General features: G+C 62.2%; 74 protein-coding genes and 1 tRNA gene (2 of these 75 only partly in view). 24 read left to right on the plus strand and 51 right to left on the minus strand.

Going from position 1 to position 52251, the window contains the following annotated elements:
• The 29 genes from EN846_RS13075 to EN846_RS13205 form a co-directional block, all read right to left on the minus strand.
• Positions 1-184: the 5' portion of a hypothetical protein gene (locus EN846_RS13075; protein WP_135913888.1), read on the minus strand. It extends 2558 nt beyond the left edge of the window; only the first 184 of its 2742 coding nucleotides appear in the window; the start codon lies at positions 182-184; its stop codon lies off the left edge, out of view.
• Entirely contained in the window at positions 185-814 is a 630-nt protein-coding gene (locus EN846_RS13080) for a hypothetical protein (RefSeq protein ID WP_135913887.1), read from the minus strand. It lies immediately after the preceding gene.
• A gap of 1 nt (position 815) precedes the next feature.
• Positions 816-1241, minus strand: coding sequence for a hypothetical protein (locus tag EN846_RS13085; protein WP_135913886.1), 426 nt, complete (start codon positions 1239-1241; stop codon positions 816-818).
• Entirely contained in the window at positions 1238-1714 is a 477-nt protein-coding gene (locus EN846_RS13090) for a hypothetical protein (protein ID WP_135913885.1), read from the minus strand. The genes EN846_RS13085 and EN846_RS13090 overlap by 4 nt, the downstream gene beginning before the upstream one ends.
• 101 nt (positions 1715-1815) lie before the next feature.
• Positions 1816-2082, minus strand: a complete 267-nt coding sequence (locus EN846_RS13095; RefSeq protein WP_135913884.1) for a hypothetical protein — start codon at positions 2080-2082, stop codon at positions 1816-1818.
• A gap of 12 nt (positions 2083-2094) precedes the next feature.
• Positions 2095-2937: a phage capsid protein gene (locus EN846_RS13100; protein ID WP_135913883.1), complete on the minus strand. Its 843-nt coding sequence runs from the start codon at positions 2935-2937 to the stop codon at positions 2095-2097.
• Positions 2938-3162: 225 nt separating this feature from the next.
• Positions 3163-4047 carry a hypothetical protein gene (locus EN846_RS35100; RefSeq protein WP_189523689.1) on the minus strand — a complete coding sequence of 295 codons (885 nt, stop codon included), beginning with the start codon at positions 4045-4047 and terminating at the stop codon, positions 3163-3165.
• Positions 4040-4345: a hypothetical protein gene (locus EN846_RS13110; protein ID WP_135913882.1), complete on the minus strand. Its 306-nt coding sequence runs from the start codon at positions 4343-4345 to the stop codon at positions 4040-4042. The genes EN846_RS35100 and EN846_RS13110 overlap by 8 nt, the downstream gene beginning before the upstream one ends.
• Positions 4342-4755 carry a helix-turn-helix domain-containing protein gene (locus tag EN846_RS13115; protein ID WP_135913881.1) on the minus strand — a complete coding sequence of 138 codons (414 nt, stop codon included), beginning with the start codon at positions 4753-4755 and terminating at the stop codon, positions 4342-4344. The genes EN846_RS13110 and EN846_RS13115 overlap by 4 nt, the downstream gene beginning before the upstream one ends.
• 121 nt (positions 4756-4876) lie before the next feature.
• Positions 4877-5098, minus strand: a complete 222-nt coding sequence (locus EN846_RS13120; protein WP_135913880.1) for a hypothetical protein — start codon at positions 5096-5098, stop codon at positions 4877-4879.
• On the minus strand, positions 5095-6786 hold the full coding sequence (locus tag EN846_RS13125) for a portal protein (protein WP_135913879.1): 1692 nt from the start codon (positions 6784-6786) through the stop codon (positions 5095-5097). The genes EN846_RS13120 and EN846_RS13125 overlap by 4 nt, the downstream gene beginning before the upstream one ends.
• Positions 6753-7244, minus strand: coding sequence for a hypothetical protein (locus EN846_RS13130; protein WP_135913878.1), 492 nt, complete (start codon positions 7242-7244; stop codon positions 6753-6755). The genes EN846_RS13125 and EN846_RS13130 overlap by 34 nt, the downstream gene beginning before the upstream one ends.
• A 131-nt stretch (positions 7245-7375) precedes the next feature.
• Positions 7376-7585 carry a hypothetical protein gene (locus EN846_RS13135; protein WP_135913877.1) on the minus strand — a complete coding sequence of 70 codons (210 nt, stop codon included), beginning with the start codon at positions 7583-7585 and terminating at the stop codon, positions 7376-7378.
• Positions 7585-9156, minus strand: coding sequence for a terminase family protein (locus tag EN846_RS13140; RefSeq protein ID WP_135913876.1), 1572 nt, complete (start codon positions 9154-9156; stop codon positions 7585-7587). Before EN846_RS13140 ends, EN846_RS13135 begins: the two co-directional genes overlap by 1 nt.
• The gene (locus EN846_RS13145) at positions 9140-9646 is read right to left on the minus strand and encodes a DNA-packaging protein (RefSeq protein WP_135913875.1); all 507 of its coding nucleotides are present in this window, start codon (positions 9644-9646) and stop codon (positions 9140-9142) included. The genes EN846_RS13140 and EN846_RS13145 overlap by 17 nt, the downstream gene beginning before the upstream one ends.
• Positions 9647-9667: 21 nt before the next feature.
• Positions 9668-9838, minus strand: coding sequence for a hypothetical protein (locus EN846_RS35105; RefSeq protein WP_189523688.1), 171 nt, complete (start codon positions 9836-9838; stop codon positions 9668-9670).
• The gene (locus EN846_RS13150; RefSeq protein ID WP_135913874.1) at positions 9838-10305 is read right to left on the minus strand and encodes a hypothetical protein; all 468 of its coding nucleotides are present in this window, start codon (positions 10303-10305) and stop codon (positions 9838-9840) included. The genes EN846_RS35105 and EN846_RS13150 overlap by 1 nt, the downstream gene beginning before the upstream one ends.
• 74 nt (positions 10306-10379) lie before the next feature.
• Positions 10380-10646 (minus strand): hypothetical protein, encoded by a 267-nt coding sequence (locus EN846_RS13155; RefSeq protein WP_135913873.1) that lies wholly within the window; start codon positions 10644-10646, stop codon positions 10380-10382.
• A 21-nt stretch (positions 10647-10667) separates the two neighbouring features.
• On the minus strand, positions 10668-12257 hold the full coding sequence (locus EN846_RS13160) for a GDSL-type esterase/lipase family protein (protein WP_135913872.1): 1590 nt from the start codon (positions 12255-12257) through the stop codon (positions 10668-10670).
• A gap of 169 nt (positions 12258-12426) precedes the next feature.
• A complete protein-coding gene (locus EN846_RS35110; protein ID WP_189523687.1) occupies positions 12427-12603 on the minus strand; it encodes a hypothetical protein in 177 nt (58 codons plus the stop codon).
• Entirely contained in the window at positions 12603-12788 is a 186-nt protein-coding gene (locus tag EN846_RS13165) for a hypothetical protein (protein WP_135913871.1), read from the minus strand. Before EN846_RS13165 ends, EN846_RS35110 begins: the two co-directional genes overlap by 1 nt.
• Positions 12789-13009: 221 nt before the next feature.
• The gene (locus EN846_RS13170) at positions 13010-13552 is read right to left on the minus strand and encodes a hypothetical protein (protein WP_135913870.1); all 543 of its coding nucleotides are present in this window, start codon (positions 13550-13552) and stop codon (positions 13010-13012) included.
• 295 nt (positions 13553-13847) lie between these two features.
• The gene (locus EN846_RS13175; RefSeq protein WP_135913869.1) at positions 13848-14489 is read right to left on the minus strand and encodes a GcrA family cell cycle regulator; all 642 of its coding nucleotides are present in this window, start codon (positions 14487-14489) and stop codon (positions 13848-13850) included.
• A gap of 205 nt (positions 14490-14694) precedes the next feature.
• Positions 14695-14907: a hypothetical protein gene (locus tag EN846_RS13180; RefSeq protein ID WP_135913868.1), complete on the minus strand. Its 213-nt coding sequence runs from the start codon at positions 14905-14907 to the stop codon at positions 14695-14697.
• 5 nt (positions 14908-14912) lie between these two features.
• Positions 14913-15392, minus strand: a complete 480-nt coding sequence (locus EN846_RS13185) for a hypothetical protein (RefSeq protein WP_135913867.1) — start codon at positions 15390-15392, stop codon at positions 14913-14915.
• A 267-nt stretch (positions 15393-15659) separates the two neighbouring features.
• On the minus strand, positions 15660-16016 hold the full coding sequence (locus EN846_RS13190) for an endodeoxyribonuclease RusA (RefSeq protein WP_135913866.1): 357 nt from the start codon (positions 16014-16016) through the stop codon (positions 15660-15662).
• Complete coding sequence (locus EN846_RS13195; RefSeq protein WP_135913865.1) at positions 16013-16213, minus strand: hypothetical protein; 201 nt, start codon at positions 16211-16213, stop codon at positions 16013-16015. Before EN846_RS13195 ends, EN846_RS13190 begins: the two co-directional genes overlap by 4 nt.
• Before the next feature lie 2 nt (positions 16214-16215).
• A complete protein-coding gene (locus tag EN846_RS13200) occupies positions 16216-16608 on the minus strand; it encodes a hypothetical protein (protein WP_189523686.1) in 393 nt (130 codons plus the stop codon).
• Positions 16609-16623: 15 nt separating this feature from the next.
• Positions 16624-17049: a hypothetical protein gene (locus EN846_RS13205; protein ID WP_135913864.1), complete on the minus strand. Its 426-nt coding sequence runs from the start codon at positions 17047-17049 to the stop codon at positions 16624-16626.
• An 82-nt stretch (positions 17050-17131) separates the two neighbouring features.
• Between EN846_RS13205 and EN846_RS13210 the strand changes: the two genes are divergently transcribed.
• Complete coding sequence (locus EN846_RS13210; protein WP_135913863.1) at positions 17132-17320, plus strand: hypothetical protein; 189 nt, start codon at positions 17132-17134, stop codon at positions 17318-17320.
• Between the two features lie 219 nt (positions 17321-17539).
• On the opposite strand, the gene EN846_RS13215 is transcribed toward EN846_RS13210, so the two are convergent.
• On the minus strand, positions 17540-17869 hold the full coding sequence (locus EN846_RS13215; protein WP_135913862.1) for a hypothetical protein: 330 nt from the start codon (positions 17867-17869) through the stop codon (positions 17540-17542).
• A 256-nt stretch (positions 17870-18125) separates the two neighbouring features.
• Between EN846_RS13215 and EN846_RS13220 the strand changes: the two genes are divergently transcribed.
• Complete coding sequence (locus EN846_RS13220; protein ID WP_135913861.1) at positions 18126-18389, plus strand: hypothetical protein; 264 nt, start codon at positions 18126-18128, stop codon at positions 18387-18389.
• Here EN846_RS13220 and EN846_RS13225 read toward each other — a convergent pair.
• Positions 18386-18607: a helix-turn-helix transcriptional regulator gene (locus EN846_RS13225; protein ID WP_135913860.1), complete on the minus strand. Its 222-nt coding sequence runs from the start codon at positions 18605-18607 to the stop codon at positions 18386-18388. The genes EN846_RS13220 and EN846_RS13225 overlap by 4 nt on opposite strands.
• 94 nt (positions 18608-18701) lie before the next feature.
• Between EN846_RS13225 and EN846_RS13230 the strand changes: the two genes are divergently transcribed.
• The 21 genes from EN846_RS13230 (at position 18702) to EN846_RS13305 (ending at position 29156) form a co-directional block, all read left to right on the plus strand.
• Positions 18702-19079, plus strand: a complete 378-nt coding sequence (locus EN846_RS13230) for a helix-turn-helix transcriptional regulator (RefSeq protein WP_135913859.1) — start codon at positions 18702-18704, stop codon at positions 19077-19079.
• 568 nt (positions 19080-19647) lie between these two features.
• Positions 19648-19833: a hypothetical protein gene (locus EN846_RS13235; RefSeq protein WP_135913858.1), complete on the plus strand. Its 186-nt coding sequence runs from the start codon at positions 19648-19650 to the stop codon at positions 19831-19833.
• 48 nt (positions 19834-19881) lie between these two features.
• Positions 19882-20055, plus strand: coding sequence for a hypothetical protein (locus EN846_RS35115; RefSeq protein ID WP_189523685.1), 174 nt, complete (start codon positions 19882-19884; stop codon positions 20053-20055).
• A gap of 147 nt (positions 20056-20202) precedes the next feature.
• Positions 20203-20418, plus strand: coding sequence for a hypothetical protein (locus tag EN846_RS13240; protein ID WP_135913857.1), 216 nt, complete (start codon positions 20203-20205; stop codon positions 20416-20418).
• Between the two features lie 54 nt (positions 20419-20472).
• Entirely contained in the window at positions 20473-20826 is a 354-nt protein-coding gene (locus EN846_RS13245; protein WP_135913856.1) for a hypothetical protein, read from the plus strand.
• Positions 20826-20996: a hypothetical protein gene (locus EN846_RS35120; RefSeq protein WP_189523684.1), complete on the plus strand. Its 171-nt coding sequence runs from the start codon at positions 20826-20828 to the stop codon at positions 20994-20996. Before EN846_RS13245 ends, EN846_RS35120 begins: the two co-directional genes overlap by 1 nt.
• A 1-nt stretch (position 20997) precedes the next feature.
• Positions 20998-21165: a hypothetical protein gene (locus EN846_RS35125; protein WP_189523683.1), complete on the plus strand. Its 168-nt coding sequence runs from the start codon at positions 20998-21000 to the stop codon at positions 21163-21165.
• Positions 21165-21371 (plus strand): hypothetical protein, encoded by a 207-nt coding sequence (locus EN846_RS13250; protein WP_135913855.1) that lies wholly within the window; start codon positions 21165-21167, stop codon positions 21369-21371. The genes EN846_RS35125 and EN846_RS13250 overlap by 1 nt, the downstream gene beginning before the upstream one ends.
• The gene (locus EN846_RS13255; protein ID WP_135913854.1) at positions 21364-22140 is read left to right on the plus strand and encodes a hypothetical protein; all 777 of its coding nucleotides are present in this window, start codon (positions 21364-21366) and stop codon (positions 22138-22140) included. The genes EN846_RS13250 and EN846_RS13255 overlap by 8 nt, the downstream gene beginning before the upstream one ends.
• Positions 22141-22189: 49 nt before the next feature.
• Entirely contained in the window at positions 22190-22606 is a 417-nt protein-coding gene (locus tag EN846_RS13260) for a hypothetical protein (RefSeq protein ID WP_135913853.1), read from the plus strand.
• Between the two features lie 112 nt (positions 22607-22718).
• Positions 22719-23033 (plus strand): hypothetical protein, encoded by a 315-nt coding sequence (locus EN846_RS13265; RefSeq protein ID WP_135913852.1) that lies wholly within the window; start codon positions 22719-22721, stop codon positions 23031-23033.
• Positions 23030-23206, plus strand: coding sequence for a hypothetical protein (locus tag EN846_RS35130; RefSeq protein ID WP_189523682.1), 177 nt, complete (start codon positions 23030-23032; stop codon positions 23204-23206). Before EN846_RS13265 ends, EN846_RS35130 begins: the two co-directional genes overlap by 4 nt.
• A gap of 3 nt (positions 23207-23209) precedes the next feature.
• Positions 23210-23596, plus strand: coding sequence for a hypothetical protein (locus tag EN846_RS13270; protein WP_135913851.1), 387 nt, complete (start codon positions 23210-23212; stop codon positions 23594-23596).
• A complete protein-coding gene (locus EN846_RS35845) occupies positions 23593-23886 on the plus strand; it encodes a hypothetical protein (RefSeq protein ID WP_245518720.1) in 294 nt (97 codons plus the stop codon). Before EN846_RS13270 ends, EN846_RS35845 begins: the two co-directional genes overlap by 4 nt.
• A 55-nt stretch (positions 23887-23941) precedes the next feature.
• Complete coding sequence (locus tag EN846_RS13275; RefSeq protein WP_245518721.1) at positions 23942-24952, plus strand: site-specific DNA-methyltransferase; 1011 nt, start codon at positions 23942-23944, stop codon at positions 24950-24952.
• A 1-nt stretch (position 24953) separates the two neighbouring features.
• Positions 24954-26282 (plus strand): 3'-5' exoribonuclease, encoded by a 1329-nt coding sequence (locus tag EN846_RS13280; protein ID WP_135913849.1) that lies wholly within the window; start codon positions 24954-24956, stop codon positions 26280-26282.
• A complete protein-coding gene (locus tag EN846_RS13285; protein WP_135913848.1) occupies positions 26279-26797 on the plus strand; it encodes a DNA N-6-adenine-methyltransferase in 519 nt (172 codons plus the stop codon). Before EN846_RS13280 ends, EN846_RS13285 begins: the two co-directional genes overlap by 4 nt.
• A gap of 19 nt (positions 26798-26816) precedes the next feature.
• Positions 26817-27173: a hypothetical protein gene (locus EN846_RS13290; protein WP_135913847.1), complete on the plus strand. Its 357-nt coding sequence runs from the start codon at positions 26817-26819 to the stop codon at positions 27171-27173.
• Positions 27157-27567: a hypothetical protein gene (locus tag EN846_RS13295; protein WP_135913846.1), complete on the plus strand. Its 411-nt coding sequence runs from the start codon at positions 27157-27159 to the stop codon at positions 27565-27567. Before EN846_RS13290 ends, EN846_RS13295 begins: the two co-directional genes overlap by 17 nt.
• Before the next feature lie 49 nt (positions 27568-27616).
• On the plus strand, positions 27617-27886 hold the full coding sequence (locus EN846_RS13300) for a hypothetical protein (protein ID WP_135913845.1): 270 nt from the start codon (positions 27617-27619) through the stop codon (positions 27884-27886).
• 202 nt (positions 27887-28088) lie between these two features.
• Positions 28089-29156 carry a tyrosine-type recombinase/integrase gene (locus EN846_RS13305; protein ID WP_245518722.1) on the plus strand — a complete coding sequence of 356 codons (1068 nt, stop codon included), beginning with the start codon at positions 28089-28091 and terminating at the stop codon, positions 29154-29156.
• A gap of 65 nt (positions 29157-29221) precedes the next feature.
• Here the strand turns inward: EN846_RS13305 and EN846_RS13310 are convergent.
• A tRNA-Leu gene (locus EN846_RS13310) sits at positions 29222-29306 on the minus strand.
• Between the two features lie 237 nt (positions 29307-29543).
• Here EN846_RS13310 and lipB point away from each other — a divergent pair.
• The gene (lipB, locus tag EN846_RS13315; RefSeq protein WP_127391987.1) at positions 29544-30287 is read left to right on the plus strand and encodes a lipoyl(octanoyl) transferase LipB; all 744 of its coding nucleotides are present in this window, start codon (positions 29544-29546) and stop codon (positions 30285-30287) included.
• A 19-nt stretch (positions 30288-30306) separates the two neighbouring features.
• Here lipB and EN846_RS13320 read toward each other — a convergent pair whose 3' ends face one another.
• The 19 genes from EN846_RS13320 to EN846_RS13410 form a co-directional block, all read right to left on the minus strand.
• Positions 30307-31557 carry a site-2 protease family protein gene (locus EN846_RS13320; RefSeq protein WP_127391986.1) on the minus strand — a complete coding sequence of 417 codons (1251 nt, stop codon included), beginning with the start codon at positions 31555-31557 and terminating at the stop codon, positions 30307-30309.
• A gap of 490 nt (positions 31558-32047) precedes the next feature.
• Positions 32048-32731 (minus strand): ABC transporter ATP-binding protein, encoded by a 684-nt coding sequence (locus EN846_RS13325; RefSeq protein ID WP_187331281.1) that lies wholly within the window; start codon positions 32729-32731, stop codon positions 32048-32050.
• Complete coding sequence (locus EN846_RS13330) at positions 32728-34029, minus strand: lipoprotein-releasing ABC transporter permease subunit (RefSeq protein ID WP_127284974.1); 1302 nt, start codon at positions 34027-34029, stop codon at positions 32728-32730. The genes EN846_RS13325 and EN846_RS13330 overlap by 4 nt, the downstream gene beginning before the upstream one ends.
• Positions 34026-35354, minus strand: a complete 1329-nt coding sequence (gene proS / locus EN846_RS13335) for a proline--tRNA ligase (protein ID WP_127391985.1) — start codon at positions 35352-35354, stop codon at positions 34026-34028. The genes EN846_RS13330 and proS overlap by 4 nt, the downstream gene beginning before the upstream one ends.
• Positions 35355-35886: 532 nt before the next feature.
• Positions 35887-36171 (minus strand): DUF1467 family protein, encoded by a 285-nt coding sequence (locus tag EN846_RS13340; RefSeq protein ID WP_126054035.1) that lies wholly within the window; start codon positions 36169-36171, stop codon positions 35887-35889.
• A complete protein-coding gene (mce, locus tag EN846_RS13345) occupies positions 36168-36572 on the minus strand; it encodes a methylmalonyl-CoA epimerase (RefSeq protein ID WP_126054034.1) in 405 nt (134 codons plus the stop codon). The genes EN846_RS13340 and mce overlap by 4 nt, the downstream gene beginning before the upstream one ends.
• A 127-nt stretch (positions 36573-36699) precedes the next feature.
• Complete coding sequence (locus tag EN846_RS13350) at positions 36700-38370, minus strand: ribonuclease J (RefSeq protein WP_127391984.1); 1671 nt, start codon at positions 38368-38370, stop codon at positions 36700-36702.
• A gap of 20 nt (positions 38371-38390) precedes the next feature.
• Entirely contained in the window at positions 38391-39212 is an 822-nt protein-coding gene (locus EN846_RS13355; RefSeq protein ID WP_128273502.1) for a biotin--[acetyl-CoA-carboxylase] ligase, read from the minus strand.
• Positions 39213-39216: 4 nt separating this feature from the next.
• Positions 39217-40653: an NADH-quinone oxidoreductase subunit NuoN gene (nuoN, locus tag EN846_RS13360; protein ID WP_127309015.1), complete on the minus strand. Its 1437-nt coding sequence runs from the start codon at positions 40651-40653 to the stop codon at positions 39217-39219.
• 18 nt (positions 40654-40671) lie between these two features.
• Positions 40672-42177, minus strand: a complete 1506-nt coding sequence (locus EN846_RS13365; RefSeq protein ID WP_127284941.1) for an NADH-quinone oxidoreductase subunit M — start codon at positions 42175-42177, stop codon at positions 40672-40674.
• A complete protein-coding gene (gene nuoL / locus EN846_RS13370; RefSeq protein ID WP_127393942.1) occupies positions 42177-44150 on the minus strand; it encodes an NADH-quinone oxidoreductase subunit L in 1974 nt (657 codons plus the stop codon). The genes EN846_RS13365 and nuoL overlap by 1 nt, the downstream gene beginning before the upstream one ends.
• A 10-nt stretch (positions 44151-44160) precedes the next feature.
• A complete protein-coding gene (gene nuoK, locus EN846_RS13375) occupies positions 44161-44469 on the minus strand; it encodes an NADH-quinone oxidoreductase subunit NuoK (RefSeq protein ID WP_019858930.1) in 309 nt (102 codons plus the stop codon).
• A gap of 1 nt (position 44470) precedes the next feature.
• Entirely contained in the window at positions 44471-45091 is a 621-nt protein-coding gene (locus EN846_RS13380) for an NADH-quinone oxidoreductase subunit J (protein ID WP_126054028.1), read from the minus strand.
• A 130-nt stretch (positions 45092-45221) separates the two neighbouring features.
• Complete coding sequence (gene nuoI / locus EN846_RS13385; RefSeq protein WP_127392365.1) at positions 45222-45713, minus strand: NADH-quinone oxidoreductase subunit NuoI; 492 nt, start codon at positions 45711-45713, stop codon at positions 45222-45224.
• A 244-nt stretch (positions 45714-45957) separates the two neighbouring features.
• Positions 45958-47001, minus strand: coding sequence for an NADH-quinone oxidoreductase subunit NuoH (gene nuoH / locus EN846_RS13390; protein WP_127284944.1), 1044 nt, complete (start codon positions 46999-47001; stop codon positions 45958-45960).
• A gap of 2 nt (positions 47002-47003) precedes the next feature.
• Positions 47004-49085: an NADH-quinone oxidoreductase subunit NuoG gene (nuoG, locus tag EN846_RS13395; RefSeq protein ID WP_127392364.1), complete on the minus strand. Its 2082-nt coding sequence runs from the start codon at positions 49083-49085 to the stop codon at positions 47004-47006.
• A gap of 75 nt (positions 49086-49160) precedes the next feature.
• On the minus strand, positions 49161-49856 hold the full coding sequence (locus EN846_RS13400) for an NADH-ubiquinone dehydrogenase (RefSeq protein ID WP_127392363.1): 696 nt from the start codon (positions 49854-49856) through the stop codon (positions 49161-49163).
• Between the two features lie 75 nt (positions 49857-49931).
• Positions 49932-51236, minus strand: coding sequence for an NADH-quinone oxidoreductase subunit NuoF (gene nuoF, locus EN846_RS13405; RefSeq protein ID WP_127392362.1), 1305 nt, complete (start codon positions 51234-51236; stop codon positions 49932-49934).
• 10 nt (positions 51237-51246) lie between these two features.
• Positions 51247-52251: the 3' portion of an NADH-quinone oxidoreductase subunit E gene (locus EN846_RS13410; RefSeq protein WP_127392361.1), read on the minus strand. Its footprint extends 267 nt past the window's final position; only the last 1005 of its 1272 coding nucleotides appear in the window; its start codon lies off the right edge, out of view; the stop codon is at positions 51247-51249.

Consider the following 52251-nt stretch of genomic DNA (forward strand, 5'->3'; position numbering starts at 1 on the left):
TGCTGTCCGTGGTGGAGATGTATTCCAGGCCAGGGCGCATGAAGGCTGGGCCACTGGTGAGCGGCAGGAAATTGGTCTGCTGTTCCGCCGCCAGCCGCATCCGCTCAAGATCGACGCGCGGCAGATGCTTCTTGTCCTGCACGCCTACGGAAAAACTTTGCAGGTAGGTATTGATGCGAGGCATCTAGAGGCCGCGCCTCGTACCGGAAAGCGAACCCCTGCGCAAACGGGACTGGACAAGGCGGCCAGCCGGCGAATAGGCCACGCGCTCATCCACCGCGTCGAGCGCCTTGGCTTCGCTCAACAGCGCCTTGGAGAGGTTGAACAGATCGGTGCGGGTGCCCTTGTCGGAAGAGATCGGCAGTGCGCACTGGAATGCGAGATAGGCCGCGAAAGCCTGTGCGAACGGCTCGCGCCATGCGCCGATGTTCCAGCCATAGTCGTCATCGTTCGAGACGTAGCGGATATAGAGGGTTGGACTGTCCGCATACCAATAGGCGGTCTCGTCCGCGAAATCCTCAAACCCAGCAAGGAATGTCGGGTCGGTTCCGATGGAAACCGTGCGCACCCAGTCGGTTGGCTTGGAAAACGCATACTGGTAGCCGAACAGCGGCTCCACATCCTCATCGTTCTGGAACTCGGACGAACGAATGGCGAAGTTCCACAGGCCCTTGGCGAACATGTATTCGCCGGCTTCCTGCCAGACATCATCCAGCGCGTAGCGGGCCGGGCTTGCCTCGGTGAGGCTTGCCACGCCGGCCGCGTTGCCGAGATAGCGCAGCGCCGATTTGTAAATTGACAGTTTCGTGGCCATGTCAGACCTCGCACTTCATGGTCACGATCTTGCCGCCGGTGCAGTCATCAAGCAGCCCGGCAATCTCGACGGCCTTGGCAGCATCGGCCCCCATGTACATGGCGGCATTGGCGGCCGGTGAACCGCTGCCCCATGCGCCGAACTCAGTCGTCACATCGAACGATGCTCCGGCCTCATAGATTGTCAAGGAGCCGTCCTTGCGTAGGCGGATGATCGTCGATTCCGTGAGCGCCGGTCTATCGCCGTTCTCCCCAGCCTGAAGCCATGCAACAAATGCCACGGCCTCAGCATAGGTGCCGGTGACACCGACAATGCTTCCGTCAGGCAAGCGAAAGAGCTTGTCGGCGGTATAGCGGTGAATCCAGCCGCCGTTCATCATCCGGCTATCGGCGGCCAGCGTGCCGTACCGAAAGGCGATCGTGGTCATGCGGCGAGCCCGGATGCCTTCCTGGAATGCGCCATGGCGGCTGCAACCGCTTCAGCCCGCGTCCGATGGTCCTTGCTCACCACCATGTGCGGATCGTTGGTCATCGCGCGCCACTTGTGGGCCGGCGCGAAATTCACCGTGTAGCCCTCGGGCGGCTCTGGAGCGTCCTTGGAGACATCTCCAGGCTGTTCGACGGCCGGCACCTTGGCAACTGCCTTGGTCAGGTCGATCGCATGGAGGAGCGCGGTGCGGACGAAGCCTACGCCGGTCTCAACCACCAGCAGATGCAGGCGCCATGTCAGGTCTTCCGGGATGACGATCACTTCGTCATGGGCCCTGACCTTTGAGAAGACGTTGGCCCAGTTTCCGGGCACCGCAACGTCTTCCATCGTCATGGAATTGGGGACGATCATGCGCCGAAGCGTGCGGGTGAAATCAGCGCTGTTGATCGCCGTGTTCGCGGGGATCTTCATGTTTGCCTCATGAGTTGAAGGTGGTTCGGGGGCCAGCGCAATCCGGCCAGCCCCCTCGACCACGAGGAGGCAACTCGCGACCGAAGCCGCAGAGCTGCGTATCAGGTGATCGCGGTCGGAGCCGCGACAGTCGCAGCCGCACCGGAGACCGATGCGACCTGATACCTTTTGTACTTGGCGGTGCCCACGTTGATGGCATCGACAAGATCACCAACGCGCATGCCCTTGGTCACGCCGTCCGAGAAATACGAAGCACCAACGATGGTGGCGTCCGCATCCGGAGTGGCGTTGAGGTACAGGAACACGCGCGGCATGGCACCACCCACCGGGTTGATGACCATGGCGAGGTTGTCAGCAGTGTAAGCCATTGTCCGTTCTCCTTACGTAGCAACGAACGCCGAGCCGTCGTGAGTCCACTTCACGATGCCGGTGTTCTGGAGGATTTTTGCTCCGTGGAAGACGGTGGCGCGGGTCCAGGACGTGTCCTGCTTCTCGTCGTAGCCGATGGAGATTTTCTCCTCGCCCACGTTCACCGCGTAGCCAATGGCGTCACGGTGGAAGAGATAGCAGATTTCCGCCGCCGTGCCGAGGCCGGTGACGCGGCTGGAGACCGCCCAGTTGATGCCCATCCAGCGGAACATCCTGCGCGCCGGGCCGCCGAACGGCTTCACGTCCACGTAGTCGCCCGAGGCGAATTCGGTGGTCTGAAGCAGATAGCCACGGAACGCCGGGGAAATGATCGCGAACATGTTGTTCTCGTCTTCCACCGGAATGTCCGCGTTGCCCAAGATGGCCTGTGCACCAGCAACCATCTGCAGCGAGGCGGTCTGCGCCGTCGAAGGATAGTCCTGGGTAGCGTTGGCCAGTTCGGCAAGCAGCGTGAGATCGATGTCGCGGTTGATGACCGCCATCGACGCATTCTGCATGACGCGCTTCTGGTCGCCCTGCGAAGCGAAGATGTTGAACCCGGTCAGCTCGTACGGAGCGTGCTTTTCAACGAGCGTGGCCGTGTTCTGGTTGTTCGTGGGGTTGCCGTACGGGATCTGGCCGTTGGTTCCACGGGTGACTGCGGTATCAGTACCGGAGCCGGAGACGAGGAAAGTGGCCTGGTTGCCACTGATCACCGCTTCCTTGGTCGTCATGGCCTTGAGCAGGCTGACGCGCTGCTCGAAAGCCCCAACGAACTCCTTGCGGTACTGAATCATTGCGGCTTCGATAGCCATGATCAGTTCCTTTCAAAGGGTTGTGAGGGTTTTGGAGCCGCTGTCGTGCAGGGTGGCCGAAGGCGTTCCCGGAGCCTCTTGCGAGGGGTGGCCAGGTTGCATTCGGAGCTTCACGTCATAGGCAGGTAGATTGCCGGTCTCGGAGCCGTTGCCGGGGTGGCCGAGTGAGGCAATAAAAAGGCTCGCCGGAGCGAGCGCTATCCGCTGACGGGTGTCAGGGAATTCCTATTTCTTGCGCTTGAGTTCCTTTTCGAGAATGGCGGCGTACTCGCGGTCCAGGCCTTTCTCGTAGTACTCGTCAGTGCCGATTATTTTCTCGATCTCCTCCTTGCGCGCGGCGTGCTTGCGCTCGCTATCGGAGGAGGTGAAGGCCACGTCACCGAACTTTTCGCGGCCCATGTCGGCGGCCCAGGCAATGAACTCGGGATTGTCCCCGAGACGCTTGCCGTCCACGCGGGCCTCCGCCCACTTCGCGCCGATGCCGGGAACGCTCTCGATCCAGCGCCGGGCGATCGTGGTGTTAGCCTTGTACTCGCCGTGCGCCCAATCCTTGCGCAGCGCGTCCTCGGCTTCTTCTGAGGCGATCTTGTCGGCCTCGATCTGCTTGGCCTGCGCGGCTTCCGCCATGTCGATGTACCACTCGGCCGCGATGTCCACGACATCAGGCCGGGCGCCCTTGGCATGGGCGAACTCGGTGAAGCTGGACAGGATCGGCTTGTCCTCGTCGGTCAAGCGCTTCTGCACCGTCTCCGGCAGCTTGTAGCCGGTCGGGTCATCCGGGATGCCTTCGGCCTTGCGCCATTCGGCCATGGCCTTTTCGTCTTTGCCGTCAGGCTTGGCCCGCTTCAGACCGGTGCTGATCGTCGCCTGCGCCTCACGCAGAGCCCGCGCCACGCCCTTGGGCGAACCATAGCGAGAAATGGCCTTGGCGACATCCTCGTCACCAGATGCCATTTCCTCGCGCCAGTTGTCGCCCCATGGCGATTTCGGTTCAGGAGCCGGGTCTGGCGTCGGCGCTGGGTCGGGCGTTGATACAGGTGCGGGTGCCGGATCGGGGGTCGGTGCCGGCGTGGGATCGGGTGTAGGAGTCGGGTCTGCCAACTCAGCCATTGTCTGCCTCTTGCCTCTTGCCTCGAACTGGTTTCGCCGGTTTGCCCTCAACTGCCTTCAGGGTTTCCGCGCGAAGCATTTTGACGATCTGGGCACCGACGAACCGCCTGCCCTCGGCAAAGGCCGTGGCATGGCTGTCATTCTTGCGGTAGCTCAGGTCGTAGTAGTTGCTGGCCTGGTTGATGATCCAGTCCATTGCCGTCTGCTGCTGGCCTTCATTGGCCCTGCCGGCGATCACGGCGCGAATGGCCATGAGGGTGTCTTTGTCGTAGGCGGCCGGCGAATGGGCTTCGCTCACAGTTCTTCGATCTCGTGAGCTTTTGTGCCGAAACGGCAGGCGGCTGCGTCATTCACCCCGGCATAGAAGTGCTTCTTAACTGCGAAGCCAACCTTTTCTGCATGGCTTACATTCGGCTGAGTCTCAGAAAGCAGCGGGCGCAGTTGCCCTTCGGTCACGTGAAGCTTTTTTGCCAAGTCTCGACGCGACCAGCCTTCCGCATATCGCGCCCTAACATTGGCCTTCTTCTCGTCGGACCACGCATCAACCGGATTTTGTGGTCTAGGAATGGATATGTGATCCTTTCCAAGTAGGCGCCTAGAGACCGTCTGTGGGCTGCACCCTAATTTCGCCGCTATGACCCTCAGTGAGTCACCGCTGGCGGACATGGCGCGGGCGTCTTCGATGCTAATTTCCGTAGGCTTTGCCATAGTTGCCTCCTATGGGTGTTTCAGGTCGTGCTTCAAAAGCTCCGTGAGCCCAATCGATGTTTCACGTGACATATCGCGGTGTGAGGCGCAGCCCGCCAGAAGAATGAGGAGCAACAGGGCGCTACCGCGCATTGATCAAATCTTTGACCATGGATGGGAACGAGCCGAAAAGGAACCCGGTCGAAGTGAAAGCCAACTTCTGCAAGGGGTCACTAATGGCCGCCCCGCTCATCGCGAGGTAGCAGACCTCCAAGATGGTGCAGAAACAGACCACAACGAGCAATATCCAGCCCGACATGATGATGAATTCCGCGACCCTGCCAATCTGCGGCCGATCGCTCACGCGGCCACCGCCGGCTGCTGGATCATGCCGGCCTGCTGGAGAGCCAGAGAAGCATCGGCAACGCTCTTGCCTACCTCTGCCCCGCCCTGAAGCGCGGCGGCAGCCTGTGTGAGGCCATCAACCGTATTCTGCTGGTCCGCCGCGTCCTGCTGCACCTGTTCATCGTTGAACCAGTCGGCCGGCGCCTGCGTGCCCCGCACGGCGTCCTTGGTGGCCTTCTGCCAGTCGATGAGGGTTGCAACAGACTTGTCGATCTCCGCTGCAGCCGCGACGAGCTGGAGCGATTCCTGGAAGGCCTGAACGTTCTGCCTGCCCTCTGCCGTGTTGAGCGGACCCTCGAAGGTGAAAGTCACCTCCCGATCGCTCAGCGCCTTGGGCATCTCATCGATCTTGAAGGCGTTGTTCCTGATCGCCATCTGGAACGCCACATCCAACAACGGCAAATGATATTCGCTCTCGATCGGCCCGGTGAACGGCAGGATGGCGCGGCGGTATTCCTCTAGCCTTGCCTGCGTCTCGAAGGCTGTCTTCTGCTGTGGCGGCAGCATGATCTTGTTGAGCAGGAAGGCTTCCGCAATGAGGTTGCGCACATCCTGCTTCATCTCCATGCCGAAGCTCAGGCCGCTTGAAGGCTGCTCCGTGAAGATGGCATCCTGGATTTTCTGGTCCGCCTCGAGGTCCACATAGGTCAGGCCGCCGGCATAGCGGTTCACGGCATCGCGGAAGATTTCCCCGCGCGCGAACATCGGCGCGTCAACCGCCTTCTCGCCCTGCTCCAGAAGGATGCGCGCCAGCGACTGGAGCATCCGAACGTCGGGCAGCGAATTGATAGCGGCAGGACTGAACGCCTGCGGGAAACTCGATACAGTCCGCCACCTCGGAATGATGTAGTTGAAGACCGGCAGCGGCCCCTCGCCCAGCACCATTTCATGCTCGCAGTCGACGTAGAGCGAGCAGAACGGGTTGTCCTTGTACTGGCGCCGCTTGGCTTTGTCGTCGCCGTAAATCTCATCGAATGGCAGGACGATATGCCGAACCTTGAATTCCTTCGCCGGGTCTTTCTCTGCGGCTGTGATCACGTCCTGATGCAGGCTCTTCGCCCAGCGCATCTTCATGTTGCGCGCCGTCATCGGCATGTTGCGCTGATTGTGGTCGATCCTGCCGACCTGGTTCAGCATCCACGCGCATTCCTTCGGATGCCAGGTCCGGAACAGGAAGTGCGTGCGATCCGGGCTTTCCTCCACCGACAGGACCGGGTTGCCGAAGGCTACCCAGTCGTGGTCGGCCTCATTGGTGGCGCGCACGAAATTCGCCTTGCGGTCATAGACCAGCCGGCGGAAATGGTTCGTCGCATACTCAAGCCAGCGCGCATTGGCGGGGTCTTCGTCAATCTCATCGAGACCGGTCTGCACCTTGAACCAGTCGCCCTGACGAAGCAGCGCTCCGATGGTGTTGCCCAGCGTTTCCCGCGCTTGCACCTGGAACGAGTCCATCAGATCCATGGAGAAGTCATCGCCCAGCGTGAAGGACTGGGTGAAGTCCGCGCGCATGGGATAGATGTACTCGGCAACCTCCTGGTTCAGCGAATTCCACTGCTCTTTTTTTGCGAAGAGCTTATCCCCGATGGAGACCAATTCCTTAGCACGTGAGTCCATTAGTTGCTCACCACCAATCGAACGGCGCCCCACTCCGCCGGGACAACCGGCGGGCCGTCCTCTGTCCAGAGGGATACGGAATTCACGGCTAGGTCTTTGAGAGGCCTAATGGCTGTGCAGAAATGACATTCTTCGCTGAAGCGCCGCACAGGCGACTCTCGTACAATCTTCGCCCACTGCCACCCGATGAGGTTTGCTGTGTCGGTTGCGTCGTCGTAATGCGCGAGAACATAGATATCCGCCCGCACCTTGCCTTTAGGAACGACAATGGCGGATGCGCGACGCGAGGTCTTCACGTCAACTGAGAATGAACCAAACCCATCTTCGCCGAAGAAGAGGGGCACCCAGAAATCCTCACCATTATCACCGCTGGGCTGATCCCAGTAGACAATCGGTTCACGGAAGGATTCGGCAAAGGCTTGCTCACCTTTCAAGCCGACATAATGCCTGTCGTATGCGCGCTCAAAGTTCTGGCCGTTACCAGCATGCATCCTAGCCCGTAGCATAGCTGTCGCCTTTAGCGGGTCAGCCATTGCATGCACGGAACCGACGAAAGCACTCTGGTTTCTGTACATGTCCGAGAGGCGTATGCTTGCCTCACAGAACCTAAGTAGGCGCGATGTCAACCGGCTTGGCCTAGCAAACTATTGCCGTAGCTCGTGGTACCAGCCTGCCCACCATTCTGGCGCGACAGCATCGTGGATGCGCGACCGGTGCGCGCTGCAACCTGTTGGCGCTGGCGGAGGTCGGCGGCCTTGGAGGCTGCATCGTCCGGTACGGGCATGGGGGTGGGATCGGCCACCTTTGGCTTGCTGCCGAAAAGACCGCTCATCAGGCTCTCCGTTTCTTCATGTTGGAATGACCGAGGACCACAGTTGGCCGCCGGCCGTTTGCATTGGAGTGGGTGCGAATGCGTGCCGACACGCTGCTCTCGCCGTACCCCCAGGCATTGACGACGCAATCGCCTTTGTCGGGGGAGCGGCCGAGCCGTTTCTTGATGTCTTCCTTGGCTTCGATCAGGATGCCGTTCTTACCCAACTTCCACGTCGGGGCTGCTAGATCAGCCAGCAGTTCAGGATCGGGCGGGAGCGCTATTGGCTCACCCAGATTTGGCTCCAGCGCCTCGCGGAACAGCCACCAGACCTCGGCCCGCTTGTTGGTGAATTTAAGCTTGCCGTCGCGGGCTCGCTTCTTGCTCTCCGAGGAGCCGTTGTGCCCATAGAGCGTGAGGCTCTGAACGTTGTTTTTCAGGTGCGAATAGACGCCCGACCCGTAGCCACCGCCCATGTCGATGACGATCGGGCAACCATCCCGCATCAGCGAAAGGTCACGCGCGGCAAGGTCGATCGGGTCAACCAAACCCTTGAGCTTTTCCGATACAATCTCGTCGTACCAATGACCATGCCGTCTGGCATAGGCGTTGGCGTCCCCGCCTCCGAGCGCAACGTCATGGCTCAGAACGGACATCCCGACGCCCTTGGGGGGCTCTGGCGTCCAGCGCGCTTGCGCCGCCCTGATCCACTCTGTTGGGATCACCTGGAACGCAGTATCCTTGATCGCCGCATCGAAGCGGCCTTCACGAAGCCGGATGCGCAACTCTTCAGGCATTGCCTCAAGAACAGAGGCGTAATCCGTTTCCATCAAGTCGGGGTTATCTTCAAGCCTGGACGGAATGAACGTCCTTGACCGAGGCTTTACCGGCTTACCATCAACCTCGATCTGATCGGGGCCGTCACACTCGACATCCTCGCCCTTGATTGTCGTGTACCAGCGCAATTCGCCTGGCTTTGCCGGGTTCGGGTGCGTTGGGTCTAGCCAGGCACCCCAATACTTGGTCACCCAATAGCCATCCGACGTTGTGGGCGGGTTTCCCGTGGCGATAACACGGCACCTTTCGCCGCCGGCCGAACGATTCCAGCCGATGATGTAGCGGAACTGGCTTTCGCTGAACTGGGTGATCTCATCAAATGCCTTGAGCGGGGCGGCTCGCCCCTGCCATTTCTCCTTATCGGCCTCGTCCTTAACGCCGGCCAACTCGATCATCTTGCCGTCTGGCAACTTCCAGATTTTATCCTGGCCATTGAAGCCGTCAGAAGACCCAACGATGCGACGCAATTCTTCGACAATGCCGCGTAACTGCGTGGCCTCACGTCGGAAGATGTGGCTATGCGAGAACTCGTTAATCGCCAAGCCGCAAATCAATGCCGACTTGCCGCCGCCGGCCGCGCCGCCGTAAAACAACTCGTCCGCGTCGGAATAGTACGCGTCCGTTTGCGGGCCAGGGTTAGGTTTGAACGCCATCGCCAGCTTCGGCGCGACGAGAGACTTCAGGCTGTCCTTCTGCTTGCCCGACAACTTCGCAATCAACGCCTCAATTTGGCGCAGATCAACCGGCTGCGTCATTTACCATAGCTTCCGAGAACAGGAGCGCCACGGCCCTAGCAAGATCCCGGTCGGTCACATCTGTACGGATTGGGCCGCCGTCCCTGCCTGTGATCTCTGATTTGTCGGCTAGGCCCAAATCGCGGGCGATGATGTTGGCGTTCAGCAACTCAGCCGATGCGCCCTCAAACTTCTGTGTGCGAATGATATCGTCTATGCGCGCGGTGATGTCACCAAAACCTTCGCGCTCGCGATACTCAGACCATGCCTGCCGGCTGATATCGAGGAAGATGCACAAACCCGTAACGGTCATCGCTCGCATCTTAGCGATCGGTTCGTGCGTATTTGCGCCCTGGTAGGATGTGACCTTATCTTCCCAGAGCGGATTGGCCTCCACCCATGCGAAATATTCACAGGCACCGGCCCACAGATCATCCGGAGTCGCGAAGATTGGAGCCCGTCCGTGTGAGCTGCGGGCCTCCCAGAACTTGTTCCCAAGTGGTGCCGACAAGCTTGTTGCCTCCAAGCCGGTTCACTCGCCCTTGACCGCAAAGAGCGCTTCGAGGACTTCCTGTTGCGTCTCTTGCCTGGCCTTCTTCTCCGCTATGGAGACGGCCAGTGCGATCTGGCGGCGCGCTTCCTCTTGTGCCTGGCGCTGTTCTGCCGGGGAGAGTGTTGCGCGCCGCTTGGCGAGTGGGTTCATTAAGCGTTCTGGAGCGTGGACGAGATGACGCGCGTACCATTCGGCAGATAGAGGCCGAGGAACGCTGCTTCGGTTCCGGTGTCCGTCCAGGTGAGAGCGATGACGCCCGAGGTGGTCGAGATGGCCTTGAACACCTTCTTGGCGACGATGGCCAGAAGCTTGCCCGAGGCGCCGATGGCAATGCCGGTGGAACCGCCAGTGGCCACGAAGTCGGTGCCGCCCGAGTTGAGCAGCATCACAATATCGACGGTCTCGGCGTAATCGATCGCGTTGCCGTGAACATCCTTGAGCGTGATGGTGATGGCGCGCACGTCGGCGGCTTCGGCGCCAACCGTGATCGAGGCGTCAACGCACTTGGGCGTGATGTCGAGGACGGCAGTCGGGTTCTGCGCGGCGAGCTGGCCGTAGGCACCGACGCCAAGGCGCTTGCCCATGATTGACTTGAAGGTGCGGGGCTGAGTGGTCATTTGCGTTTATCCTTTGCTTGACCGTGAAAAGCCCGCTTCCGAGGCGGGCGGCTACACTGCTCTTAGGCAGGATTTCAGGATTTCAGATCGCCGGGGATGACGGCCCACTCAATGGGTGCCGAGTGCGAGGTGACATTGAGGCGGATCGTGGTCATTGCCGGCGATTCCCAGACGTTCGAATAGTCTGCGGTGATGGCCGTGACGACCTTGATCCAGTTGCCAGACGGCATCTTCTCTTCGATGTCCACGGAGCCGGTGCCGAAGTCCATCTTGATCGCGAACTTGTAGTTCGGGCCGACTGCCGTAAGGGCGCCGGTTCCGCTTGTGGTGCCAGTTGCCATTTTTAGGCCCCTATCGGTTGATCAGGCGATGACGACGCCTGGAGAAATGCTTTCTGCACCACGGCCGGCAGGATTTGCCGCCGACACGCCGCACGTGATTGTGGTCCCGCTGTCGCCCGCGACAAGCGTGTAGGTCTTGGCCACACCTGTGGTTGACGAGATAAACGCGCCGTTGCGATACCAGCGATAGCCGAGCGTCTGCGCGATGCTGCCCGAATTGTTGGTCCACGTCCCGTCGTTGGCCGTGAGGACCGAACCGACAGTCAGCGTCCCGGTCGGCGCTGTCGGGGCCACGCTCACCGTGGGCACAGAGCCTGCATTGCGTTGTGTGCGCGGGCTGGTCTGCTTCTTGCATGAGATGCTGTAGATGGTGGCAGTGAACGCTCCGGCGCCAGCCGCAGCCGCAACGCGAACCGTTGGACGCACCGCCGTTGACTTGGCGAGCCAGACAGGCGTGATCGACTTCGCGCGGATCGCCTGCACTGCGGGATCGAGCAGGAAGCCGGCCGCGAAGTAGTTGGCGACGTTGAGGTTGTCCTCTATGCGGGAGACGATGACGCCACCAGACTGCACGTCGGCCGACATCTTCACCCAGTCGGTGCCTGAAACAACCGTGACATTCGTTGTCGGGCGGATGCGGAAGGTCGAGGCGCTCGCGCCTGGTGTGATATCCAGCGTCCACACTCCATTTGAGACCGACGAGACGGCTGTCGCGGTCGTGCCGGAAGCATATTCGATCGTCCAGCCAGCCGGGACTGTTCCTGTCAGGTTGGCGCCAACCGAGTTCGTTCCGCCCGAACCGGCAATGGCCGGGCACAGTTCGGAATTGCCGTTGAGCGCCATGATGTCGCCGGCTGCGATGATCGACTGCAGTTTGGGCAGCAACAGGGCCGATGCTGCGTAGGCACCCGCTGCTGTCGGGTGCAGTGCGTCAGCCATGAACGCCACATCAACGATGTCGTCGGCGTTCGGGTCGTAGGCACTCCACAGGTCGATGAAGTCCACCTTGCCGGGGTTGGCGTCAGCGATGGCCTTGAAGCCGAGATTGACAGCCTTGCGACCCGCGATGCGTTGCGCGGTGTTCTGCGCCGTTCCTGTCGGGCGTACACCGATGATCAGGAGCCTCTTGCCGGCCGCGATGACATCGTTGGCGAAGGATTGCGCGTTGGCGATGCAACTGGTCTGCGCCGAACCGTTCTCGAGGCCGTCATTGGTGCCAGCCGCCCAGACGTAGAGATCGGCGCTTTGCGACAGGCCGTTCGACTTGCGCGCCAGCACCGTGTCCGAGGTCTGCCCGGCATAGCCCTGATCGGCGCCGTAGAAGCCGCGACCATAGGGAACGTCATAGGTGTCGGCCGCCGGCCATGTGTCGATGTTGAACCGGGGATCCTGCGCCAGGCACTGCTGAAGCTCGCCTTGATTGTTGGCGGTGATGTTGAAGTTCGAGACGCCAGAGGAGGCGCCGTTGTTGTATTCCAGAATGCTGTCGCCCATGAAGACGACGAGCGCACCAGCGGCGAGCTGCGAGACCGACGACGCCCATTTATCTGCGAGGGGCCCGGAGACTGGACCCCTTATGGCTGATCGAACTGGAGAGCGCAGCAGTGCCACTTAGCCACCTCTCCCAATCGGATCCTTCAGAAGGGTTGACATGCTCAACCCCGTTTGGTGAGGCCGTTCCCGACGCTGCACAAAGCGCTGCCGACCCAACCTGCGACGATGATTAAACTTGCGATGCACGCGCCGATGACGGCGATGCCGATCAAAATATTCACAGGGGTCAGCCGAATTCTTCGATCTGATCCGCATGAGCGCGGAGGATTTCGGCAACTTCTGCCAAGCTGAAATCGTGCGCCATCAGCATGATCGCGTTGTTCAGCGCAGCCTTGGACTGCTGCTGGCGGAAGCGGTTGATCTCTCGCTTGGCGGTGTTCTCGATCTGGCGGGGTTCGCCCATCAGAAAAGCCGGTAGAGTTCGGCGCGGTTCGAATAGAGAGCAGCCGCGAATTCCGGCTCCATCGGCGCTTGGCTCTCCTGCATCTTGCGAAAGGCGCGCATCAGGTCATTTGCCAGGATGTCGTTGTCCGTGACGCGGTTAAGGCCGGCAACGAATGCGTCGTAGCGCTGCGCATCTTCGTTCATCGTGCCTCGCTGTGGGTTTGCAGGCGGCTCCACGCGATCGGGAGCGCTTACCCGTAGGCAATGCCGTTCACGGCGATGTCCGGTGCCTGCAAAGGGTGGATTTTGGCAAAGAGGTGGTGAGCGCTGGGAAGGTGAATTTCCCGCTGATGAGCCGTGACGTGTCCCTGTCGCCCAAATCACCTCCAGAAAATATACAGGCGAAAGTTTTCTATTGCAAGCCCCTATGCAACCAGAAGCGTGCCGTCGATTCCGATGGTTGTAAGCCCGGAAGAGTTGAGGCTATCGACCAGTCGCATAAGCTTCTTGTCGCCGAGATTGCGGGCGCGCTTGCGGATGGCCTTCTGCTTGTTGAGGGCCTGCCGGTCGAAGTCGGCTTCAGACAGCGCCTCTGCCGTGCGCAACACCAGGATATCCCCCAGCGCTATGGGAAGCGGCTGCCCGGCAACGCCGACGATACCAGCCACACCCGGCACTTCCTGGAGCTTGAGGAAGTTGCACGGTCCCTTGATGAACACATAGCCGGTTAGGAGCGCGAACCGCCTTGCCTTCCAGAGATCGGTGCGGCGCCGATCTCGGATCAATCGCTTTTCGGCCGGCATGTAGTGGATGAACCCGGCATCGGTCAGCGCGCGCTCGATCGCCGAGACGCTGGCGTTGAGGCTGGGGACGATGCGATAGCCCTTCACGCTCCGCGTCGTCTCGACGGCGAATTCGCGTTGCGGCATCTGAGCGCCGGCTGATGTCCTGATCGCGTACCACGTCATAGCGCTATCCTCGCTGTCTTACGCGTCGATGCCCAAAACTGCACTGCATTTGCTGCAGCATGGGAGCCGCACCTTGGGATTTGAGTGATCGACAATCCACTGCTTGTCCCAGACGTGCTCGCAGGGGCGGTATTCATGTCCGCCGCACCAATCCGACCTATTGGTGATGGGCCAATTAGCTCTGCCGTCTGAGTTGGCGTTTGGCGCTCGACGCCTGCAGGGTGCCGGGTCCGAAATCGTTCCCCAGAATTTACAGTTGCTGCATTCAGGAGCTGCCTTTGCCATGCTGTCCCCGTTAGGATTGCGGTTCGTGAAGGACGCCAAACCTGTTGGTGCGAGGCTGGACGGCGCGGCTTGCGTGATGCTCGCAATATGAGGTCTCAGTTGGGTGGCCGCAGAACAGGTGCAATTCGTCGCGGCCCGCATCATTGACCGGCCAGCGGCATTCATTGGCGTTGAGCATCATCAGCGGTTTGCCGCAAACGAATGGCCCCACAGATGAAACCGCATAGGCGGCCAAGCCTGGGTCGCGAGTGCGCGATTCTCTCTTGATGGCGATGGTGCTCGGATGCGGCTTGACAACCCGGGCTTTTGGCTGGGCTACATTACGAGGCCCATTCTTGCCCCAAAGCTTGCAGCCGAGGCGGTTAGCGCGCTTCATAGCGGAAGAGCGCGTCCTGCCCAGCGCCTCGGCGATATCCCGGCCAGACTTGCCGGCGAACGCCATTTCTCGAATAGTCCTGTCCTCTTCGGCAGAGAACCGAACAAGGCCGCCCCCTGCTGGCTTGCCGTTAAACCTGACATTCATGCGGCGAGCGCGCGACAGCACCGCAGATCGCGATCGGCCCATAACTCTTGCAGCCTTGGCGGCGCTGCGACCTTCCTCGATCATCTGCATCAGTTGCGAGGTTTCTTCAGGGGTCCAACTCGTTTCCATCAGCGATGCCTCGCAAGGGCTGACCTACCAGGGAGTGGATCGCCAAACATCCTGCCTGTGAGGCTGCGGGTGTCCGGAGGAATCTCGGCAAGGCGAGCCGCCACATCTGCAGCATCAATCCTACTGGCATAGGTAAGGCCGGCGGCCTTCTTTGCTGCCGTCATGGCTCGGTTGTCCGCATTGCGCCTGCGCTTATGATCAGTGCTCATGGCCGCTCACCGTAGGGGCTGGGGAGGCCGTGGCGACGGCTGCGCTCATTGTTGACCCAACGAAGTGCAGTGCGTTCCTTGACGTGGTAGCGGGCCGCCAATCGTTGCGTATCCCAGCCCGCCATGAACTTGTCGTAAGCGTTGATCTGCATCGGATGAGCGTATTGCTCCTCCTCGTCGTATAGCTTCCCTGCGTAAGCGACTAGCATGGTGGTTACTCCGCTGCTGCTTGAGAATTGGCCGGCCCGTAGACGATGCCTAGCGATGCAATCCAGATCGCCCCGGTCGGGACTTCCTTGTTGGCGCTCAGTTTTTTCCACTGGTCGAAATTGATGCCTTCGAAGAGGACCTTGCGGTTGGCATTCTCGGCCAAGCGCTTCTGCTGCCTGATTTGGAACGGCGCCAGCGGGCCGGGAAAATAGCGAGGAACCGGCAAGGATCTCTGCGGCTTCGGGTTGGCGTGTTCCTGACGCTTGCGGGCTTCCTGAGCGAACCTTGCGGGCGTCGGGGCGTAGTCAGCCGATTGTCCCTCGACAAGGCCTGCATTGAACCGCCTCGCTGCCTCAATGATGGCTGCTGGTGATAGGCCCTGAATAGCCAATTCGAAGGCGCTGATCGTCAGGTCTGGGTTCCCTGCCGTCAGCGGAAACCCCTCCAACATCCGTGTCAGTTCGAGATACGCTTGCTGATCCATTGAACCTGTCCATCGCGACATCTGTGAAAGTGCGTCTGCGGCTTGTTTCCCTTGGAACGGTGGCCCACTCATCGTCCCAGCATTCGCCATTGAGCCATGTCGCGGGGTGCTTGAAGTCGATGCGCTCTGGCTTGAAGCGGATGTAGTCTGCGATTGCCGCCAGCATGGTTTCGAGCGTCGTCTTGCGAATGGCTTTGTCGAACGCCGATCTGGCGTGGCCCTTTGCCACTCGGCGCGGATAGGCTGACCAGAAAGCATCGAAGTCGGTCATGCTGCCTCCAGTTCAATGCGCACGGCGCCGCCCTTGCGAGGCGCTTCCCGCCTGATGGCGATCTGCCACTTGCTGTCGTCCACGCCGATCACGTCGGCGATGCCGTCGAGATAGCTTTTGATGGATGACAGCATGCCGTCCACGTCGCGGCGGCGATTGTCAGGCGGCGAGAAGATTGCCGTCACCTTCAGATCCTGCGGAATGTCTGGATCATTGCGCCGAACACCGGCTGTAAGCGTCATGCCCCAGCCGAGCGTGCGACACTGCTTTGCTGCCTTGGCGCGCTTCGACCAATGCACCCTGGCATTCGGGTGCAATTCGCGTGGCGGCCACGGGAGGTCAACGCGGATCATCCCAGCAGCGCCTCGCAGGCCCTATACAGGCAATACGCCGCGCCAAATGCAGCACCGAAGCCGACAAGCACGATAGGGATCAGCCCGCGCCAGAGGGGTATGCGGGTTTCTTCCTCGATCTCCGGTTCGTAGTGCCCGGTTGATGTGTCGTAGTTGTAGACAAGCCCGTCATGGGCGATGAAGCGGTGGTGTTTCATGGCTACCTCACATCGATGTCGGGGATGATCGTGGATGGCTTGAACACCACTCGATAGTGATAGGTGCTGACGCCGGCCGCCTCGATCTGCTCCGCGAAATACGTCACGTTGTCTGAGAGGCCCAGGAAGTGTTTCTTGTAGGCGTTGGGGCCGGTTTTGCATGTGACCGACAGTTGCCGCAAACCATCGAAGTTGCCGAGGGAGCAAAGCCCCTCAACGGTCAGGATGTAGTCGCCGGTGATGCCGTTATAGAAAACGATGCGACGATTGATCTCGAACATGTCGGCAGCGGTCGAAAGGTTCTTGCTGGCGACGTTGGCTTCATTGGTGCACGCGGCGATGACGGTGGCAGAGCCGATCAGCGCAGATGCAATCAGTGCTCGCTTGATATTCATTTCGGTTCCTCTTTCTCAGCCCATGCGATCAATGCTGTCCCGAGTGTCTGAGCGCCCGAGCCCCAGGCGATCAATTTCCGGCCCGTAGCGATCGCCACCGATTTCACGCAGGCGCGCAGCAAGGACGGCCGCCTGTTGTCTGGCGATGAATGCTTCATGTCTGGCACGATCCAAACCCTCCTCGTTGTGGCGCTCGACGGCCTCACGGATGGCATCCGCGAGATCAGCGGGCACCCGCTTGATCTTCTTCCACCGCAGTCTTTCGACCACCGTGTGAGGCAGGCGCGCCGCACGCGCTGCCTTCCTGACTTGCTCTTTGGCCGAGCCGTCCCCACCCAACAAACGGACGGCTGAAGCCATTTCCAACTGGATGCTCTCTACTCGCATCATTTCTCTATCGCGCCGTGGAATTTCCCGGTCGCGCCTCTGGTTTTCCGCCATTTGGAATTTTCCTCTTGCTACCTTCGTGGCGTTCGAAGTGAGCAACTAAGCCAGCGCCGCTGGCGGATTGGGAAAGATGTACTTGACCCACGACAACTGGAGAGAAACGGAAAGCGTGGGTGATGCTGTTCGCCGCCTCACTGCAATGATCGACGAACGGAATGCGAAGAAACGAAAACACCTTGCCGGCGGGTGCTTGGGGCCGGCAGAAATTCAGGATCGTCCGCTGTCCCCGGACGAAAAGGCGGCTGGCGAGAGCGACAGGGGTTAATGCGCTTCAAGCGGCGGGCCAGTCTACGCCAGACAGGGAGGATGCTGGCGATCACGCTGCCCAAGGGGAACCATGCAGCGGATTGGAAGGGGGTGGCGGACGCGCGGATTTCGGGGGAGGAAGTTTCAGTCAGAGGTACAAGGACACCGCGCGCCCTACCTTGGACGAGCCCTTGCTGACAGATCGCGCGAAAAGACACGCTCCAGAGGATTGGTGATGTCACGCGTCCTCCTTAATCCGAACGTGCGGATTGCGAAGGATACGGTTGAATACTTCGATGGATGTCTTATGGCGCTTGACGGGACGGAACCGCTCAATGCCGAAGGGACGTTCTCTGCCGTCCTTCAGGCGCTTCAGATTCGATGTTGCCTCTTGGAGAAGAACTCCGAGTACTCCCTCTCCGTCCGTCTGGAAGGCCCTGATGGTGTAGACTTGGCCGGCCTTGAGTGGCGTGCCCATCCTGGCCCTGTATGGATAGCGGTCCACATGCGCTGGTTGATCGTCAACGCAAACCACCTTCATGCCGACGTGCCAGCTTGCGTAGCTCATGCGCGCCTCCCGCTTGCATCATCTGTTATTGACGCGACAGATATTTCTTTGCAGCCGCAAGGCATTAGCGGCTCCTAACTAAAGCAGGACGCGAAACGTTCACGCCGAGATTGCAGCCGTTAACGCGACCGTTACCTTTTCCACAGGTGAGTGTTAGAAAATCTGAAAGCGCGCTTGCGAACGTGTCCAGAAATGTCTCAGCCTGAACGTGCGGGGAACAATACCAACAACCTCCCCGCAGGTTTGGGAGGCAACCATGGGCATTGCCCTTGTCGAGCCGGCCATTGTGCCGGATACCTTCGTCACCGGACGCTTGCAGCCAGAGGATCTTGGAAACGGGAACCTCCGCATGACTTTCTATGTCACGCAGCGGTCCTTGGATGGCATCTCCGACGAATGCGTGATCGTCGCCAGGCTGGTGATCTCGTCCGAGACTGTGAAGTCCCTGATACCCTCCACGATGAAGGCTCTTGGGATTTCCTGCTCTGGATGCGAGCGACTGAGGGTGCTGGCGCATTAGGCATCCATCCCCTCGAACAGGTCGGGACGGAGTTGCTGGCGCGGGATGCCGGTGATGTCCTCAAATTCCTTAAGGCGCTTGGCGGGGAGCGGAACCTCCCCGTTCTCCCATCGGATGATCGTGGCCTTGTTGACGCCGAAGAGTGCGGCAACCTCGTCAAGCTTGCGCTTGGCGGTGCCTTTTTTCCTGAAGGAGGCGAAAGCGGTTTTGGTTGGCATTCCCTACATTTCGCAGATTATGCGAATAATGTAAAGAGCAAAGTTCGCACGTTGTGCAGACGACACGTTTTTCCGCTTTGGTAAAATCTGCGACATGCCAAAGCCTGTCCGCCTACGCACCAAACCACGCGCCAACATTGAACCGGCGTTCGATCCCTCGAAGCCGTCCGAACTCAAGATCCATTATATCGGCGAGTGGATGGAGCATCGGGAGAAGACCGTGAAGGACATGGTGGAGGCTTTGGACCTCTCGACCCCCAGCCAGGTTTACCGATGGCTGAAAGGCCAGAAGCCCCACAATGATGAGCTGGTCAGGATTGCCGCCTTTCTGGAGACCGAGCCGGAATCCCTTCTTCGCCATCCTCTTGACGATTGGATGACCCGATTTTTCAGGGGCCGTTCCGAGGAAGAGAAAAGGGCGATCGTTGAAATGATGCAAAAGGCTTGGGGCCGAACTGGTACCAATGGGTAATAGGATATCAAAGACGGAGGGTGAGGTAGCTCACGTCTGTCCCATCCGATTCCGCAGTTCTGTAGCCTACAGGCTCGACACACATTATCGACCAAGATGGATGCCGGATGCTCCCGGCGGCTCCTGAGGGTCTTGCGCTCCTGGTAGATCGGGCATTGGCGCCCAAACCTCACCGCTTTCGTCGTTTATCCACCCTTGCGGGGCGCTCAGGGCCGTCCGAGCCCGCGTGTCTCACCTTATGCACTTTCCTATGCGGGTTAGCCCTCGATGAGCGGCATCTCCGCATGCGCCGGTTTTGTGGAAGGACCGGCAACCCGATGGCGACGCCTTGACAGCAGCAGCGTAATGTTATAACAAAGCTACCAGTTGATGGTTGCAGGTCTCGCCAAAGAAATTCACCATCAGCTCGCCCCGGCGTCTCGTCAACGCGCGGGGCTTTTCCTTTTCTGCCACAGGCGATTCCGGCGTTCAAGAAAATAATTCGCACTTTCTGCGATAAATCGTACTTTGCCCTATTGCCTATTTCGCATTTTGTGCGAATATGTCTCTCAGAGATAGGGAGATCGCAATGACAACCGCCTTGCTCAAGAATGCCCGCGCCGTCCGCAAGCAGCTTCTCGCTTCGGCTCTTTATTCCGCTGCCTCGATCCGCGATGCGGTCGAGCTTGCCGCCGACAACCTTCGCCAGCTTGCCGACGAGGACGAGGCCGACCGCCGCGCCACGGCTTGGGTCTCCCGGCACTTCCCGGCCTAACCACCACCCCACTCTGCCACCCGGCGCCGAAGATAGGGAGATACGAAGATGAGCGCAGCAGCCAAAACCCGCATCTACACGGTTTGTACGACCTACAGCGGAGAACTCGTCAGGCGCATCGAAGCCGAGAGCGAATACGAGGCTCGCTACCTCGTCAGCCGCATCACAGGCCGGTTGCTCGACTCTCTGACCACAAGCGTCAAGCCGGTGGCGTGGCGGTGATTGAAATATCTGAACAGGCTTACTGGTGCGCAGCGATTGCGGTGATCGCACTCGACGCCCTGCTGCTCTGGCTCGGGACGCGTCCGTAGGCTTGAACCACCAACCCCACATCATCTCTTCGCTGAGATGGAAGAAAGGAACAGAGAGATGAGCCAGCGCAAGGAAGACTACATGCGCGGCTACGGCGACGGGTTCAAGGATGGTGTTGCTCACGCGGAAAGTTCCGGGGACGAGACCATCAGCCCATACGAATGGATGGCGCAAGAATTCGATCGCCTAGCTGTCCTGCGCAAGATGTGGACCGCCTTGGAGGTCGCCGCGACGATCCGCAACCACGACATCCATCGCAAACCCGCCCCCTGAACCCCCAACCATCCCCCATTCGCTTCACAGATCGGGGAGAGAAGGAAAACGAAGATGAGCGCTTGCGATGACTTCAGCGTCGAATACGAGTTCGAAGATATCGAGATCGAAGAGGACGGGGTTCACTTCGGCTCGTTCTGGGGAACTGCAGAGCTTGCGCTGAACGACCCGCGTGACGGCGATTTCTACGTCAAGAATATCGCAATCAACGGGCAAAAGCGAGAGCGCCAGACGCTCAAGGGCTACAGCCTGACCGTCATGAAGCGCACCGATGCCGTGCTGCTCCTGCCGTGGCCGGCCAAGGACAACACCACGTTCAAGGCGCGGCTGTTCAGGAAGATCGAGTCGGCTCTCTACGCCAGCCAGGATGCGCGCGAGCGGTTTGCCGGCGAGTTGGAGGCTGCGTGATGGAGCGGAAGGTTATCACGTCGCATGTGTTCCCGCCCATCCCAGTCCGGTGCTTCGACTGGTGCGCGTGGTTCGATGATCTCGGCGCCGACGACAGCCCCTACGGCTACGGGCGAACCGAGGAAGAAGCAATCGAGGATTTGCTCGAAAACTATGGTGAGGACGACTGACATGCCCCGCGACCTGATCGAGGAAATGGCCCTCATCCGCATGAGCCAGCTACAGCGCGAACTCTACTTCGGATGGATAGCAGCTCTGGAGCAGGCAAACCAGCATGAGGAAGCCGATGCGCTTCTAATGCTCGCCGCTCGGGCAGAGACGGAAAGGCAGGCAGCATAATGGACCACCATACGGAAATGCTAAATGCCGCGCTGAAGCTCGCCGACGAGCCCTCTGATGGCTATGGCGCCGGGTTTCTCGAATACCAGGCAAGAACCATCTTCCGCGACTTGGCCCGCATCTATGGCCATGAGGGCGCCAAGGTCGTGTTCACCGAAATCATGCTGTCCGAAGCAAGCCGCAAGAGGATCACGATCGATGTCTGAGAACACGAAACTCTGGGATCTTCTCGGCAGGACCGACCCGTCCCATACCACGCAATTCAAGCGCGGCGGCGGCTTTTCCGGAACCGCCATCAAGCCCATGTGGTCTTACCGCCGTATGACGGAAGAGTTCGGCCCTTGCGGTGTCGGCTGGGGTATCGAGGCGCCACAGTTCCAGGTTCTTCAGGGCGCCGAGGATGAGAAGCTGGTCTTCTGCACCGTTTCCGTCTGGTACGTCCACGAAGGCGAACGCCACCAGTTGGTCGGCGTCGGCGGTGACAAGGCCGTTACCAAGAACAAATACGGGCTCGCCAGCGACGATGAGGCGTTCAAGAAGGCTTTCACCGACTCGGTCACGAATGCCCTGAAATTCCTTGGCGTTGGCGCTGATGTCCATATGGGTCTGTTTGACGACAACAAGTACGTCAACACGATGCGCCATGAGTTTTCAGACGCGCCAGCACAAAAGCCAAGCCGCCATTCTCTCAAGAAGGATATCGGCGACATCACCAAGCCAGACCGCTGGGACGAGTTCGAACGCGAATTGCTCGAATGCACCACCATCCCGCAGTTGAACAAGTTCAAGCTAGCGTGGAGCGCCATCGCCGAGGCTCAGGGCTGGCAGGACGGTGAGCTTGGCTGGCGAACTGTGGCCCGAGAGGAAATCAACAAGCGCCAGCAAGTCATCCTGAACGGGCTGCCTGACGACGACACATTCCCAGGGGACCGCCCCTCGAACGGCAATTACGTTTCCACCATTCAAGCAGGCTGAACCAGAGAAGCCGGGGCCGCAAATGGCTCCGGCGGAAAGGCCAAGGGACATGGCAAAGCGATCAGACAAGCCGGTATACAGCTTCATTCGCAAGGGGAACTGCCTGGTTCCCGAGATGGACTATGACCTTCGCGCGCTCGACGGCGTTGCGAATGGCCAGCGCGTCCGCCTCGATGTCAAGGAATGGCGCAACCTCGATAGGCTCCGCGCCTACTGGTCGCTGCTGCATGAGGCCGTGGCCTCCACAGGCATGTCGATCGCCGCCGAAAAACTTCATGAGGTGATCAAGCTCGAAACCGGCCTTGTCGATCTGGTGCGCCTGCCCAACGGCATGACGGTCGCGATCCCCTCCTCCATTGCGCTGGATCGCATGGCCGAGCCCGAGTTCATCGCCTTCTTCCAGAGCGCCGAGGAATTCCTGGCGCGCGTCTACGGCTTTGTGAGCGAGAGGAGCGAGGCAGCATGATCCGCCAGTCCCGCCAAATCTGGAGACGCGCCCACCCGGTAAAGCTCCCCAGCCGGGATACGAGCGTCCATGCAGAACGTCGCGTGCCGTCACATGGCTACGGAGAACGTATATGACCGACAACGCTGGTAAGCTGCTTTTCGAATGCACCAATACGTGGGCATGGTTTCGCGGCGAGGTCGTGAGCGAGACCGACAAAACGTATCTTGTTCGAACGCCGGGCGGCCAGACAACGCGACGGGCGCATAAGACGGTGCAAGACGTTCTGCTGCCGGCGGATGCGGACCACGTTGCCGCAGAAAAGCGTTACCGGGAAGCCATTCGTAGCTTTGACGATCGAGTTAAAGCCGCCCAACTAGTGCTTAACGCCCTAAAGCATGAGCAAAAACTGGCGGCGATCGCTGCACTCATCACGGTTTCGCCATGACCAGCACCGTGCAAGTCCGCTCCTACCAGCGCCGCAAGCCCGAGCGCTCACCGGAATTCAGGGCGCTCCACAACCGATTGGTCGATGAGGTCGAATATATGCACCTCTCCGATGAACTGGTCCAAGCGCTTTCATTCGTACTGAGTGAAGCCGGGTTTCTGAGGGAGGAGTGAGGGATGGCTCACGCTATTCGCCGCGAAGAAACTGCCTTCAGCCTGTCGCCGATAGATCGGAAGCGGCCGGCAAAGAAGGATGCGGGCTACCTGAAATGGCTGCATGAGCTTCCGTGCCTGGTGACAGGAGCGCGGCCGATCGAGGCCTGCCACGTCTCCTATGCCGATCCTCGCTATGGAAAGCGCGAGCGCGGCAAGTCGGAGAAGGCGGATGACCGTTGGGCCGTGCCGCTTTCTCCCTCAGAGCATCGCCGCCAGCACTCAATGGACGAACGCGCCTACTGGCAGTCGGTTGGCATCGACCCGCTTCAAGTCGCCTTAGCACTCTACGGCTGCGACCGTGACAACACCATGGCCGAGATCATCATTCGAAACGCGAGGATGAGATGAGGACCGAAACGCAAACCGTCCGCATCGGCGAAAACATGGGCCCTATCGACTGGACCTATTCGTCATCGAAGGACATGCCGCAGATGTGGCGCGATGCCGAGTCGAACCCCTCTGACTACCTGTTCAACGGTCGCGCGATCATCGAAATATGCATGTATGACGGCTGGCCCTATTGGGAGCCGCGACCCGCCATCTGCTTCATTGGCCCGCTCAATAGCCCGGAATGGACATTCTTCAACAGCTACGGCGTCCACCCGGAGAGCATCCAGCCGCGAAAGGTGCAACCGTGACCAACACCCCCAAGCCAGTCTTTCCCTGGAAGGCGATGTACGGAAGGATAGAGACGTGAGCATTCGCATCATCGAAGGCGACTGCCGCACGGTTCTTGCCGGCCTGCCCGATGGCTCGGTGAACTGCTGCGTTACGTCTCCACCCTACTTCGGTCTTCGCGACTATGGCGTGGCCGGCCAGATGGGCTTGGAGGCAACGCCGGCAGAGTTTGTCGCCGGGATGGTCGGTCTGTTTCGCGATGTCAGGCGCGTCTTGCGCGATGACGGAACGCTATGGCTGAACCTGGGCGATACCTACCAGAATGCGAAAGGCCAGGCTGGTGGCGTTGACCCGAAACAGCCGGCCCGGCGCCATGGGTTGCGGCCACAAGACGTTACCATTCCCGGCCTGAAGCCGAAAGACCTGATCGGCATTCCGTGGCGGGTTGCTTTCGCCCTTCAGGAGGACGGCTGGTATCTGCGCCAGGATATCATCTGGTCAAAGCCGAACCCAATGCCAGAGAGCGTGCGGGACCGCTGCACCAAGGCGCACGAATACATCTTCATGCTGTCGAAGTCGCGCCAGTATTTTTACGACAACGAGGCGATCAAGGAGCCGATGTCGCTTTCGTCGGTCGAGCGGCTTTCGCAGGACGTTGAAGCGCAGACAGGCAGTGCCTGTGTTCCCGGCAAGACCAACGGCACCATAAAGGCTGTCGGCAAGGTCGATAAGCAGCGGGGCCACGGTCGCCGCCACGCGGGCTTCAATGATCGCTGGGACGCCATGGAACGCGCAGAGCAATGCACCGGCTTGCGCAACAAGCGCAGCGTTTGGGAAGTCGCCACGCAACCATTCTCCGAAGCGCACTTTGCGACCTTTCCACCGGCGCTGATCGAACCCTGCATCAAGGCCGGCTGTCCTACCGGCGGCACTGTCCTAGACCCATTTGGTGGGGCTGGCACGACCGGCCTGGTGGCCGACCGCCTTCAGCGCAATGCCATCCTGATCGAACTCAACCCGGCTTATGCCGAAATGGCCCGCAAGCGCCTTACTGGCGATGCCGGCATGTTTGCAGAGGTAGCTTGACATGACCCCCACCCCCGCTGTCGCCATCCCAGAGACAACACGCGATCTTGAGGCGGTTAGCAATCGCGTCTGGTTCGATACCGAGTTCATCGAGGACGGCAAGACGATCGAGCTTCTGTCCATCGGACTGGTGAAGGCGGACGGCTCAGCCTACTACGCCGAACCAGCCGAGACCGACCGCTCTCGCGCCAGCGAATGGGTGAAGCAAAACGTGCTTCCTCATCTCACCGGGGAGACGAAACCGCGCGCCGAGATCGCCCAAGAGATTATCAAATTCGTTGGCGAAAAGCCAGAATTTTGGGCGTACTACGCGGATTACGACTGGGTTGCGCTGTGCCAGCTTTACGGCACCATGATGGACCTTCCGGCAGGCTGGCCGATGCTCTGCATGGACGTTCAGCAGCTTCGCAAATCCGCCGGCAACCCGGAACTTCCCAAGCAGACTTCTACCGAGCATAACGCTCTTGCCGACGCGATTTGGACGCGAGACGCATTCGCCTATCTCGCCTCCTCCTCGGCAGCACCATCAGGAGAGGCGGATCCGGTGGCGTGGTGCCAGCCGATGAAGAACGGCGAGCACACCCCGCGCAAGTTCATCGTCAGGTTCGAAGACGCCGACATGGGCGACGCGATCTTTGATGATGAAGCCGAAGCGCGGGAATATTTCAAGCGTGTGAATTGGAACTGGAATTGCTATCTGTTCGGCACGTTGCCGCTCGATCCGTCCATCCCCACCCGTCCAGCATCACCCATAGAACAGGGCGAGGTGGAGAGGCTGATCGAGCGGCCGATCCTTTTCATGGACGAGAAGGGCGTCGTTTACACTAGCGACGGCGGCGCCGTGAAGGCTCTGGTCGACGGCTTGCCTGAGCCGACTGTGGGCAGAAAATTGTTGCCGCTGGTCCCCGCCACCGCCCCTGCCGCCCTCCAAGCAGAACTGGCCAAAGCGAAGGCAGCGCTGGAGAAGCAGGAGATTGAGGAGGATCGCGCCGCCACTGCGATGGCCGAGGTCATCCAAGGCTTGCGCGACAGAGCCGCCCGCGCCGAAGCCCTCGCCGCCGCTACCGCAGTATCGGTGCCGGGGATGGTGGAGCTTACCGAGTTTGCGAAGGAGATGTGTCGTGTCGGCTTTGACGGCTCCGACGCCAGCGGCGGCGAGATACTCGAAGCCGCCGAACAACATGGCTTGGTGAGGTGTGAGGCGTATGATCCAGCCGTCCATAGCGGCATCACCAACAGCGAGTACCTGAACCCAGGCGACAGCATCTACGTGTTCGCCGGCCCCCTCGCCGCATCCCCCTCCGCACTGACAGATAGAGGGCGGGGATGAGCGGACCCGACATGTTCGGCTTTGAGCCGACGCTACACCAGAACCAATTGCCGCCGGCCGAGAACAAGTTTCACGTTGGCAACGGCGATGACGGGAAACACTACTGGCTGACGCCACCCGAACTCTATGCCGAGTTGGACGCGGAATTCAACTTCGACTTCGATCCTTGCCCGTTCCCGCTGCCAGAAGGCTTCGACGGCCTGACATGCGAATGGGGCAAATCCAGCTATGTCAATCCACCGTTCGGATCCATCATCCATCAGGGCAAGAAGAAAGGCCCGACTGCATGGGTTCGCAAGGCCATTGAGGAGCATCGTAAGGGCAAGACGGTCGTTCTCGTATACCCGGTCGATAAATGGGTTCTGATGCTCCTTGCCGCCATCGGCACCGAAGTCCGCAACCTTGGCGACGTGCGTTGGCTCGCCACCGAAGATCGATCACAAGGCAAAGGAACCGGCCGTCACATCGCCTGCTTCATTCTTGATGCTCGCCAGGAGCCGTCCAATGCCCGCTAACCCCAACCAGGAGCGGGCCATGCCCGACCATGAGCGCATTTGGCTTGAAAGCGAAAAAACGGCCGATCGCTACACAGGCCGCATGTGGTGCGAAGACAAGGTTTGGCCCGACGACGACAGTGACGGCGAGCCGACTGAATATGTCCGCTCCGACCTCTATGCCGCTCTTCTAGACGAACTGGCACGTCAAGGCGAGGCGTTGAAGCTGGCGAGGGAGGCGCTGGACGCAATGGTTCACGCCGTGTGCGGTGAATCCGGCTTTGCGAATGCTGTCCGAGTGAACAGCGGTTTTGCTTATCCGTGGCCAGCGCTGGATGAGGCGGAGGCTTTGGCAATAGAAGTGATCATGGAGAGGACCGATGAAAAGTACCGTTAAGTTTGACGCCGTTCTCGACATGAACGACCCGCAGTTTGCGGAGAAGCTTCGCGCGGCCATTGGCGCCGAACCGGGCGAGCCCATCGAAGTCAGAACGCCTCAGTTTGACCGAACGGACGGGCTGACAGTTCCGAAGCCTATCATGGACTTCGCCAAGCTGCCCGCTCTTTTTGAGGAAACCCTCAAACAAATCGGCTGCCAGAAATGGGACGAGCCCGACAAGGACGGCAATGTCCTCTGGCTCTACCCGGCGGAATGGTACGACCACATTCCAGAAGGCCACGTCATGCGCTGCATCGACGGCCACGACTACCCGTTCAAGCATGGCGAGACTGACAACGACATGCGCTTCGGCGCGCTCGCCTACGGCTTTCTGAGAAAGGCAGCGCCATGACCGTCACCCGCGCCGCCCGCGCCTTCCTCTCTACACTGGAGGGGAAGTAATGGCTCCTGAGCGCAAGCTGACAGAGGCGCAGCGTGAGGTTCTGTCGCTGATGGGGAACGGTCCCGATCTTCGGAACTTCGATGAATGCTCGCCGCAATGGTGGATCGAGGGACGAGGCGCCGTCTATAAGCGCACGGCCGAATTCCTCGTCAAGCACCGGATGGTTGAGTATTGCGCGCATTGGGGCGGGCAGCCAGGTATTCTTGGCTTTCGCATCACCGAAGCCGGTCGCGCTGCCCTCTCTGCTTTACAGGGGAGGGAAAGGTGAGCCGGCCTCTGGCGCCATCGGAGGTCAAGAGGACGCGCGCGAGCCAGTCGGCTATCCGCGCCGCCCTTGCTGCTTTGAAGGCGTCAGGGCTGCCTGTGGACAAGGTGTGCGTAATCGGTGGACAGGTGGAAATCCACTGCGGCCACGTTGAGGGCGGAACGACCGCGACAAAGGATGAAGGCCTCGAACAATGGTGAGGCCTATGAAGATCGAATACCCAGGGCTCCTTTGGGAGTCGCTGCCGTCAGGCAACAAACGCTACCGCGTGCGCGTGGAAGGCGAGAAGAACAAGCGCATCCCCATCTACTGCGGTCCAGGCGACGAGGACTTCCAGCGCCAATACCTGGCAGCTCGTCGGGGCGAAAAGCCGGAACCGCTGAAGGTGGCGTCGGACTACGCCAAGCCGAAGTCGATCGGCTGGCTGGTCAACACCTATTTCGAATATCTCGAAGCCCGCGTGAAGGCCAAGACCACCAGCCACAAGACGCTGAAGAAGAAGCGCAACCTGCTCAACCGCCTGCTGATGAAGCCCGACAAGGTGATGCTGATCCCGCAGGAGAAGCTGCTCGAACTGCAGGACGGCATGGGCGCGACACCAGCGCAGGCCGACGCCTTCATCGAAGCTGTTGGCGTCATGTACGGCTGGGCTATTGAGCGGAAATACCTACAGAACAATCCGGCGCGCGGCATCAAGTCGATCTATGTCAAGGGCGAGGGAGCCAAGCCGTGGAAAGCCGCCGACGTCAAGAAATTCTTGGAGAAGCATAAGCTGGGTTCAAAGGCGCATGTCGCCATGTCGGTGCTGCTGTGGACCGGGTGCCGGATCGAGGATCTGACGATGCTCGGGCGAGGCCATGAATGCGTCATCGACGGCGTTGAGGCGCTGCGCTGGACGCCGTTCAAGAAGGGATCGTCCGAGGTCACTATCCCCCTTCTTGCGCCGCTGAAGACCGCCACGCGAGCGCCGACCGTGCAGGGCGGAACCTATGTGCTGGGGCGCGGCGGCAAGCCCTATTCGAGCGGAGACAGCATGTCGGCGATGTTCAAGACATGGTGCAAGGACGCTGGCCTTGATGACCTGTCGGCCCACGGCGTTCGCAAGGGCCTGGCCGAGCTTCTGGCCGAACAAGGATGCAGCCAGTACGACATCATGGCGATTCTCGGCCACTCGGAGGCCAAGACGAGCGAGGTCTACACCCGTCGCGTCGAGCGCTGGAAGCTGGCGAAGGCGGCCCTTGAACGAGCCAATGTGTCCCATGCTTGGGGTTGACGTGGGACACTCTAGGATGGAAGTGATTGAAAATATTTGCTATTCTGCCCCATCTTTCATGGGAATGGTGCGGTCGAGAAGACTCGAACTTCCACGGGTTGCCCCACAGCGACCTCAACGCTGCGCGTCTACCAATTCCGCCACGACCGCACGTGGTAGGAGCCGGAACGAACCGGCTCGGGGCCTGTAGCAAATCGTTTCCGGCGAAACAAGTGCGCCGTGCGGAATAATCGCCAATGCATGTCGCCCAAAAGTGCGTAGCGGTTTTGGGGGAACGACACGCATCTGACAGAGCTGCCGACACAACGCTCCACAGCTTTGGAAAATGCCGGGGAACTGGACGTTTTCGCCCATTGCCGCCATATGAGGGGGCACACGAGATTTATCATGCCAGAACGCAGCCAGATCGCCACGTCGTTCCTGCCCCTGCCCGGTTCAGTACCCGTCGAATGGCGGATCGAGCCCGGCCTCACCGCCTATCCCGATGCGATCGCCTTCATGGAGGCGCGCGCCGAGGCAATCCGCAGCGGTGCGGCCGGCGAGATTGTCTGGCTGGTCGAGCATCCGCCGCTCTACACGGCCGGCACCAGCGCCCGCATCGAGGACCTGATCGAGCCCGACCGCTTTCCGGTCTTTTCGGCCGGACGCGGCGGCGAATACACCTATCACGGCCCTGGCCAGCGGGTCGCCTATGTCATGCTCGACCTCAAGCGCCGGCGCGAGGACGTGCGCGCCTTTGTCGCCGCGCTCGAAGAATGGATCATCGCAACGCTTGCCGCCTTCAACGTGCGCGGCGAGCGGCGCGAGGACAGGGTCGGCGTCTGGGTCGTGCGGCCGGATCGTCCCGCGCTTGCCGACGGCACGCCGGTCGAGGACAAGATCGCGGCAATAGGCATCCGGCTGCGGCGCTGGGTGAGCTTTCACGGCATCGCCATAAATGTAGAGCCGGAACTCGGACACTTCACCGGCATCGTGCCGTGCGGTGTCCAGGATCATGGCGTCACCAGCCTGGTCGACCTTGGCCTGCCGGTGACCATGGCCGACCTCGACCTGGCGCTGAAATCCGCTTTCGAGCATGTCTTCGGCCCTGTCGCGGCTTCACCCGTCGAGGCAGCCCGCAAGGCCGGCTGAGAACCTGTCCGGAACCAGTTCAGACCAGCAGCGTGGACGCCCACAGCACGCCATAGCCATGGATGGCGAAGACCGCGAGCAGCGCGCCGGCCATGGCGAACCGGTCGAAGGTCCGGATCGGCTTCAGCTCATGGCGCGGCTTCACCGCGCTGCCCATTGTGAGCAGGCTGAGGATCAGGAACACGACGCCCGCCGCAAGCAGGAAGCCCGGCGAAAATCCAGCCAGCCAGCCGAGCGCCAGCAAGGCGGACAGCAGCAGGAACGAAGCCAGCGCCAGGACGATCGGGCCGGGGCAGATCTGGCGCAGCACCTGGCCGCCGTCGAACTTCCACACCGGCACCAGATTGGCGATGTTGAAGAGCGCGGAAAAGCCGGCGAGCGTGGCCAGCAGCGCGGCGACGGCGCCATGCCCCTCGCCTCTGGCAAGCCCGCTGGCGGCGATCAGCACCGGCACCAGGAAGGCCGAGAAGCCGGCGCCCATCAGCGCCACGAAGGCAACTTCGAAGCGGCTGTCGTAGGGCCTGCCGCCGATGGCGATGCCGCCGAGCAGCGGGATGAAGATCATGCGCGCCCTGCTATGTCCCATCAGCCGGAATGCCGCCATATGGCCGAGCTCGTGCAGGGCGACCACCGAGGTCAGGATCGCGGCCAGCGCCAGGCCGCCGAGGCTGAGGCCGAAGAACGGCCACAGGATGAAGGCTGAAAGCACGGCGAATCCCACCTGGCTGAGTGGATGCTCGAACCAGCCGCCCTTGCGATACTCTCCCGTCCTCGCCCAGCGCTGCAGCTTGCCGAGTTCGCGCCGCATGGCGAAATAGCGGAAGATCAGGAAGGCGACGCCGCGATAGCGATCGGTCTGGCCGAGGCTGACCCGCGTCGCGGCGCCCTCGGCCACCAGTTCGGTGGTCTCGCGATAGCTGGCCCAGAAGGAGGCATCGAGCGAGGAATCATCGAGGACGCGCATGGAAAAGCGGCCGCCCTCGACGACATCCTCCAGCACGACCTTGCGTTCGATCGGCTGGCCGTCGCGCCCTTCCCAGGACAGGACGATGCGGGCCACGCCCTGCCCGTCCAGCGCCTCAGCCGAAACGATTTCGCCCGACCAGCCGGCATCGCTGCCGAACGGCCACAGCGCTTGCCAGAGCCGGTGGCGGTCCGCCGCCACCAGCCTCGACACCCTGACCGTGCGCAGGCCGAGCGGCAGGGTCATCAGCAGAAAGATCAGTCCGAGATTGCCGGCCAGGAGGATGGCCATCACGATCGGCGACACCGGTGTTGCTCCCTGTCTTCGCGGGCACCCTAGCGTCAATGGCGGCAAGAAAAGCTTAACGTCGAGGCGCTTGCGGCAGCCGGCCGCAAGGCATGGTCCTCACATGGCGCCGATCCAGATCGCCATGGAAATCAGAAACGTGCTCATGCACACGAGCGACACAACATCCTGAACAAGGTCCGACATAACTCTCTCCAGTTGTTAGTATGTTCGTATTTTGTTCTAATTTTGTTCGAATGTCAACGACCGCAGAAAGGCGCTGCCCGGAAATTTCGGGCGCTCAATCCGGCAGGGTTAAGGAAAGGTTGACGGGCGAAATGCGCGGGCGGCCACGCACCAGCGCCGACGCGGGCACGCCGAGATTTGGGTCAGGCCGAGTCGAGAACGGTGGGTTCCGAGAACCGGAGCGGAGCGAACTTGAAGTACGTGAGCACCGGAAGCGCTGGAAGCCGCCTTTCGCAGGCCGGCCTCACCCGAATATCGCCGTGACCTAAAGGGGGACGACCTTGCCCTCGGCCAACGTCACCCGCCGATCCATGCGCGAAGCCAGCTCGTGATTGTGGGTGGCGATCAGCGCCGCGAGGCCCGATTGCCTGACCAGCGCTTCCAGCGCCTCGAACACATAGGAGGCGGTGACCGGGTCGAGATTGCCGGTCGGCTCGTCGGCCAACAGCACCAGCGGCGCATTGGCGACGGCGCGTGCGATCGCCACCCGCTGCTGCTCGCCGCCGGAGAGCTCCGACGGGCGATGCTGCGCCCGCTTGCCGATCTGCATGTAGTCGAGCAGCTGTGCCGCCCGCTCGGCCGCTTCCTTGCGCGACAGCCCCTTGATCAGCTGCGGCATCATGATGTTTTCCAGCGCGGAAAACTCCGGCAGCAGATGATGGAACTGATAGACGAAGCCGACATCGTTGCGGCGGATGGCCGTGCGGTCCTCGTCGGACAGCCGGCCGCAGGCGCGGCCGCCGAGAATCACGTCGCCGGCGTCGGGCCGCTCAAGCAGGCCGGCGGTGTGCAGCAGCGTCGACTTGCCGGTGCCCGACGGCGCCACCAGCGCCACCATCTCGCCGCGCCGCAGCGAAAAATCGGCGCCGTTCAAGATGGTCAGCTTGCGCGGCCCCTGGACATAGTGCCGCTCGACGCCCTTCAGCTCGATAATGGCTTCGGCCATCACTCGTACCTCAAGGCTTCGACCGGATCGAGCCGCGCCGCCCGCCAGGCCGGAAACACCGTCGCCAGGAAGGACAGGCCCAGCGCCATGATGACGACATAGGTGGTCTCGCGCGCATCCATCTTCGCTGGCAGCTGACTGAGGAAATAGAGCTCGGGATTGAACAGGATCCTGCCGGTCATCCAGGAGAAGAACTGGCGGATCGATTCGATGTTGAGGCAGATGACGACGCCGAGCAGAACGCCGGCGATGGTGCCGGTGACGCCGATCGCCGCCCCTGTCATCAGGAAGATGCGCAGGATCGCGCCGCGCGTGGCGCCCATCGTGCGCAGGATGGCGATGTCGTGGCCCTTGTCCTTCACCAGCATGACGAGGCCGGAAATGATGTTCAGCGCCGCCACCAGCACGATCAGCGTCAGGATCATGAACATGACGTTGCGCTCGACCTGCAGCGCCGAGAAAAAGGTCTCGTTGCGCTGGCGCCAGTCGACAAGGTCGATCGGCCGCTGCGCCGCCTGCTCGACCAGCGGCTTCAGCGCGTCGACATTGTCGGGATTGTCGACATAGATCTCGATGGTCTGCGCCCGGCCGTCCATGTTGAAATAGAGCTGCGCTTCCGAGAACGGCATGTAGACGATCGAGCTGTCATATTCCGACATGCCGACCTCGAAGATCGCCGCGATCTTGTAGCCCTTCATGCGTGGCGTCGTGCCGAGCGGCGTCACGTCGCCGTCCGGCGAGATCAGCGTGATTGTGTCGCCGAGCACGAGGCCGAGATTCTCGGCCATGCGCTTGCCGATCGCCACGCCCTCGCCGGTGTCGAAGCCGTCAAGCGTGCCTTGCCTGATATTGCTGGAGACGATCGAGATCTTGCCGAGGTCCTCGCCGCGTATGCCGCGCACCAGCGCGCCGGTGCCGCCGCCGACATTGCCTTGCGCCAGCACCTGGCCGTCGATCAGCGGAATGGCGTATTTGACGCCGGCCACGCCGTTGATGCGGCCCGCCACCTGGGCGTAGTCCTCCAGCGGCGAATCCAGCGGCTGCGCGATCAGATGGCCGTTGACGCCGAGGATGCGGGTCAGCAGCTCGGCGCGGAACCCGTTCATCACCGCCATGACGACGATCAGCGTCGCCACCCCCAGCATGATGCCGAGGAAGGAAATCGAGGCGATGACCGAGATCACCGTCTCCTTGCGCCGCGAGCGCAGATAGCGCCAGGCAACCATGCGCTCGAACACCGAAAAGGCGCCGGCGGCTGGGGCTTTGACGGCCGGGGCTTTGGCTGCGGCCGCCTGGCTCATGCGGCGAAACCGAGGCGCTTCTTCGCCGCTTCGATCGGCAGCGTCTCGCGCTCGCCGGTCCTGCGGTTCTTGATCTCGACCTCTCCGCTCGCCACGCCGCGCGGCCCGACGATCACCTGCAAGGGCAGGCCGATCAGGTCGGCGGTGGCGAACTTGCCACCCGGCCGCTGGTCGGTGTCGTCATAGAGCACGTCCTTGCCGGCGCCGGAGAGCGCGGCATAGAGCTCGTCGCAGACGCGGTCGCATTCGGCGTCGCCCGCCTTCATGTTGATCAGGCCGATGTCGAACGGCGCCACCGCGTCGGGCCAGATGATGCCGTTGTCGTCATGGCTGGCCTCGATGATCGCCGCCACCAGCCGCGAGGGTCCGATTCCGTAGGAGCCGCCGGAAGCGAAATGATCCTTGCCGTCCGGCCCGGTCACCTTGGCGCCCATCGGCTTGGAATACTTCTCGCCGAAATGGAAGATATGGCCGACCTCGATGCCGCGCGCCGAGACTTTGTCGCCCTCGGAGACCTTGTCCCAGGCCGCCTCGTCATGCATCTCGTCGGTCGCCGCGTATGGCGTCGTCCACGTCTTGACGATGTCGGCGATCTCGGCGTCGTTGGAAAAGTCGGTGTTCGCGCCCGGCACGGCGAGCGAAAGATAGTCGCGATGGCAGAACACCTGGCTCTCGCCGGTGTCGGCCAGGATGATGAACTCGTGGCTTAGGTCTCCGCCGATCGGCCCGGTGTCGGCGCGCATCGGGATCGCCTGCAGGCCCATGCGCGTGAACGTCCTGAGATAGGACACGAACATCCGGTTGTAGGCGGCCTTGGCGCCCTCGTAGTTGAGGTCGAAGGAATAGGCGTCCTTCATCAGGAATTCGCGAGAACGCATGACGCCGAAGCGCGGCCGCACCTCGTCGCGGAACTTCCACTGGATGTGGTAGAGGTTGAGCGGCAGGTCCTTGTAGGACTTCACATAGGCGCGGAAGATCTCGGTGACCATTTCCTCATTGGTCGGCCCGTAGAGCATCTCGCGCTCCTGCCGGTCCTTGATGCGCAGCATCTCCTTGCCGTAGTCGTCATAGCGCCCGCTTTCGCGCCACAGCTCGGCCGACTGGATGGTCGGCATCAGGATTTCCAGCGCGCCCGCCCTGTCCTGCTCCTCGCGGATGATCCGGCAGACCTTGTCCAGCACGCGCTTGCCGAGCGGCAGCCAGGAGAAGCTGCCCTGCCCCTGCTGGCGGATCATGCCGGCGCGCAGCATCAGCCGGTGCGAGACGATCTCGGCCTCGCGCGGATTTTCTTTGAGAATGGGCAGGAAATAGCGCGACAAACGCATGGACTGGTCCGTAAGTGAGGATGGCCCCGCCGGAATCGGCGCGGCATGGGCTGCTTGCCCCGGCTTCATAGCCATTTCATGGCGGATTGGAAACCCGAGCGAGCGACCGAAGTGCTGCAACCGCCCGGTTGATCGTTTCACAAGCAAGGCCTGCCGTACTATTGTGCACTGCAGCACGATATTGCCCGTTTCCGGGCAAAATTCTTCGTGACAATTTCATCTGCCTTAGGCTAGTGTGCCCCGATAACCGAGAGGGCGGAAAAAAATCTGCTCTCCTACGCGGTCAAAGTCTTGGGAGGATGCGATCTAGGCGCGGTTACTCGCAGCCGCCGGATACCGGAAACAGATCGGACGCGTTTAAATTGCAAGGCCTCGTGCCTTGCATTTTTTTTGTGCAATCATCTGCTTAGCACGACAGATTGCCAAACTGCTTTACCCGACGTCAGCGCAACGAGAATTCGAAAGCCGGCTACCGGATTTCCGGCTGAGCCGACTCGCATGAAATGGGACGAGTTTGGGTCGACTGGCGTCGTTAATTCTTCGGCGTCTGGTTGAAGTCCGGCACGATGTGCGGGATGTCGTCGATGCCGAGGCCAAGCCCCCGTGTGATGCCGTAAAAGATGCCGAGAAGGACCAGGGTGGCGATCGTCGTCCGGAAAGCCGCGCGCAGCATGTGCGGCCCGCGCGGCGCGCTGGGAACGGTGCCCAGCGTCACATCCTTGTCCTCATCCTGGGTTCTGAGGCTGAACGGCAGGACGGCGAACAGCACCACCCACCAGGTGGCGAAGAACAGCGCGATGAACGAGACCCAGCTCATGATTGCTCCAGTTCGACCAGCGTGCCGAAGAAATCCTTGGGATGCAGGAACAGCACCGGCTTGCCATGCGCGCCGATCTTCGGGCTGCCGTCACCCAGCACGCGCGCGCCGCTGGCCTTGAGCCGGTCGCGCGCGGCCACGATGTCATCCACCTCATAGCACACATGGTGCATGCCGCCCGAGGGGTTCTTCTCCAGGAAGGCTGTGATCGGCGAGTTCTCGCCCAACGGTTCCAGCAATTCGATCTTGGTGTTGCCGACATCGACGAACACCACGGTCACGCCATGTTCCGGCAGCGCCTGCGGTGCGCTCAGCCGCGCGCCGAGCGTGTCGCGATAGGCCGCCATTGCCGCGGCCAGATCCGGCACGGCAAGCGCGACATGGTTCAGGCGTCCGAGCATAAAGCGCTCCGCTTTAGGGGAGTAAGGGAGTAGGGCAGTATGGGAGTAGGGAAACGAGTCTGAACAAATACAGACTGCTTATTCTTCCCTATTCCCCTACTGCCTTACTCCCCTATTCCCTTGTTCGTCACCGCGTGACGAACACCGTCACCAGCGGCTTCTTGCCCCAGGCTTCGTTGGCGGCACCGCGCACCGCGCGGCGCACCGCCTCCTGCACCAGGTCGAGGTCTTTTCGGCGCTGACGGGGGATCGAGTCCACGGCGCCGATTGCCGCATCGAGCATCAGATCCTCCAGGGTCTCGCCGCTGGCGTCCGCCTCGGCGACACCGATCGCCACCAGGTCGGGATCGCCGGCAAGCTCGTATTTGTCGTCGAGCACGACATTGACGGCGACATGGCCGGCAAAGGACAGCTTGCGCCGGTCGCGGATGCCCATCGCCTGGTCGGTGCCGATCAGCCGGCCGTCCTTGTAGACGCGGCCGAACGGCACCTGGTCGACAATGGTCGCGGCGCCCGGATAGAGCCTCAGCATGTCGCCGTCGCGCACCTGCGCCACCTGGCCGATGCCGGACATCGACATCAGCGACCCTTGCGCCACCAGATGCGCCGCCTCGCCATGCACCGGGACGCCGATCTGCGGCCGCACCCATTCATACATCTTGCGCAATTCGCTGCGGCGCGGATGGCCGGAGACGTGCACCAGCGCATCGCCGTCCTCGATGATCTTCATGCCAAGGTCGATCAGCCGGTTCTTGATCTCGAGGATCGCCTTCTCGTTGCCGGGGATGGTGCGCGAGGAAAACACCACGGTGTCGCCGGCCGTCAGCGACACCGATTTCATCTCGTCGCGAGACAGCTTTGCAAGTGCCGCCAGCGGCTCGCCTTGGCTGCCGGTGCAGATGATGACCAGGTTCTCGCGCGGGATGAAGCCGTAATCCTCCTCGGCGATGAACTCCGGCAGCCCGTCCATGTAGCCGAGCTCGCCAGCGACATCGATGACGCGCTTCAGCGAACGGCCGAGCACCAGGCACTGGCGGCCGGCGTCGCGCGCCGCCCTGGCGATGGAAACGATGCGGCCGACATTGGAGGAGAAGGTGGTGACGGCGACGCGGCCCTTGGCGCTTTGGATGACGCCCTTCAGCCCCTCGCCGACCGCTACCTCCGATGGCGATTCTCCCTCCCGCAGCGCGTTGGTCGAATCGCAGACCAGCGCCAGCACGCCCTTATCGCCATAGGCGCGGAAGCGCGCCTCGTCGGTCTTCGGCCCGATCGTCGGCTCCGGATCGATCTTCCAGTCGCCGGTGTGGATGACGGTGCCAGCCGGAGTGGTGATCGCCAGCGACATCGGCTCGGGAATCGAGTGGGCGACCGGGATGGCCTCGATCTCGAACGGACCGATGGTGAATTTCTCGCCGGCCCGGTAGATCATCGCCGGCACCTTCGGCGCACCCTGCTCGCCCTGCCGCTTGGCCTCCAGCAGGCCGGCGGTGAACGGCGTCATCCAGACCGGCGCCTTCAGCCTCGGCCAGATGTCGAGCAGCGCGCCGTAATGGTCCTCGTGCGCGTGCGTGATGACGATGCCGCGCAGATTGTCGAGGTTCTCCTCGATGAAGCGCGTGTCGGGCAGGATCAGGTCGACGCCGGGATGCGCGGTGTCGGGAAAGGTGACGCCGACATCGACGACGATCCACTCGCGCGCATCGGCCGGCCCGTAGCCGTAAAGGGCGAAGTTCATGCCGATCTCGCCGACGCCGCCGAGCGGCACGAAGACGAGTTCGGCGTTTTCCGCTTTCGCCATGTTCTTTCCTTCCTGGCCCGTCAAACCCGGGCCGACGCGACGGCGCCGAAATGCACGTCGCCGGCGGCGATCGTCACGACAGTTCCCGCATCGTCGCGGATCACGAAACGGCAGTCCTCGTCAATGGTCTCGAACGTCCCGCGCACCACATTACCGTCAACCCTGACAGCAACTTCGCCGCCCAGCCCCGCCGCGCGCGCCAGCCAGCGCCGCCTGATGGCGGCAAGCCCGCGCCCGTCGTCCCACAGCCGGGCATTCTCGTTCCAGGCATCCGACAGCGCCAGAAACAGGGTCTCGGCATCGCAATTCGCGCCAAGCGCGCGCAGCGATGTCGCCGGATACGGCAAATCCTCGGGATATGCCACCACATTGACGCCGATGCCGACCGCCACCGCAAAGCGATCGCCTTCGAGCAGCGCCGATTCCAGCAGGATGCCGGCGAGCTTGGCGCCGGAGGCAAGCACGTCGTTCGGCCATTTCAGCTCGAAGCGGTTCTTGCCCTGGCTTGCGCCGTCAACGCCGATCGCGATCCTGCCTTGCGGCACGACGGCATCGAGCGCATCGGCAAGCGCCAGCCCGGCGACGAAGCCGAGCGTCGCGGCGAGCCGCAATTCGCCGCCGCTGACGATGAGCAATGTCGCGGCCAGGTTGCCCTCGGGCGTCGCCCAGGTCCGGCCCCGCCGGCCGCGCCCGCTTTCCTGCTTTTTGGAAACGACCCACAGCTTGCCCGGATCGCCGGCCCGCGCATGGGCGAGCGCCAGCGCGTTGGTGGAGCCGACCGTATCATGGGCTTCGAGCCGGAACCCTTCCGACGCCGCGGTTGGAGCCAGCCGAAACGCCATCCCGTCAGAAGAAGGTCTTCGCCGCGGCTTCGGCATAGGTGCCGATCGGCCCGCCGATCAGCACGTAGAACAGCACGAAGGCGCCGCTGACGCCAAGCACGAGGCGCAGTTCGCTGGCCATCGGCACGAAGCCGCCGACCGGCTCGTCGAACCACATGATCTTGATGATGCGCAGATAATAGTAGGCGCCCACCACCGAGGCCAGCACGCCGATGATCGCCAGCGCGTAGAGGCCTGCGTTGATGGCGGCGAGGAAGACGTACCACTTCCCCCAGAAGCCGGCGAGCGGCGGGATGCCGGCCAGCGAAAACATCAGGATGGTGAGGATCGTCGCCATGATCGGGTTGGTCGAGGCGAGCCCGGCGAGGTCGCTGATCTGCTCGACATTGCCCTCCTTGCGCCGCATGGCGAGGATGAAGGCGAAGGTGCCGAGCGTCATCACCAGATAGATCAGCATGTAGATGGCAACGCCGCGCACGCCGGCCTGGCTGTTGGCGGCGAGGCCGACCAGCGCGTAGCCCATGTGACCGATCGAAGAATAGGCCATCAGCCGCTTGATGTTGGTCTGGCCGATGGCCGCGAAGGCGCCGAGCGCCATCGAGGCGATCGAGATGAAGACGATGATCTGCTGCCAGTCCGCGGCGATCGGCTTGAACGCGCCCATGGTGACGCGCACGATCAGCGCCATCGCCGCCATCTTGGGGGCCGCCGCCAGGAAGGCCGTCACCGGGGTCGGCGCGCCCTCATAGACGTCCGGCGTCCACATGTGGAACGGCACCGCCGAGATCTTGAAGGCAAGGCCGGCCAGCACGAACACCAGGCCGAAGACGAGGCCGAGCTGGCGCTCGCCGCTGCCCAGCGCCGTCGCGATCTCCTGGAAGCCGGTGTTGCCGGTGTAGCCGTAGATCAGCGAGATGCCGTAGAGCAGCATGCCCGACGACAGCGCGCCGAGCACGAAATATTTGAGGCCCGCCTCGGTCGAGCGGACGCTGTCGCGGTTGATCGCCGCCAGCACGTAGATCGCCAGCGACTGGAGTTCGAGGCCGAGGTAGAGCCCGATCATGCCGTTGGCCGAGATCATAAGCATCATGCCCAGCGTGCAGAGCAGGATCAGCACCGGATACTCGAACTTGTCGAAATGCTCCTGCTTGGCGAAGCGCATCGACATGACCAGCGTCACCGCCGAGCCGATCAGCGCCAGCAGCTTCATGAAGCGGGCGAAGGAATCCTGGATGAAAGCGCCGCCGTAAGCCGTGCCCTGCCCACCGGAAGAGGCGACCCAGAAGCCGGCGAGCACCAGTATGGCGACGGCAAGGCCGGTCACCGTCATGGTGGTGTTGGAGCGCGAATAGGCGCCCACCATCAGCAGCGCCAGCGCGCCGATGGCGAGGATCAGCTCCGGCGTCGAGAGCGAAAAGCTGGAGAGAAGGTCCGGCGTCATGGTTCGCAAAACCCCTGGTCAGTTCGCCGCCGCGGTCTGCGCGGAGCCGATGGATGCGGTGACATTGGTGACGAGCGCCTTGACCGATGCGGCCGTGGCGTCGAAGACGGGCGCGGGATAGACGCCGAAGAAGATGACCAGCACCACCAGCGGGTAGATGATCGCCTTCTCGCGCGTCGACAGGTCCAGCAGGCCCTTCAGGCTGTCCTTGGTCAGCGAACCAAAGATCACCCGGCGGTAGAGCCAGAGCGCGTAGGCCGCCGACAGGATGACGCCGGTGGCGGCGAAGAACGCCACCCAGGTGTTGACCCGGAACACACCAAGCATGGTCAGGAATTCGCCGACGAAGCCGCTGGTGCCGGGCAGGCCGACATTGGCCATGGTGAAGACCATGAACACGGTGGCATATTTCGGCATGTTGTTGACCAGCCCGCCATAGGCGTCGATCTCGCGCGTGTGCATGCGGTCGTAGATGACGCCGACGCACAGGAACAGCGCGCCGGAGACGAGGCCGTGGCTGAGCATCTGGAAGATCGCGCCCTGCACGCCTTCCTGGTTCATGGCGAAGATGCCCATGGTGACGAAGCCCATATGGGCGACCGACGAATAGGCGATCAGCTTCTTCATGTCCTCCTGCATCAGCGCCACCAGCGAGGTGTAGATGATGGCGACGACCGAGAGCGTGAATACCAACGGCGCGAACATTTCCGACGCCAGCGGGAACATCGGCAGCGAGAAGCGCAGGAAGCCGTACCCGCCCATCTTCAGGAGGATCGCGGCCAGGATCACCGAGCCCGCCGTCGGCGCCTCGACGTGCGCGTCCGGCAGCCAGGTGTGCACCGGCCACATCGGCATCTTCACCGCGAAGGAGGCGAAGAAGGCGAGCCACAGCCAGGTCTGCATGTTGGCCGGGAAGTTGTGCGTCAAAAGCGTCGTGATGTCGGTGGTGCCGGACTGGTAGAACATCGCCATGATGGCGAGCAGCATCAGCACCGAACCGGCGAGCGTGTAGAGGAAGAACTTGAACGAGGCGTAGACGCGCCGCTTGCCGCCCCAGACGCCGATGATGATGAACATCGGGATCAGGCCGGCCTCGAAGAAGACGTAGAACAGCACGATGTCGAGCGCGCAGAAGACGCCGATCATCAGCGTTTCCAGGAGCAGGAAGGCGATCATGTAGGCCTTGACCCGCTTCTCGATCGCTTCCCACGACGCCAGGATGCAGAGCGGCATCAGGAAGGTGGTGAGGATGACGAACAGCATCGAGATGCCGTCGACGCCCATGTGGTAGGAAATGCCCGAATCCAGCCAGGCGGCCTTCTCGACGAACTGGAAGCCGGCCTGCGAATTGTCAAAACCCTTCCAGATGAACAGCGAGATGACGAAGGTGATGCTCGTCGTCCACAGCGCGATGGCGCGGATGTTGCGGCGCGCGTTTTCGCTGTCGTCGTTGATGAACAGGATGAGCAGCACCCCCACCAGCGGCAGGAAGGTGACCAGCGAGAGGATTGGCCAGGCGGTCATCAGAGCATCATCCAGGTGACGAGTGCGGCAACGCCGATCAGCATGGCGAAGGCGTAGTGGTAGAGGTAGCCGGTCTGCAGCTTGACGACGCGGTTGGTGACATCGACGACGCGCGCCGAGACCCCGTCAGGCCCGAGCCCGTCGATAATGGCGCCGTCGCCGGTCTTCCACAGGAACCTGCCGAGGCGCTTCGCCGGCCGCACGAACAGGACGTCGTAGAGCTCGTCGAAATACCACTTGTTGAGCAGGAAGGCGTAGAGCAGGCGATGGTTGGCGGCGACGCTGGCGGGCAATTCCGGCGAGCGGATGTAGAACTTCCAGGCAACCGCGAAGCCGATGACCATGGCGATGAACGGCGCCAGTTCGACCCACAGCGGCAGTTCGTGGATCTCGTGCAGGATGTGGTTGTCCGGCAGCGTGAACAGCGATGCCTTCCAGAACTCGGCATAACCCTCGCCGATGAAGGCGCCGTGGAAGATGATGCCGGCAAACAGCGCGCCCGCGGCCAGGATGAACAGCGGCACCAGCATCACCGGTGGCGATTCATGGACATGGTGCATGACCTCGTGGCTGGCGCGCGGCTGGCCGTGGAAGGTCATGAAAATCAGCCGCCAAGAGTAGAATGAGGTGAAGGCCGCGGCAACGACCAGCAGCACGAAGGCGGTGCCGGCAAACAGATTGTGGCTGGCGAAGGCGCTCTCGATGATGGCGTCCTTGGAGAAGAAGCCGGCGGTGCCGATGACCGTCACCGGGATGCCGACGCCGGTCAGCGCCAGCGTGCCGATCACCATCATCCAGTAGGTCTTCGGAATGAGCGTCCTCAGGCCGCCCATGTTGCGCATGTCCTGCTCGTCGGAGACGGCGTGGATCACCGAGCCCGAGCCGAGGAACAGCAGCGCTTTGAAGAAGGCGTGCGTGAACAGATGGAAGATCGCCGCGCCATAGGCGCCGACGCCGAGCGCCACGAACATGTAGCCGAGCTGCGAGCAGGTCGAATAGGCGATGACACGCTTGATGTCGTTCTGGACCAGGCCGACCGTGGCCGCGAAGAAGGCGGTGAAGGCGCCGATGAAGGTGACGACCGTCAGCGCCGAATGCGACAGCTCGAACAGCGGCGACAGCCGGGCCAGCATGAACACGCCTGCCGTCACCATGGTGGCGGCATGGATCAGCGCCGAGACCGGCGTCGGGCCTTCCATGGCGTCGGGCAGCCAGGTGTGCAGCGGCACCTGCGCCGACTTGCCCATCGCGCCCATGAAGAGGAGCAGGCAGACCACGGTCATCGCCGAGTGCTTGTCGAGCGCATAGCCAAGGAAGGTGAGCACGGCGGCGCCGTGCTTGGCGCCCTCCGCCGGAACGAAGCTCGCCGCATTGGCGAAGATGGTGCCGAGATTGACCGAGCCGAACAGCACGAAGACGCCGAAGATGCCGAGAGCGAAGCCGAAATCGCCGACGCGGTTGACGACGAAGGCCTTGATCGCCGCGGCATTGGCCGACGGCTTCTTGTACCAGAAGCCGATCAGCAGGTAGGAGGCGAGACCGACGCCTTCCCAGCCGAAGAACATCTGCACCAGATTGTCGGCCGTCACCAGCATCAGCATGGCGAAGGTGAACAGCGACAGATAGGCAAAGAAGCGCGGCCGGTTCGGATCGTGGTGCATGTAGCCGATCGAGTAGATGTGGACCAGCGCCGACACGGTGTTGACGACGACCAGCATCACCACCGTCAGCGTGTCGATCCTGAGCGCCCAGGACGCGTCGAGCCCGCCCGACTGGATCCAGCGCAGCACCGGTACGGTGAACACCTCGCCTTCGCCGAAGCCGACCGAGAAAAAGGCGATCCACGACAGCACGGCCGAAATCACCAGGAAGCCGGAGGTGATGTATTCGGACGCCTTGGCGCCGAGCGACGTGCCGAACAGGCCGACGATCAGGAAGCCGAGCAGCGGAAGGAAGACGATCGCTTGATACATGACTGTCCCGTCAACCCTTCATCATGTTGACGTCTTCGACCGCGATCGAGCCGCGGTTGCGGAAGAAGACGACGAGAATGGCAAGACCGATCGCGGCCTCCGCAGCGGCGACCGTCAGCACGAACAGCGCGAACACCTGTCCGACGAGATCGCCGAGCGCCGCCGAGAAGGCGACGAAATTGATGTTGACCGCCAGCAGGATCAGCTCGACCGACATCAGGATGACGATGACGTTCTTGCGGTTCAGGAAGATTCCGAACACGCCGAGCGTGAACAGGATCGCCGATACGGTGAGGTAGTGCGCGATGCCGACGACCATCTCAGATGCCCTCGCCCGATTTGACCTTGCGGATTTCCATGCCCGTCGCCGGCGTGCGGCCGACCTGGGCTGCGATCGATTGCCGCTTGACGCCCGGCTTGTGGCGCAGCGTCAGCACGATGGCGCCGATCATGGCGACCAGCAGCACGAGGCCGGCGATCTGGAAGTAATAGAGGTAGTCCGTGTAGAGGATATCGCCGAGCGCGGCCGTGTTGGTGCGCTGGGCGAGATCCGGAATGGGCTTGGCCACCGTCGACGCCAGCTGTGGCGCGAAAGTGTAGCCGCCGAGCACGACGATCAGCTCCGCCGCCAGGATCAGCCCGACCAGCGCGCCGATCGGGGCGTATTGCAGCGCGCCTTCCTTCATCTCGGCGAAGTCGACGTCGAGCATCATGACGACGAACAGGAACAGCACCATGACCGCGCCGACATAAACGACGAGCAGGATCATCGCCAGGAACTCGGCGCCGGTCAGCATGAACAGGCCGGCGGCGTTGAAGAAGGTCAGGATCAGGAACAGCACCGAATGCACGGGGTTGCGCGACGAAATGACCATGAACGCCGACGCCACCGCGACAAAGGCGAAGAGGTAGAAAAAGGCCGCCTCTAGTCCACTCAGCATGGGGTTCCCCCGGGTTCCTGTCCAAACAGGACGTTCGTCCTGTTTGCTCTTTCTGGCTTCGTTTCCGCCTCCGGTTACGAAGCCGCGTTGTCCTTAGACGAGGCCCCTCGCCCCGTCCATGCGTCAAATGTCAGCGATAGGGTGCGTCCAGCGCGATGTTGCGCGCCAGTTCGCGCTCCCAGCGGTCGCCGTTCGCGAGCAGCCTGTCCTTGTCGTAGTAAAGCTCCTCGCGCGTCTCCGTCGCGAATTCGAAATTCGGCCCTTCGACGATGGCGTCGACCGGGCAAGCCTCCTGGCAGAAGCCGCAATAGATGCACTTCACCATGTCGATGTCGTAGCGTACGGTGCGGCGCGTGCCGTCGTTGCGGCGCGGGCCGGCCTCGATGGTGATCGCCTGCGCCGGGCAGATCGCCTCGCACAGCTTGCAGGCGATGCAGCGTTCCTCGCCGTTCGGATAACGGCGCAGCGCATGCTCGCCGCGGAAGCGCGGGCTGATCGGCCCCTTCTCGTGCGGATAGTTGATCGTCTCCTTCGGCGCGAAGAACTGGCGCATCGACAGGAAGAAGGCGCTGACGAAATCCTTCAGCAGCAGCGCCTTTGCGGCTTGAGTTAGTGCACCCATTTGCCACTCCCAAACGCGACCAACGCAATGGTCGCGAACATGACACCCAATATGAGCGGATAAGCCGTCAAGACGCGCTTGACGAAATGCTCGTCCAATTGCTTCACCTCATCGGATAGGGGAAAGCCAAAAAGGCTAGTTTGCCTTTTCCGGTATCGCTCGAGTGGAGCCCCAGAGCGCGTCATAAGCCACCCCACCAGGACTCCAAAAGCGCCGCCTAACACCAAGACCACCAAGTCGCCCATCACGCAAATCCCGTGAGCTTGAGGAAGGCGGCGGTGGCGATGACCATGAACAGCGAGATCGGCAGGAAGACCTTCCAGCCCAGCCGCATCAGCTGGTCGTAGCGGTAGCGCGGCACGAACGCCTTGACCATGGAAATGCCGAAGAACACCAGGCAGACCTTGAGCACGAACCAGATCAGCCCCGGCACCCAGGTGAAGGGGGCGAAGTCGAACGGAGGCAGCCAGCCGCCGAGGAACAGTATGGTGGCCAGCGCGCACATCAGGACGATGGCGACATACTCGCCGAGGAAGAAGAGCAGGAACGGCGTCGACGAATATTCGACCATATGGCCGGCGACCAGTTCCGATTCGGCCTCCACCAGGTCGAAGGGCGGACGGTTCGTCTCGGCCAGCGCCGAGATGAAGAAGATGACGAACATCGGGAACAGCGACAGCCAGTGCCAGTCGAGGAAGGTGTTGGGCAGGCCAAGCCTTGTGCCCAGCCCGTCATGCTGCGACATGACGATGTCGGACAGGTTGAGCGAGCCGACGCAAAGCAGCACGGTGACGATGACGAAGCCGATCGAGACTTCGTAGGACACCATCTGCGCGGCCGAGCGCAGCGCGCCGAGGAACGGATATTTCGAATTGGACGCCCAACCGCCCATGATCACGCCATAGACCTCGAGCGAGGAGATGGCGAAGACATAGAGGATGCCGACATTGACGTTGGCGATCGCCCAGCCCTCGTTGACCGGTATCACCGCCCAGGCCGAGATCGCCAGCACCGCCGACACCAGCGGCGCCAGCAGGAAGACGCCCTTGTTGGCGCCGGACGGGATCACCGGCTCCTTGAAGACGAACTTCAACAGGTCGGCGAAGGCCTGCAGCGTGCCCCAGGGGCCGACCACATTCGGACCGCGGCGCAACTGCACCGCCGCCCAGATCTTGCGGTCGGCGTAGAGGATGTAGGCGACGAAGATCAGCAGCACGACGATCAGCACGACCGACTTCAGCAGGATCAGCAGCGCCGGCAGCACGTAGAAGGAGAAGAAGGTTTCCATGCTTATTCCGCCGCCTGCTTGAAGCCGCCCTTGGCCAGCGCCGAGCATTCCGCCATCACGGCAGAGGCTCGCGCGATCGGGTTGGTCAGATAGAAATCCTTCACCGGCGAGGTGAAGGTGCCCTTGTTCAGCCGGCCGCCGAGCTTCGCCACCTTGGCGATGTCGTCGGCGCTGCCGGCCAGAACCTGGTCGATGCGGGCAAGATGCGGATACTCGCCATAGAGCCTGGCGCGCAGCTGCGGCAGCGAATCGAACGGCAGCTTCTTGCCGAGCACATCCGAGAGCGCCCTCAGGATCGCCCAGTCCTCGCGTGCGTCGCCCGGAGCGAAGCCGGCGCGATTGGTCTGCTGCACGCGACCTTCCGTGTTGACGTAGGTGCCGGACTTTTCGGTGTAGGCCGCGGCTGGCAGGATGACGTTGGCGCGGTGCGCGCCGGCGTCGCCATGCGTGCCGACATAGACGACGAACGCGCCGCCGGTCTTGGCCATGTCGATCTCGTCGGCGCCGAGCAGGAACAGCACGTCCGTCTCGCCGAGCATGGCGGCGACGCCCTTGCCGCCCTCGCCCGGCACGAAGCCGAGGTCGAGGCCGCCGACTCTGGCCGCGGCGTTGTGCAGCACGGCAAAACCGTTCCAATCGGCCCGGGCGGCATTGACCGCCGTGGCAAGCTTGGCCGCCTGGCCGAGCACTGCCGCACCGTCGGCGCGCGCCAGCGCGCCCTGGCCGACGATGATCAGCGGGTGCGTCGCCTTCTTCAGCACCTGGAAGAACTTGCCGTTGCCGTCGGCCAGGTCCTTCAGCGATTCCGGACCGGCGCCGATCTGCTCATAGTCGTAGCGCGTGTCGCCGACCTCGCCGATGACGCCGACCGGCAGATTGCCGATGCGCCAGCGCTTGCGGATGCGGGCATTGAGCACCGAAGCCTCGAAGCGCGGATTGGCGCCGATGATCAGCACCGCGTCGGCCTGCTCGATGCCCTCGATGGTCGGATTGAAGATGTAGCTGGCGCGGCCGAGCGGCGGATCGAGCGCGGCGCCATCCTGGCGGCAGTCGATATTCTTCGAGCCGAGCGCCGCCATCAGAAGCTTCAGCGCATAGATCTCCTCGACCGCGGCGAGGTCACCGGCGATAGCGCCGATCCGCTCGGGCGCCGTCTTCGACACCTCGTCCCTGATCGCGGCGAAGGCTTCCGCCCAGCTTGCCGCAACGAGCTTGCCATCCTTGCGCACATAGGGGCGGTCGAGGCGCTGCGTGCGCAGGCCGTCCCAGATGAAGCGGGTCTTGTCCGAGATCCATTCCTCGTTCACCGCCTCGTTGACGCGCGGCAGGATGCGCATCACCTCGCGACCGCGGCTGTCGACGCGGATCGCCGAGCCGACCGCATCCATGACGTCGATGGATTCGGTCTTGGTCAGCTCCCACGGCCGCGCCTGGAAGGCGAACGGCTTGGAGGTCAGCGCGCCGACCGGGCAAAGGTCGATGACATTGCCCTGCAGCTCCGAGGTCATCGCCTGCTCGAGATAGGTGGTGATCTCTGCATCCTCGCCGCGGCCGATCAGGCCGAGTTCGGAAATGCCGGCGACCTCGGTGGTGAAGCGGACGCAGCGCGTGCAGTGGATGCAGCGGTTCATCACCGTCTTGACCAGCGGCCCGATATACTTGTCTTCCACCGCGCGCTTGTTCTCGTGGTAGCGCGAGGAATCGACGCCGAAGGCCATCGCCTGGTCCTGCAGGTCGCATTCGCCGCCCTGGTCGCAGATCGGGCAGTCGAGCGGATGGTTGATCAGCAGGAATTCCATCACGCCTTCGCGGGCCTTCTTGACCATCGGCGTGTTGGTGAAGATTTCCGGCGCCTCGCCATTCGGCCCGGGGCGCAAATCGCGCACGCCCATGGCGCAGGAGGCCTGCGGCTTGGGCGGGCCACCCTTCACCTCGATCAGGCACATGCGGCAGTTGCCGGCGATCGACAGCCGCTCATGGAAGCAGAAGCGCGGCACTTCCGCGCCGGCGTCCTCGGCCGCCTGCAGCAGCGTGTAGTGGTCGGGTACAGTGATCTCTTTCCCGTCGACCTTGAGCTTTGCCATCTCGCCTCAAACCTCTGCGGACGTCCCGCAATCCCTCTTTGCGGGCGCGACCAGAGCCGCGCCCGGCATTGAATTTCAACCCTTGGCCGCCAGCGCCGTTGCCTGGCTGGTCCAGTCGTCGCGGCCGACGCGGCCGGCGAGCGACAGATAGTCCTCGACCCAGGCGATCTCTTCCGCCGTCCAGGCCGCGATCTGGCCGTATGACCAGATGCCGAGGCCGTTGAGCACCTTCTCCAGCTTCGGGCCGATGCCCGAGATCGCCTTGAGGTCGGCCGGCTCCACCGGCCTGTCGATGGCCTTGGGCTGCCTGAAATCCTCCGGCATCAGCCCGGCCGCGGCACTGCTGGCCACCGTGTCGGCGCCGCCGGTGTCTTGCGCCTTCTCGACGCTGGTCTGGGCGATGTCGGTCACGTCCCTGGCGAAGGTCTGCGCCTCGGCGATCAGCGTCTTTGCCGCCTTGCGCGCCTTGGACGAGGTCTTCTGGGCTTCCGCGAGCTCCTCGCTCCGCGCCTCGAAATCGTCGACGATCGGCTGGAACAGCCGCTGCGAGGCTTCTGCGGCGCCCGAAAGCGCGCCCAGCCAGACACCGAAGGCATGATTGGCCAGCCCGATGCTTATCGCCGACATGGCGGCGACTCCAGCAACAGGGTGCGCCAGGAGATTGACGGCGCTGGCCATCTCCTTAGGCATCATCCTGGTCAGATCCTGGTTCATCTTCTCCAACTGTTCCATGTCGGGCATCAGTGCATAGGGTATCGAATACAGCGCCATCGAGTGCTCCTGGTCGTTTCTTCGTATGCCCCGCCCGTTATTCCTGTCGCCGGGCTTTCGCCCGCAATTCCAACCTTACTCCGCCGCCACCATCACCGGCTCGACCCGGTGCGCGTTGCGCGAAAACTCGTCGATGCGGCGCTCCACCTCGCCGCGGAAATGCCGCATCAGGCCCTGGATCGGCCACGCCGCCGCGTCGCCCAGCGCGCAGATCGTGTGGCCCTCGACCTGTTTGGTGACGTCGAGCAGCATGTCGATCTCGCGCTTCTGCGCCTCGCCGCGCACCAGCCGCTCCATCACCCGCCACATCCAGCCGGTGCCTTCGCGGCACGGCGTGCACTGGCCGCAGCTCTCATGCTTGTAGAAGTAGGAGAGCCTGGCGATCGCCTTCACGATATCGGTCGACTTGTCCATCACGATGACCGCCGCCGTGCCGAGGCCGGATTTCAGGTCGCGCAGCGCATCGAAATCCATCGGCGTGTCGATGATCTGCTCGGCCGGCACCAGCGGCACCGACGCGCCGCCCGGAATGACCGCCAGCAGATTGTCCCAGCCGCCGCGGATGCCGCCGCAATGCGTGTCGATCAGCTCGCGGAACGGGATAGACATCGCCTCTTCGACCGTGCACGGATTGTTCACGTGGCCGGAGACGCAGAACAGCTTGGTGCCGACATTGTTCGGCCGGCCGAAGGACGAGAACCAGGCCGCACCGCGCCGCAGAATGGTCGGCGCCACCGCGATCGACTCGACATTGTTGACGGTGGTCGGGCAGCCATAGAGGCCGACATTGGCCGGGAATGGCGGCTTCAGCCGCGGCTGGCCCTTCTTGCCTTCGAGGCTTTCGAGCAGCGCCGTCTCCTCGCCGCAGATATAGGCGCCGGCGCCGTGGTGCATGTAGACGTCAAAGTCGTAGCCGGAGGTGTTGTTCTTGCCGATCAGCTTGGCCTCGTAGGCCTCGTCGATCGCCCGTTGCAGCGCCTCGCGCTCGCGGATGAACTCGCCGCGCACATAGATGTAGGCGGCGATCGCGCCCATGGCGAAGCCGGCGAGCAGCGCGCCCTCGACCAGCGTGTGCGGGTCGTTGCGCAGGATGTCGCGGTCCTTGCAGGTGCCGGGCTCGGATTCATCGGCGTTGATGACCAGGTAGCTCGGCCGCCCGTCGCTCTGCTTGGGCATGAACGACCATTTCAAGCCGGTCGGGAAACCGGCGCCGCCGCGGCCGCGCAGGCCCGACGCCTTCATCTCGTTGACGATCCACTCGCGGCCCTTGGCGACCAAGCCAGGCGTGTTATCCCAGGCGCCGCGCGCCATCGCGCCGTTGAGCGACTTGTCGAAGAGGCCGTAGATGTTGGTGAAGATGCGGTCTTTGTCCTGAAGCATGGTTCGTCCCTCAGACCGGCTTCTTGCCGAAGACGCGGATGTATTCGGCGACCCCGCCCTTGGCGAGCGCCTTGGCCTGCTTGACCCAGTCGTCGCGCTCGATGCGGCCCTTGAAGTTCAAGTAGCCGTCGACCCATTCGCGCTCGGCCTTCTTCCAGGATGCTACCTGCGCGAAGGTGTAGATGCCGAGCGAATGCAGCGTGCCCTCGATCTTCGGACCAACGCCGGAGATCAGCTTGAGGTCGTCGACCGCGGCGGGCCGTTCTATGCCGGCGGGCCGGTTCTTGTCGTCGAGCGAAGGTTTTGCGGCGGCAGGCTGCTTGGCTTCCGGCGACTTGAAGGCGGCAACCGGCTCGCCCTTGTTCTTCGGTCCGTTGCGCTGCTTCGAGACCCCCTCGACTTCCGGCGAGGCCTTGTTGGCGTTGGCGGCGGAATGCCGCGGCGCTGAGACGCTAGCCGCTCTTTCCACGGCCGGCGCGACCTTGACCGGCGACGGCGTCTTCAGCGCCGGGCTGGTCTCGGGCGCGTCGGTCTTCGGCTTGCTGGCCTTGGAGGGCGCGACCGGGGCAGCCGGCGCCGGCACCGGCGCCGCGATGATCGCATCCGGCGCCGCCTTGGCGGCCTTGGCCGCCGCCTTGGCTTCCTTCTCGCGCGTCGACTTCAGGATCGCCTTTTCGCTCTTCAGCGTCGTCAGGCCAGTGGCCGGCTCCGAGCCGGTGCGGCCGTTCTGCGGGCCAGGCGTCACCGAGGCGCCCTTGCCGCCCTCATAGAGGTCGATGATCTCGGCCAGCCGCTCCGGCGTCAAATCCTCGAACGTATCCTTGAAGATCATCACCATCGGCGCGTTGACGCAGGCGCCGAGGCATTCGACCTCCTCCCACGACAGCGTGCCTTTTTCATTGGTGTGGAACTGGTCGTGATGGATCTTCGAGCGGCAGACATCCATCAGCGCTTCCGAGCCGCGCAGCATGCAGGGCGTGGTGCCGCAGACCTGGATGTGCGCGCGCGTGCCGAC

It is taken from the genome of Mesorhizobium sp. M4B.F.Ca.ET.203.01.1.1 (assembly GCF_004791025.1).
Lineage (GTDB): Bacteria > Pseudomonadota > Alphaproteobacteria > Rhizobiales > Rhizobiaceae > Mesorhizobium > Mesorhizobium abyssinicae.

Coding starts and splice junctions, on each gene's coding strand:
- EN846_RS13080 (WP_135913887.1), bottom strand. CDS start 814: ATGGCCACGAAACTGTCAATTTACAAATCGGCGCTGCGCTATCTCGGC.
- EN846_RS13085 (WP_135913886.1), bottom strand. CDS start 1,241: ATGACCACGATCGCCTTTCGGTACGGCACGCTGGCCGCCGATAGCCGG.
- EN846_RS13090 (WP_135913885.1), bottom strand. CDS start 1,714: ATGAAGATCCCCGCGAACACGGCGATCAACAGCGCTGATTTCACCCGC.
- EN846_RS13095 (WP_135913884.1), bottom strand. CDS start 2,082: ATGGCTTACACTGCTGACAACCTCGCCATGGTCATCAACCCGGTGGGT.
- EN846_RS13100 (WP_135913883.1), bottom strand. CDS start 2,937: ATGGCTATCGAAGCCGCAATGATTCAGTACCGCAAGGAGTTCGTTGGG.
- EN846_RS35100 (WP_189523689.1), bottom strand. CDS start 4,047: ATGGCTGAGTTGGCAGACCCGACTCCTACACCCGATCCCACGCCGGCA.
- EN846_RS13115 (WP_135913881.1), bottom strand. CDS start 4,755: ATGGCAAAGCCTACGGAAATTAGCATCGAAGACGCCCGCGCCATGTCC.
- EN846_RS13130 (WP_135913878.1), bottom strand. CDS start 7,244: ATGCATGCTGGTAACGGCCAGAACTTTGAGCGCGCATACGACAGGCAT.
- EN846_RS13135 (WP_135913877.1), bottom strand. CDS start 7,585: ATGAGCGGTCTTTTCGGCAGCAAGCCAAAGGTGGCCGATCCCACCCCC.
- EN846_RS13140 (WP_135913876.1), bottom strand. CDS start 9,156: ATGACGCAGCCGGTTGATCTGCGCCAAATTGAGGCGTTGATTGCGAAG.
- EN846_RS35105 (WP_189523688.1), bottom strand. CDS start 9,838: ATGAACCCACTCGCCAAGCGGCGCGCAACACTCTCCCCGGCAGAACAG.
- EN846_RS13150 (WP_135913874.1), bottom strand. CDS start 10,305: ATGACCACTCAGCCCCGCACCTTCAAGTCAATCATGGGCAAGCGCCTT.
- EN846_RS13155 (WP_135913873.1), bottom strand. CDS start 10,646: ATGGCAACTGGCACCACAAGCGGAACCGGCGCCCTTACGGCAGTCGGC.
- EN846_RS35110 (WP_189523687.1), bottom strand. CDS start 12,603: ATGGGCGAACCCCGCCAGATCGAGAACACCGCCAAGCGAGAGATCAAC.
- EN846_RS13165 (WP_135913871.1), bottom strand. CDS start 12,788: ATGAACGAAGATGCGCAGCGCTACGACGCATTCGTTGCCGGCCTTAAC.
- EN846_RS13170 (WP_135913870.1), bottom strand. CDS start 13,552: ATGACGTGGTACGCGATCAGGACATCAGCCGGCGCTCAGATGCCGCAA.
- EN846_RS13175 (WP_135913869.1), bottom strand. CDS start 14,489: ATGGAAACGAGTTGGACCCCTGAAGAAACCTCGCAACTGATGCAGATG.
- EN846_RS13180 (WP_135913868.1), bottom strand. CDS start 14,907: ATGCTAGTCGCTTACGCAGGGAAGCTATACGACGAGGAGGAGCAATAC.
- EN846_RS13185 (WP_135913867.1), bottom strand. CDS start 15,392: ATGGATCAGCAAGCGTATCTCGAACTGACACGGATGTTGGAGGGGTTT.
- EN846_RS13190 (WP_135913866.1), bottom strand. CDS start 16,016: ATGATCCGCGTTGACCTCCCGTGGCCGCCACGCGAATTGCACCCGAAT.
- EN846_RS13195 (WP_135913865.1), bottom strand. CDS start 16,213: ATGAAACACCACCGCTTCATCGCCCATGACGGGCTTGTCTACAACTAC.
- EN846_RS13200 (WP_189523686.1), bottom strand. CDS start 16,608: ATGAATATCAAGCGAGCACTGATTGCATCTGCGCTGATCGGCTCTGCC.
- EN846_RS13205 (WP_135913864.1), bottom strand. CDS start 17,049: ATGGCGGAAAACCAGAGGCGCGACCGGGAAATTCCACGGCGCGATAGA.
- EN846_RS13215 (WP_135913862.1), bottom strand. CDS start 17,869: ATGAGCTACGCAAGCTGGCACGTCGGCATGAAGGTGGTTTGCGTTGAC.
- EN846_RS13220 (WP_135913861.1), top strand. CDS start 18,126: ATGGGCATTGCCCTTGTCGAGCCGGCCATTGTGCCGGATACCTTCGTC.
- EN846_RS13225 (WP_135913860.1), bottom strand. CDS start 18,607: ATGCCAACCAAAACCGCTTTCGCCTCCTTCAGGAAAAAAGGCACCGCC.
- EN846_RS13230 (WP_135913859.1), top strand. CDS start 18,702: ATGCCAAAGCCTGTCCGCCTACGCACCAAACCACGCGCCAACATTGAA.
- EN846_RS13235 (WP_135913858.1), top strand. CDS start 19,648: ATGACAACCGCCTTGCTCAAGAATGCCCGCGCCGTCCGCAAGCAGCTT.
- EN846_RS35115 (WP_189523685.1), top strand. CDS start 19,882: ATGAGCGCAGCAGCCAAAACCCGCATCTACACGGTTTGTACGACCTAC.
- EN846_RS13240 (WP_135913857.1), top strand. CDS start 20,203: ATGAGCCAGCGCAAGGAAGACTACATGCGCGGCTACGGCGACGGGTTC.
- EN846_RS13245 (WP_135913856.1), top strand. CDS start 20,473: ATGAGCGCTTGCGATGACTTCAGCGTCGAATACGAGTTCGAAGATATC.
- EN846_RS35120 (WP_189523684.1), top strand. CDS start 20,826: ATGGAGCGGAAGGTTATCACGTCGCATGTGTTCCCGCCCATCCCAGTC.
- EN846_RS35125 (WP_189523683.1), top strand. CDS start 20,998: ATGCCCCGCGACCTGATCGAGGAAATGGCCCTCATCCGCATGAGCCAG.
- EN846_RS13250 (WP_135913855.1), top strand. CDS start 21,165: ATGGACCACCATACGGAAATGCTAAATGCCGCGCTGAAGCTCGCCGAC.
- EN846_RS13255 (WP_135913854.1), top strand. CDS start 21,364: ATGTCTGAGAACACGAAACTCTGGGATCTTCTCGGCAGGACCGACCCG.
- EN846_RS13260 (WP_135913853.1), top strand. CDS start 22,190: ATGGCAAAGCGATCAGACAAGCCGGTATACAGCTTCATTCGCAAGGGG.
- EN846_RS13265 (WP_135913852.1), top strand. CDS start 22,719: ATGACCGACAACGCTGGTAAGCTGCTTTTCGAATGCACCAATACGTGG.
- EN846_RS35130 (WP_189523682.1), top strand. CDS start 23,030: ATGACCAGCACCGTGCAAGTCCGCTCCTACCAGCGCCGCAAGCCCGAG.
- EN846_RS13270 (WP_135913851.1), top strand. CDS start 23,210: ATGGCTCACGCTATTCGCCGCGAAGAAACTGCCTTCAGCCTGTCGCCG.
- EN846_RS35845 (WP_245518720.1), top strand. CDS start 23,593: ATGAGGACCGAAACGCAAACCGTCCGCATCGGCGAAAACATGGGCCCT.
- EN846_RS13280 (WP_135913849.1), top strand. CDS start 24,954: ATGACCCCCACCCCCGCTGTCGCCATCCCAGAGACAACACGCGATCTT.
- EN846_RS13285 (WP_135913848.1), top strand. CDS start 26,279: ATGAGCGGACCCGACATGTTCGGCTTTGAGCCGACGCTACACCAGAAC.
- EN846_RS13290 (WP_135913847.1), top strand. CDS start 26,817: ATGCCCGACCATGAGCGCATTTGGCTTGAAAGCGAAAAAACGGCCGAT.
- EN846_RS13295 (WP_135913846.1), top strand. CDS start 27,157: ATGAAAAGTACCGTTAAGTTTGACGCCGTTCTCGACATGAACGACCCG.
- EN846_RS13300 (WP_135913845.1), top strand. CDS start 27,617: ATGGCTCCTGAGCGCAAGCTGACAGAGGCGCAGCGTGAGGTTCTGTCG.
- EN846_RS13305 (WP_245518722.1), top strand. CDS start 28,089: ATGAAGATCGAATACCCAGGGCTCCTTTGGGAGTCGCTGCCGTCAGGC.
- lipB (WP_127391987.1), top strand. CDS start 29,544: ATGCCAGAACGCAGCCAGATCGCCACGTCGTTCCTGCCCCTGCCCGGT.
- EN846_RS13330 (WP_127284974.1), bottom strand. CDS start 34,029: ATGAGCCAGGCGGCCGCAGCCAAAGCCCCGGCCGTCAAAGCCCCAGCC.
- proS (WP_127391985.1), bottom strand. CDS start 35,354: ATGCGTTTGTCGCGCTATTTCCTGCCCATTCTCAAAGAAAATCCGCGC.
- EN846_RS13340 (WP_126054035.1), bottom strand. CDS start 36,171: ATGAGCTGGGTCTCGTTCATCGCGCTGTTCTTCGCCACCTGGTGGGTG.
- mce (WP_126054034.1), bottom strand. CDS start 36,572: ATGCTCGGACGCCTGAACCATGTCGCGCTTGCCGTGCCGGATCTGGCC.
- EN846_RS13350 (WP_127391984.1), bottom strand. CDS start 38,370: ATGGCGAAAGCGGAAAACGCCGAACTCGTCTTCGTGCCGCTCGGCGGC.
- EN846_RS13355 (WP_128273502.1), bottom strand. CDS start 39,212: ATGGCGTTTCGGCTGGCTCCAACCGCGGCGTCGGAAGGGTTCCGGCTC.
- nuoN (WP_127309015.1), bottom strand. CDS start 40,653: ATGACGCCGGACCTTCTCTCCAGCTTTTCGCTCTCGACGCCGGAGCTG.
- EN846_RS13365 (WP_127284941.1), bottom strand. CDS start 42,177: ATGACCGCCTGGCCAATCCTCTCGCTGGTCACCTTCCTGCCGCTGGTG.
- nuoL (WP_127393942.1), bottom strand. CDS start 44,150: ATGTATCAAGCGATCGTCTTCCTTCCGCTGCTCGGCTTCCTGATCGTC.
- nuoK (WP_019858930.1), bottom strand. CDS start 44,469: ATGGTCGTCGGCATCGCGCACTACCTCACCGTATCGGCGATCCTGTTC.
- EN846_RS13380 (WP_126054028.1), bottom strand. CDS start 45,091: ATGCTGAGTGGACTAGAGGCGGCCTTTTTCTACCTCTTCGCCTTTGTC.
- nuoI (WP_127392365.1), bottom strand. CDS start 45,713: ATGGGTGCACTAACTCAAGCCGCAAAGGCGCTGCTGCTGAAGGATTTC.
- nuoH (WP_127284944.1), bottom strand. CDS start 47,001: ATGGAAACCTTCTTCTCCTTCTACGTGCTGCCGGCGCTGCTGATCCTG.
- nuoG (WP_127392364.1), bottom strand. CDS start 49,085: ATGGCAAAGCTCAAGGTCGACGGGAAAGAGATCACTGTACCCGACCAC.
- EN846_RS13400 (WP_127392363.1), bottom strand. CDS start 49,856: ATGGCGCTGTATTCGATACCCTATGCACTGATGCCCGACATGGAACAG.
- nuoF (WP_127392362.1), bottom strand. CDS start 51,236: ATGCTTCAGGACAAAGACCGCATCTTCACCAACATCTACGGCCTCTTC.